This window comes from Bhargavaea massiliensis (assembly GCF_018390575.1).
Lineage (GTDB): Bacteria > Bacillota > Bacilli > Bacillales_A > Planococcaceae > Bhargavaea > Bhargavaea massiliensis.
The window spans coordinates 115,344-173,014 of the sequence record NZ_JAHBCJ010000006.1 but is presented as its reverse complement, the minus strand read 5'-3'; the positions used below and the strand labels follow the sequence as shown (position 1 = coordinate 173,014).

Sequence of the window (57,671 nt, the reverse complement as noted above, 5' to 3'; positions counted from 1 at the left end):
AGCCCGGATCGGTTCTCGTCGACATCGCAATTGACCAGGGCGGCATTTTTGAGACGAGTGACCGGGTGACGACCCATGACGATCCGACTTACGAAAAACACGGTGTCGTCCATTATGCAGTCGCCAATATGCCGGGTGCCGTTCCGCGTACATCTACCATGGCACTCACGAACGTCACAGTACCTTACGCACTGCAGATTGCGAACAAAGGCTGGAAGCAGGCGGCGCTTGACAACGAAGCGCTCCGAAAGGGCTTTAACACCCTGGAAGGGCATATTACCTACAAAGCTGTAGCAGACGATCAGGGCCGTGAATATGTCCCGGTCGAATCGCTTCTTCAATAAGAAGAACAAAACCGCCAAAGGGAAATTCCTTTTGGCGGTTTTGCTATTTCTTAATGAACACCGGTTAACTATAACTGACGTTATTTAATGATCTGGAGTTCTTTCGGGAACTTGGTCAGCACTTCCACACCGTCGGCGGTGACGACAACATCGTCCTCGATCCGGACTCCTGTAATATCCGGATGATAGATGCCCGGTTCAATCGTGAAGACCATGCCTTCCTGAAGCTCCATCTCGTTTGAGCCATGCAGGGAAGGGAATTCATGGACGGAAATACCGAGTCCGTGGCCCAGCCGGTGGGTGAAGTACTCGCCGTAGCCCGCGTCCGTAATGACGTCACGGGCCGTCTTATCGAGATCCATCGCACGGACTCCGGGCTTCACCGCATCGACTGCAGCCTGCTCTGCGCGCTTCACGGTCTCGTAAATGTTCCGCATTTCTTCAGTAGGCTCTCCGAATGCAACGGTACGGGTGATGTCCGAGCAGTAGCCCTCCCAGACAACACCAAGATCGAAAAGGATAAAGTCGCCCTTCTGTATTTTCCGGTCTCCCGGGGTGCCGTGCGGAGAAGCCGTCTTCTTCCCGCTCAGCACCATCGTATCGAACGACATATGCGATACGCCTTTTTTCTTCATTTCAAATTCAATAGCTGTCAGGATTTCCAGCTCCGTCTTGCCTTCCGCGATTTCCCGGCAGCCCACTTCAATGGCATAATCCGCGAGTTCCGCCGCTTTGCGGAGCTTTTCAAGTTCAGCCTCGTCCTTGATGTTCCGCATGGCATTCAGCTTGCCGTCAAGCCCGGTGATTGAGGCTTCCGGATAAAGTTCCTTTACTCGCTCAAAGCGTTCGACATTCAAGTGGGATTTCTCGATTGCTATACGGGAGGGGTTGATTCCACGATTGCGGATTGCCTGTTCGACGATCAGCCAGGCATCGTCGGTATCTTCGTGTCCTACGGCTTCGCCGATCCATCCAGCCGACTTTACATCCGGCACCTCCATTTTGGGTGCAATGATGAACGGCTCAGCATCCCGGAAAACTGCAACGGCAAGCAGCCGTTCATGCGGCTCGCTATTGAACCCGGAAAGATAAAACACATTATCGGGCGTCGTGACCAAAGCCAGGTCAATCCCATTCTCTTCCAAGTACATCCTGATTTCCTTTATTTTCTCCATTCCGAACACCAGCCTCTCTGAATGATTCCATCATAGCAAAAAGAAGGATTCGGCGCATACCTTGTCGAAATATGCCCTGGGAGCAATACAGAGAAAGGGGCATCTATGCATGAAAGTATCTTTTCACGGCCATTCGGTCGTCAAAATCAGGACGGAAAAGCACACGATCCTGATTGATCCGTTTATTACCGGCAATGAGCTGACTGACCTGAACGCGGAACAGGAAAATCCGGATGTGATCCTTCTGACTCACGGTCATGGGGATCATGTAGGCGATACTGTCGAAATTGCAAAGCGTTCCGGCGCGCTTGTCGTCGCACCCAATGAGCTGGCCGTCTGGCTTGGCTGGCAGGGAGTGAACGTACACCCGATGCATATCGGCGGCGCGTACCAATTCGACTTTGGAAAGGTGAAATTTACCCAGGCATTCCACGGGTCTTCTTTCATCAAGGAAGACAGCCAGGAAATCATTTATACCGGAATGCCGGCAGGGATCCTGTTCACTGCCGAAGGAAAGACGGTCCATCACCTCGGGGACACAGGCCTGTTCTCCGACCTGGAGCTGATCGGGAAGCGCCATCCGGCGGACATCGCATTTGTCCCGATCGGGGACAACTTCACGATGGGACCTGAGGATGCAGCTTATGCTGTCAGCCTCCTGAAGCCAAAGGTGGCGGTTCCGATCCACTATGATACATTCCCTCCGATCAAACAGGATCCGGAAAGCTTCAGAAAACAGGTGGAAGGAACTGAAGTGAACATCATGAAACCGGGAGATTCCATCGATCTTTGATTTTAAATCGGTTGCGGGAGGCTCATGCCTTCCGCTTTTTTGTTTGTATGAAAAGAAATTATCAAAAACCTCGCACCGATGTACGAGGGGAACTGGGAGCAAATCCGCTTTATTCCCTTAATCCACCCTCAGCTACAGGGGTTCTTTTTGCTTCTCAGCCATCTCCACTATGGTAAGATGGAATCATCAGATGTTGGGAAAAAGGTGACGACGTGGCGACAAAACATGAGAAAATTTTACGATACATCGAGAGTCTCCCGGTCGGAGACAAGATCTCCGTCCGCCAGGTTGCCAAGGAGATGGCAGTCTCCGAGGGAACTGCCTATCGCGCCATCAAGGAAGCGGAAAACCGGAAACTCGTCAACACGATTGAACGGGTCGGGACGATCCGGATCGAACAAAAGAAAAAGGAAAACATCGAGCGGCTGACATTTGCAGAAGTAGTGAATATCGTTGACGGCCAGGTTCTCGGCGGCAGGAACGGCCTGCACAAGACACTGACCAAGTTCGTCATCGGTGCGATGCAGATGGAAGACATGATGCGTTATACCGATCCGGGCAGTTTGCTGATCGTCGGAAATCGCCTGAAGGTACACGGAAATGCGATCCGCGCGGGGGCGGCTGTGCTGATTACGGGCGGGTTCGATGCCTCAGAAGAAGTGAAGAAGCTGGCCGATGAGGTGGAACTTCCAATCATCTCGACAAGCTACGACACATTCACCGTGGCAACGATGATTAACCGGGCCATCTATGACCAGCTGATCGAAAAGGATATTCTCCTTATCGAAGACATCATCGTGCCGATCAGCCAGACAGCCACGCTTGATTCGGGTGATCTGGTCTCCGATTTCCATGCACGCAACAAAACGACCTCTCACGGAGCGTTCCCGGTGACGAGCGGCAGTGGCCGGCTTGTCGGAATTGTTACGGCGAAGGACGTGATCGGGATGGACGGGGAAGTGCCGATCGAACGGGTCATGACGCCCAAACCGATATCCGCAGGCATGAAGATGAGTGTCGCTTCTGCTGCCCACAGGATGATCTGGGAAGGGATTGACCTGATGCCGGTCGTTTCCACCGGTGACAGGCTGGAGGGGGTCATCAGCCGCCAGGATGTGCTGAAGGCGCTCCAGGTGGCCCAGCGGCAACCCCACCAGGGAGATACTTTTGAAGATCTCGTGAGGTCTCAGATGGAAGAGGACGTGGAATCGGAATCCACGCTTCTGTTCACTGTGACACCACGAATGACGAACCCTCTTGGTTCACTGTCGCATGGTGCACTGACAATCATGCTGTCAGAAGCGGCCGATCAATTCCTGAAAAAGCGGAAGCGCGGGGAGAGCGTTATCGAGAGCATGTCCGTCTACTTCATGAAGCATGTTCAACTCGGTTCACAGATAAGGATCAAGCCGGAGCTTCTGGACATGAGCCGTCACTTTGCCAAAATGGAGTTTACCGTACACAGCGGTGAGTCGATCGTCGGCAAAGCCATGATGATGCTCCAGGTATTCGAACGATAAAAAAAGTGATGCACAGTGTGTGCATCACTTTTCGTTAAGCCGCCGCTCTTCTTCCAGGAAGCCGGCATAGTGGTTTCTGGCCCTGATATTGTGGACAAGGACATAGAGCCCGAGCAAGATAAAGACTGCTGCCACCAGATACGTGATCAAACCGGAAAACAGGAGCAGCTGGTTCGCACCAAACAGCATCATGAACGCACCGAGCGCGGCCGAGGCACTGCTGCGGTGGTACTGCCGCTCCGCCTGAAGGGCAGTCCGGAACTGTTTCGTCTTAAAGTAAAGGTAGGCAACCGCAGAAAATACGATCAGTGCGGTGAAAATCAGATTAAGCATTGAATCCCTCCGGTCAAGCAAAACTGTCCTTATTGTATATCGAATTTTGCCGGATTGCGAAGGGAAATGACCGGTCAATGGAGGGAATCAGGTTGAAACGTCAAATCATCGACACAATTGAGCGATACAATACCATCATCATCCACCGGCATGTGAGGCCGGATCCGGATGCCTACGGATCCCAGCTGGGCCTAAAAACACTGATTCAGGACAATTATCCGGACAAGCGGGTTTTTGCGGCCGGCGACCATGAATTTTCTCTGGACTATCTCGGACGTCCGGACGAAGTGAGCGCGCAGCTCTATGAGGGAGCACTCGTCATCGTGACCGACACGGCGAATACGGAAAGAATTGACGGCAGCCATTACAGTGAAGGAGCCGAGCTCATCAAGATCGACCACCATCCCGATGATGACCGTTACGGCATGATGAGATGGGTGGAGCCGGAGGCCAGCGCAACAAGCGAGCTGATCTACCGTCTGTTCAAGGAAGGGGAGCAGTCAAGCGGCTGGAAGATGAGTGCAGATGCCGCCCGGCTGCTTTACGCAGGCATTATCGGTGATACGGGGCGCTTCCTGCATCCATCAGCCGGCCCTGGTACGTTTCTTGCAGCGGCAGAACTTGTTTCACACGGCTTTGACCGGCCTTCACTCCATAACGCGATGTACGAGATGGATATGCCGCTGCTCAAGCTGAACGGATATATCCTGCAGAATCTAAATGTCGATAACGGAGTCGGTGTAGTGAAAATCACTTCGGAGACGATGGATGAATTCGGGGTCACCGCCTCGGATACAGCAAAATTGGTCGGAGTTCCTGGTGCCGTCAAGGGTCTGATCGCCTGGGTTTTTCTGATTGAAGAAGAGGATCAGATCCGCCTCCGCTTCCGTTCCAAAGGGCCGGTTGTCAATGGCCTGGCGCGGCGCTTCGGCGGGGGCGGCCACGCGCTCGCCGCCGGTGCATCCGCTGCAGACTGGGCGGAGGCTGAGCGGGCGGCACAGGCGCTCCGCGAACTGTGCAGCAAATGACAGGGGGAATCGGGATGAACATCGCATATGCGCAGATCATGACATCGGATGATCCGCTTCAAAGCATCATCCGGCCCGGCATGCTTCCGGAAGCTCTCAAGGCACGGGGAGCCATCGCGGCGGCGATTGTCAATACGAAACTGTACGGCATCCTGCCGTTTGCCCGGGCATTGGAATCCGCTGGCATCCGTCCCGTCATGGGGCTTACCGTACAGATTGAGACGGAGGCCGGCGTTTTGCCGGCCTTTATCTATGCAAAAGACGACGGAGGCTACCAGAACCTGCTGAAAATGAGCAGTGCGCTGTCCGTAAAGGACCGCAGGGAACTTCCTCCATCCTGGCTGAAAGCATACAGCAGGGGGTGCCTGCTCGTCGTTGACCCTGCAGCGATGGAAAATGGGGATCCGGTAAAGGCGTTGGAGGCCGTACTCGAAACCGGCGGTCCTGATCGGGTATTCGTCGGCATTTCCCGACCGGGCGGCATGCCCCATGCCGATGAGGAAAGTTGGGTGAGATTTGCGGAAAAGGAGGGGCTGACCGTATGCGCGACGGCTGTTGCCCGTTATCTGAACAGAGAAGACGCATTTGCATACCGGGTAGCCCGACTGATCGATGAGGGAGGAAAGCTATCGGATAACGCCCTGGCTGATCTCTCTGAAGCAGAGCTGCCCATGCCGGATGATCTGTTGGAAAGGTTTGCGGATCATCCGGAATGGCTGGAAGCGACTGCAGATTTCCTGATGTCCTGCAACAACACGATACCAGGAGCAGATCGCCTCATGCCCCGGTTTCCGCTTGATGAAGGGGAGACAGCGGACGGGCGGCTGCGCAAGGATTGCCTGGAAGGGCTGAGAAATCGGCTCGGTTCGATCCCGGATAAATATGCTGCCCGGATCAACCATGAATTGAATGTCATTTCTTCGATGGGATACTCGGATTATTTCCTGATCACGGCGGATTTCATCGCTTTCGCAGCTTCGAAGGGCATCCTGACGGGACCCGGCCGCGGGTCATCGGCCGGGTCGCTGGTCGCTTATGCACTCGGGATTACAGATGTGGATCCGATTACCTATGGCCTCATTTTTGAGCGTTTCCTTAACCCCGAGCGGGTCAGCATGCCGGACATCGATGTGGACTTTGCCGATCACCGCCGGCATGAAGTCATTGAATATGTTGCTGCGAAATATGGCCGGGATCATGTGGCGCAGATCATCACGTTCGGAACTTTATCCGCACGGGCTGCCGCAAGAAGTACGGCACGCGTTTTCGGTTTTCCGGAAGCCGAACAGAGGGAAATCTCCAAAATGATTCCCGGGCGGCCCGGTATGACGCTGGCGGAAGCAGCGGCACCCGGCACTCCTCTGGCTCGCTGGGCGGAAGCCGAACCGAACAGGCAAAAATGGCTGAACGCAGCGCTTGCGCTTGAAGGAATCCCGAGAAACGCATCCACTCACGCTGCGGGTGTCGTCCTTGCGCCGGTGCCGCTCGTGGATACGGTGCCGCTCACGAGCGGTTCGGAAGGAATCTATCTGACCCAGTGGCCGATGAAGGAAGTGGAGGAACGAGGCCTTCTTAAAATGGACTTTCTCGGCTTGAGAAATCTGACGCTCCTGGACCGCATCCGCTCCATGATCCGGTATGACCGAAACGTTTATCTGGATTTCGGGAAGATCCCGCTAAACGACCCTGCAACGATCCGGCTGTTCCAGGCAGGAGACATGACCGGGGTCTTCCAGTTCGAGTCACCGGGCATGCGGGATACGATCAGGAAGCTGAAACCGGAGCGGTTCCGTGACATCTATGCCATCAATGCGCTGTACAGGCCTGGCCCGATGGACAATATCCCGGTGTTTGAACGCAGGATGCACGGCAGGGAGCGTGTTCCGTCGATCCATCCGGACATCGACCCGATCCTCGAAGAAACTTACGGCATCATCGTCTACCAGGAACAGATCATGCAGATTGCCGTTCAGATGGCCGGATTCACGATGGGTGAGGCGGACATTCTCCGCCGTGCCGTCAGCAAGAAAAAGCGGGACGTGCTGGAACGGGAGCGGGAGCACTTTGTACGTGGAGCGGAATCCCGCGGATATGACCGCGGATCCGCAGTCAGGGTCTACGACTATATCGTGAGGTTCGCAGATTATGGCTTTCCGAAAAGCCATGCAGTCGCCTATTCGCTGATTTCATTCCGCCTGGCTTACCTGAAAGCGCATGAACCGGCATACTTTTATGCCGCTCTGCTTTCACAGGCTGCGGGTGATGCGGACCGGATTTCAAAACTGGTCAGCGAGGTCCGCATGAAGGGCATCCAAATCCTTCCCCCATCTGTCAAAAAAAGCGGCTATGCATGCAGAGTGGAGGATGGCGCGATCCGCTATGGCCTCTCCGGCATCAAGGGGGTCCCTGCACCGTTTATTAAAAAATTGTTGGGTGCAAGAAAACAATCCGCGCCGTGGGAGGATCTGTTTGACATGGCAGTCGCCCTTTCCGGTGCTCATTTCACGAGAGGGGCGGCCGAGCCGCTTGCCCGTGCGGGAGCGCTGGATGAATTCCATCCGGACCGTGCCGTCCTCCTTGCCTCGATACCGGCAGCCGAAACGTATGCGAATCTCGTACGGCCGACCGAAGAGGATGATCTGTTCGGAGGGGATGCCGCATCATTTGGCCGTCAGAAATATTCCGATGCGGGAACGCTTCCTGAAGCGCTGAAACTTCAATATGAACGCGACACGCTCGGCTTTTATATTTCTGAACACCCCGCTGCAAGGCTGAAGGCCGACCAGAATGGCTCGTTCGCAGATATTGCCGCACTCGGCGGCGGAAGCGGCAGAGTCCGTGTTGCAGGCATCATCACCGACATCAAGCGCATCAGGACGAAAAAAGGCGAAGCCATGGCGTTTTTCAGCCTTCAGGACGACACGGGAGAAGTCGACTGTACCCTGTTTCCGAAAGAATACGCGGCCTTCAACCGCCTGCTCACGGAAGAAACCGGTATCCGCCTGGCCGGCCAACCGGAACTGCGCAACGGCCGCCTGCAACTGATTGTGAAGAATATTGAGGGGTAACCCTATGTAGATAGCAGGTATCAAATAACCAGGTCTGGACGCAAACATCCAGACCTGTCTATTTTTTTAGCAAGAGCCTTGCTCCATGTAGGTTTATGTTTGCATGCAACGGAAAGCGAGCATTGCGCCGTATCTGGGTCTTTTAGCTTTGACTTTATGCACAAAGGACAAGTTATGCGATTCCAGGGAGTTTGGCCCCTTACTTCAAAAACATTTGCAGCAACTGGTTGTTGTGATGGAACCAACACATTTTTAATTGTTAATTCTAAATTTTCAGACGGTATTGAAGCGGTGGGCCCGAGACTCCTCGGAAGTGCTGCACATTTCCTTCGTGCGAGGGGGATTCGGGGATGTATCTTTTTCCCGCGGGAAAAGCGTGAGCTGAAGAACCCCATAGAAGATGCCGCGCAGCGAGTTGCTTATGCGTGCAGACGCCAGTCTCTGTACTGCCGTCGGCTGGAGCAGCGGCCGCGGTAAGCCAGGGCCCGCAGTGGAAATCGGGATCATTTTCTATAAAAGAAAAAACCATCATGCTTTCATTGTCTGCAACCTGGACTGTACAGAAATTCTGTACAGTTTTTTCTTTACTCGATTTTCCGATTCCGTTATGCTGTATGGGTACGAGTGGTCAGACCACTTTCAATTAAATGGCATAACAAGGAGCGCTACATGACCGAAACCAAACCATCCCGCAAGATGTTTCTTGAAGTGGTGCAGGAATTGCGCTCGCTCATCGGGAATGAAAACATCCGGGCAGGCGATAAGCTTCCTTCCGAACGGGTGCTTGCCGAGCGGCTCGGCACCGGACGGTCGACGATCCGGGAAGCGCTGCGGAGCCTGGAATTGCTCGGGCTGATCGAGTCGAGGCAAGGAGAGGGCACCTTTCTGTCCGACTTCCGAAAACATCAGCTAGTCGAAGTCCTTGCGGCATTTATCATGCAGGAGCCGAAGTCACTGGAGGACGTAAGCGCAACAATGCAGATTCATGAAAAGGAAGCGGTCCGTGTCGCATCCGGCCATGATGAAATCCGCGCACTGCCGCTTTGGGACAGTCTCATTTCTGCAGTGGAATCAGATGTACCTTATCTGCGGGAAGACATAGTGCGGGAAGTGCTGATCGCATCCGGGAACCGACTGTCCCTGAAAATCTGGCACCTGCTTTATCAGTATGCCGGGAAGCCCTATACAGGAGAAGCAGAAGCTGAGGAACGGACCGCAATCGCCGGCATGCTCCGGACGATTCGGAGCGGCGAGACAGAAAAAGCAGTGGAAGCCTATGAAACATGGACCGAAATTGTACACGCTCAAAGGGGGAATACCGATGGCGATCATCCGAGAGATGTTCAAGAAAAATAAAAAACGATATATGACCGTTCCTTCTGAGGCATCAAAAGATGTACCCGAAGGACTCATGACAAAATGTCCCGAATGTAAATCCATCGTCCTGACAAAGGACCTGATGAAATGCGATAAAGTCTGTCCTGACTGCGGACATCATTATAAAATGACTGCCTATGAACGCGTAGACTGCCTGTTTGACCAGGAAACGTTCGTCCCGATGGATGAAGATTTGAAAACCGTCAACCCGCTAGGATTTCCTTCATATGAAGAAAAAGTGAATGCGGATGCGGAGAAGACGGGCCTGAACGAAGCGGTGCTTACCGGCATTGGCGAGATTGACGGCCAGCGCACGGCAGTGGCGATCATGGACTCCCATTTCCGGATGGGTTCCATGGGATCGGTTGTTGGTGAGAAAATCACCCGTTCGATCGAGAAGGCAACAGATGAAGGAATTCCGTTCGTCATCTTCACGGCGAGCGGCGGAGCCAGGATGCAGGAAGGCGTTTTATCGCTGATGCAAATGGCGAAAACGAGCGTCGCGCTTTCCCGTCATGCCGATCGGGGACTCCTGTTCATCTCGGTCATGACCCACCCGACAACGGGTGGAGTATCAGCAAGTTTTGCCTCAGTAGGTGACATTAATCTGGCTGAACCCAAGGCGCTGATCGGGTTTGCCGGACGCCGGGTCATTGAGCAAACCGTGCGGGAGAAGCTTCCGGATGATTTCCAGACAGCCGAGTTCCTGATGGAGCACGGACAGCTGGATGCCGTCGTCCACCGATCGGAGATGAAACAGACGCTCTCCACACTGATCCGATTCCACATGAAGGAGGCACGCTGATATGGTGAAGCCGCTGCCTTTTGAAGAGCCGGTTATAAAGCTAAAAGAAAAGATTGAAGAACTGAAAAACATCACGGACGATGCCCATGTTGATATGGCGGATGAAATCCGCAGCCTGGAGGAGAGACTTCAGAAACTGGAGGCCGACGTCTATGGAAACATGACTGCCTGGGACCGCGTCCAGGTGGCGCGTCATCCGGAGCGCCCGACGACGCTTGATTACATCGGTTACCTGTTCGAGGACTTTATCGAACTTCATGGAGACCGGTCATACGGCGATGACGCTGCCATTGTCGGCGGCATTGCGTCGTTCGGCGGAACACCGGTGACCGTCATCGGACACCAGCGCGGCAAAGACACGAAAGAGAATATCCGGAGAAACTTCGGGATGCCGCATCCGGAAGGCTACCGGAAGGCGTTGCGGCTGATGAAGCAGGCGGAGAAATTCGGCCGTCCGATCATCTGCTTTATCGACACGAAAGGCGCTTACCCAGGAAAAGCTGCAGAAGAGCGCGGCCAGAGCGAGGCGATTGCCCGAAACCTGGTTGAGATGGCAGGACTGCGTGTTCCGGTTATCAGCATCGTCATCGGAGAAGGCGGAAGCGGCGGAGCGCTCGGGCTTGGGGTGGCGAATCACATCCACATGCTCGAGAATTCGACTTACTCCGTCATCTCGCCGGAAGGCGCCGCCTCAATCCTCTGGAAAGACGCCGCCCTTGCTCAACAGGCCGCGGAAGCGATGAAAATCACCGCTTCGGATCTGAAGGAAATGGGGATCATCGATGAGGTCATTCCTGAAGTAACGGGGGGCGCTCACCGTGATGCCGCCGGACAGGCAGAAGCGATCCGGGAAGCGATCGGTTCTTCAATGGGCGCACTTGGCCCGTTGGATGCGGACCGGATCATAGATGACCGGTATCGTAAATTCCGGAACATCGGGGTATACAAGGAAGGCAAAGACTAAAGATTGACCTGGAGGTTGCCCGAATGAAAAAGATTGCGGTTTTGACAAGCGGCGGAGATGCCCCCGGCATGAACGCCGCCATCCGGGCGGTGGTCCGGAAAGGGATTTTCGAAGGCCTTGATGTTTTTGGCGTCTATAACGGTTACCAGGGTTTGATTGAAGGGAAGATCGAGTTGCTTGATGCAGGCTCCGTCGGGGATATTATCCAGAAGGGCGGCACGATGCTGCACTCGTCGCGCTGCCCGGAATTCAAAACACCGGAAGGCAGGGCGGAAGGCGCCCGGCAACTGCGCGAACGGGGGATCGAGGGACTGATTGTCATCGGCGGCGACGGTTCCTACGGGGGGGCACAGGCCTTGTCGGAAGAAGGGTTCCCCTGTGTCGGCGTGCCGGGAACGATCGACAATGACATCAATGGCACCGACTACACACTCGGCTTCGACACCGCACTCAATACCGTGATTGATGCGATCGACAAAATCAGGGATACCGCTACATCCCATGAACGCACGTTCATCATCGAAGTAATGGGCCGGGATGCAGGCGACCTGGCACTATGGGCAGGAGTTGCCGGAGGTGCCGAGTCGATCCTGATTCCCGAGAGGCACCACGATGTCGGGGAAATCATCATGAGGCTCCGGCAGGGCACCGGCCGGGGCAAAAAACACAGTATCCTGATCATTGCAGAGGGCGTCATGTCCGGCCAGGACCTGGCGGAAAAATTGAAGGATGCCGCGGATATCGAGACCCGGGTATCTGTGCTTGGCCACATCCAAAGGGGCGGCAGTCCGACCGGCCGTGACCGCGTACTCGCCTCAAAGTTTGGCGCAAGGGCTGTTGAGCTCCTGCTTGAAGGCAGGGCGGGTGTCGCCGTTGGCATGCGAAACCACGCAGTGATAGACTATCCTTTAACGGAAGTATTCAGCAGAAGGGAAGGCATGGAAGACGGCCTCTATGAACTTTCGAAAGAACTATCGATTTAAAGGATTGGGGCGAGCGATGTGAGGAAGACAAAAATCGTATGTACAATCGGGCCTGCGAGTGAATCGCCTGAGATGCTGGAGCAGTTGATTAGCGCGGGCATGAACGTGGCAAGGCTCAACTTCTCCCATGGTGACCATGAAGAGCACTTGGCGAGAATCCGCAATATCCGTGAGGCTGCAAGCAAGATGAACCAGGTTGTCGGCATCCTTCTGGACACGAAGGGACCGGAAATCCGCACCCACAAGATGGAAGGTGGAGCGGTGGAGCTTGAGAACGGGCAGGAGCTCGATATCATGATGACCGAAGTGCTCGGCAACTCCGAGCGATTCTCGGTCACTTACGACATGCTTGCCGAAGACGTGCATGCCGGCTCTACGATCCTGCTGGATGACGGCCTGATCGAACTTGAAGTCCGGGCGTCGGATCCCGAAGCCGGCAGGATTAGGACGATCGTCCGGAATGCGGGAACCCTGAAGGACAAAAAAGGCGTCAACGTACCGGGAGTCTCCGTACAATTACCGGGGATCACGGAAAAAGATGCCTCCGACATTCTCTTTGGCATCAAAAACGGAGTGGACTTTATCGCGGCATCGTTTGTCCGCCGTGCGTCGGATGTCATGGAAATCCGGAAATTGCTTGAGGAAAACGGCGCAGGCCACGTGCAGATCATTCCGAAGATCGAGAACCGGGAAGGGGTCGACAACCTCGACGCCATTCTCGAGGTATCTGATGGGCTGATGGTCGCGCGGGGCGATCTCGGCGTTGAAATTCCGGCAGAGGAAGTGCCGATTGTCCAAAAGCAGATGATCGAAAAGTGCAACCAGGCCGGAAAGCCGGTGATCACCGCCACACAGATGCTCGACTCTATGCAGCGCAACCCGCGCCCGACGCGTGCTGAGGCGAGCGACGTGGCAAACGCCATCCTGGACGGATCCGATGCAATCATGCTGTCAGGTGAAACAGCCGCCGGCCAGTATCCGGCAGAGTCGGTCCGGACAATGGACAGGATTGCGAAAACCGCAGAAGCTGCCGTTGATTACCGTTCTGTTATTTCGACACGCCGACGGGAAAAAGAAGGCAATATGACAGACGCAATCGGACAGGCCGCCGCCTACACGGCAGTCAACCTGAACGTCAGAGCCGTCATCGCGCCAACGGAAAGCGGACAGACTGCGAAGATGATTGCGAAGTATCGCCCCGGCTGCCCGATCATCGCAGTGACGGCATCGGACGACTGTTCGCGCAGGCTGACGCTTGTCTGGGGCGTTTATCCAATCGTCGGGGAGCGCGTCAAATCGATCGATGCCATCCTTGAGACATCGGTCGAGGAAAGCATTAAGCATAAGTACGTCACCCACGGAGACGTCGTAATTATCACGGCAGGTGTACCCGTCGGGGAAGCGGGCACGACCAACCTCATGAAAATACACGTTATCGGGGACCTCCTTGCAAAAGGCCAGGGCATCGGAAAGGCGGTCGCGTTTGGCCAGGCCGTTGTCGTCCGAAATGCCGAAGAAGCGCTCGCGCGCGATACGAAGGACAAAATCCTGGTCACCTACGGCACGGACCGTGACATGATGCCGGCAATCGAGCAATGCGCCGGCTTGGTCGTTCAGGAAGGCGGACTGACCAGCCATGCGGCAGTCGTCGGATTGAACGTGGGCATCCCGGTCATCATCGGGGTGAAAAATGCCATGACCGAAATCGAAGATGGCCAAGATCTGACAATCGATGCCGAAGCCGGTGTAGTCTACAACGGCCATGCATCCGTGTTATAATTTAATCAAGAACCCAAGACGCCCTGGCCGGATCGGCAGGGCGTCTTTCGAAAGGATTTTGCAATTTGAAATGGCTGTTCCTTTTGTTTATCGTTGTTCCGACGACCGAATTGGCCGTCCTCCTTTACGCAGGAAGCCATATAGGTATGTTTGAAACGATCCTTCTGATCCTGCTGACCGCCGCTGCCGGATCCTACCTGGCAAAGCGGGAAGGGCTGCGGGCATGGCAGGAAATCAGGAAACAGGCGGCCGAAGGGTATCCGCCGGGTAATGCCGCACTGGATGGACTGTTTATTTTGGCTGGCGGCCTTATGCTCCTGTTCCCGGGCTTCATCACGGATGCAATCGGTTTGTTTTTGCTGATGCCGGCAGTCAGGAAAAAGCTAAAACCGTTTCTTTACCGGCAAATACGGAAAAAGATGAAGAATGGAAGCATGGTCATTATCCGCTGAAGGCTGGCATCTTCCTGACGCGTGCTGCCACGAATAGCAGAATGGGGCTCAGTAAGATCCCTGCCAATCCGAAGAGCAGAATCGACGCTGCAGTAATAAAGAACGTATGTGATGGCCTGAGCTGAAAGGTGGCTGCCCACATCCGTGATTCGGCGATTTGCCGGGTCAGCATGACGAAAACGTAGAGGACGATCAGCGCAGCGCCCAAAAGAGGGTTGCCGCTGAGCAGATAATAGGCGGCCATGGGGATCAGAAATATCCCGATGCCGAGAAACGGCAGACTGTCTGCCAAGGCGATCAGGAATGCCCGGCCGACCGGGGACCCAAATCCGAGTGCCGCCAGTCCGATGCTGAGGATGGCGAATGTCAGCAAAATCAGCCTGAGCTCAACGAATAGGAATGTTCCGAAGAGGCTTCCGCCCTCACGGAACATTCCTTTTGCTTTTTTTCTTGCATCCGCGGGAAGGGCTGCCAGGAACCAGAAGCGGTCCCTCGCGGACTCAAAGAGAGCGAAATAAAAAGCAAGCAGGAAAAGGATAAAGGAGAACACTTGGCCGAAAGCAGCCTGGACCATGCCGGCCGAGGAGTCGATCAGGTTGTCGCCCGCCGCGGATACAGCCGTTTCCGCATAGGTCAGCCATTCGGAAGCGACCGGATGGTCAAAGTGCATGACGGAAAGGGCGGCCCGGATGGCAGGCAGAGCCAGGATGATCTGCTGAAGCGCGAACAACAGCACAAAAGCGGCAGATGCCAGAATCAGAAGCTCTGCCAATAATGCGGCAACGGGGAGCGGGAGGCGGAGCCCGCGTTTCATGAATGAGACGGCAGGGGACGCGAAATACCCCGCAAAGATGGCCAGGGACAACTGGGGCAGGAAAAAGCAGAGGGCTGCCCCGGCAACGATCGGACCGTATATTTTGGCTCCTTTTTGGAATTTGTGGCCGGTCTTCACCTTTTCACGCTCCTGTTTTCAGCCGTTTTTTTTGATGCTTCGCCCGTCATTTTGCTTGTTCTGCCCAAGTGTAAAAGAAAATCATGCATTTCCATTCACAAAAATGTAAGAAATGATTATAATGTTCTTGTAAGCGTTTAACAGATTTGTACAAGCTTCATAGGGCCGAAACCCGGTTTTTTTATGCACGGGCAGAGGCATTACAGGGAAAAAGGAGAGATTGATATGAGTGCAACACGCGGACTTGAAGGGGTAGTGGCTACCGAGTCTTCCATCAGCTCCATTATCGACGATACACTTACATACGTCGGTTATAACATTGATGATCTTGCAAATCACGCAAGTTTTGAAGAAGTCGTCTACCTTCTGTGGCACAAGCGCCTTCCCAAAGCGGATGAGCTGTCGGAACTGAAGCAGCAGTTGGCCGACAACATGGCTGTGCCCCAGGAAGTGCTTGACCACTTCAAGACTTACCCGATCGGAAACGTACACCCGATGGCGGCATTGCGCACAGCGGTTTCACTCTTGGGATTGTATGATGAGAAAGCGGAAGACATGTCCGACGAAGCCAACTACGAAAAAGCCATTAAGCTCCAGGCGAAAGTTGCGACAGTTGTGACGGCATTCTCCCGCATCCGCAAAGGCGAGGAACCGGTTGCGCCGAAGAAGGAACTCAGTTATGCTGCGAACTTCCTCTATATGCTTAACGGCAAGGAGCCTGAAGCGATCGAAGAAGAAGCGTTCAACAAGGCGCTTGTCCTTCACGCGGATCACGAACTGAATGCTTCCACATTCACTGCAAGGGTATGTGTCGCGACTCTTTCCGACATCTACTCCGGTGTAACCGCGGCAATCGGCGCTCTTAAAGGCCCACTCCACGGCGGCGCTAACGAGCAGGTTATGAAAATGCTGACTGAGATCGGATCTCCGGACAAGGTTGAATCCTACATCCAGGAAAAGCTGGACAACAAGGAAAAGATCATGGGCTTCGGTCACCGCGTCTACCGTCAGGGTGATCCGCGCGCGAAGCACCTGCGCGAAATGTCCGACAAGCTGACAGGCCTCACCGGGCAGGAAGATCTCTACAAGATGTCAATTCAGATCGAAGAGCTCGTCACTGGGCAGAAGAACCTGCCTCCGAACGTCGACTTCTACTCAGCGTCTGTCTACCACTCGCTCGGTATCGACCACGACCTGTTCACGCCGATTTTTGCGGTGTCCCGCATGTCCGGCTGGATTGCTCACATCCTTGAACAATATGCGAATAACCGCCTGATCCGCCCGCGTGCAGAGTATGTCGGTCCAGGCATGCAATCCTACGTTCCTGTAAACGAGCGATAATTGTATGTGAAATAGTGTACAATGTTAGGGACGGCAGCCGCCGTCCCCTACTTGTGAACAAAGATAGAATCAGGAGGAATCCAACAAATGGCAAACGGTGAAAAAATTACAGTATCCAACGGCAAACTGAATGTACCTGATGCACCCGTCATTCCTTTCATCATCGGTGACGGTACAGGCCCTGACATCTGGAATGCAGCTTCCCGCGTCCTCGAGGCAGCGGTTGAGAAGGCATATGACGGCAAAAAGCAAATCGTCTGGAAGGAAGTCCTTGCAGGCGAGAAGGCGTTCAACGAAACAGGGAACTGGCTTCCCGAGGAAACCCTCAAGACAATCGATGAGTACCTTATTGCAATCAAAGGACCTCTGACGACTCCGATCGGCGGCGGCTTCCGCTCCCTGAACGTTGCACTTCGCCAGGAACTCGACCTGTTCGCTTGCGTGCGTCCTGTCCGTTACTTCGAAGGTGTTCCTTCGCCGGTCAAGCACCCTGAACACACCGACATGGTCATCTTCCGTGAAAACACAGAAGATATCTATGCGGGCATCGAATACCAGAAGGGCACGGATGAAGTAAACAAATTGATCGACTTCCTCCAGAACGAAATGGGTGTCAAAAACATCCGTTTCCCTGAAACCTCAGGCATCGGCATCAAGCCGGTTTCAGAAGAAGGCACAAAGCGCCTAGTCCGCTCCGCGATCGAGTACGCGCTCAAGGAAGGCCGCAAGTCGGTTACGCTCGTTCACAAGGGCAACATCATGAAGTTCACAGAAGGCGCGTTCAAGAACTGGGGCTATGAAGTGGCTGAGCAGGAGTTCGGCGACAAGGTCTTCACATGGAACGAATACGACAAGATCAAGGAAGAGCAGGGCACGGATGCTGCGAACAAAGCACAATCCGATGCTGAAGCAGCCGGCAAGCTGATTATCAAAGACGCGATTGCCGACATCTTCCTCCAGCAGATCCTGACCCGCCCGAAAGAGTTCGACGTCGTAGCGACGATGAACCTGAACGGCGACTACATCTCCGACGCGCTCGCAGCGCAAGTTGGCGGCATTGGGATCGCGCCTGGCGCGAACATCAACTATGTAACCGGCCACGCGATCTTCGAAGCGACACACGGCACGGCACCAAAGTACGCGGGCCTCGACAAAGTCAACCCGTCCTCGGTACTCCTTTCCGGTGTCATGATGCTCGAGCACCTCGGCTGGAACGAAGCAGCAAACCTTATCACAGAATCCATCGAGAAGACAATCGCATCGAAAGTCGTCACTTACGACTTTGCACGTCTGATGGAAGGCGCGACAGAAGTCAAGGCTTCCGAGTTCGCCGACGAACTGATCAAGAACCTGTAATCGGAGAGGCATTTTTTGCCGAATATGGGGAATACGAAAGGGAGGAGCCCAGGCTCCTCCCTTTTTTACATCCAGGAATCATGATCGACTTTGTGAAGGAAGACTTAAATTTTAAGGAGTGTGAGTGTCAGTGTCCATTAAGCGCAAGAAAGTTTCGGTGATCGGCTCAGGGTTCACAGGAGCCACCACTGCTTTCCTGATTGCCCAGAAGGAACTTGGTGATGTGGTTTTGGTTGATATTCCGGATATGGAGAACCCGACCAAAGGGAAAGCGCTCGATATGGCGGAAGCTGCCCCGGTATTGGGTTTTGATGCGAAAGTCGCCGGCACTTCCGACTACCGGGACACGGAGGGATCGGATCTGGTCATCATCACAGCGGGAATGGCCCGGAAGCCGGGAATGAGCCGTGACGAGCTGGTCCAGACCAACCAGAGAATCATGAAGGCTGTCACGGCCGAAGTTGCCAAGTATTCTCCGGATAGCATTATCCTGGTCCTGACGAATCCCGTGGATGCCATGACCTATACGGTGTTCAATGAAAGCGGCTTCCCGAAGGAGCGGGTCATCGGGCAATCCGGTGTGCTGGATACGGCCCGTTTCCGTGCATTCGTCGCAGAAGAGCTGAATCTTTCGGTCAAAGACATCACCGGGTTCGTCCTCGGCGGCCATGGCGACGATATGGTTCCGCTTGTCCGATATTCCTTTGCGGGCGGAATTCCGCTCGAAACACTTCTGCCTCCGGAACGGCTTGAAGCAATCGTTGACCGGACGCGGAAAGGCGGTGCGGAGATTGTCAATTTGCTCGGCAACGGCTCTGCCTACTATGCGCCTGCCGCATCTTTGGCCGAAATGGCGGAAGCGATTTTGAAAGACCAGAAGCGGGTACTTCCGTCAATCGCCTATCTGGAAGGCGAATACGGGATGGACGGCATTTATATCGGCGTGCCGACGGTGCTCGGAGCTGGCGGAATCGAGAAAATCATTGAGCTGGATCTGACTCCGGATGAGAAAAAGAGCTTTGAAAAATCCGCCGAGTCTGTCAGAAACGTGATAAACGTCCTGGAATGACAGATGGCACCCTGAAAGAAGTGGTGCGAAAGTCTTTGCGGAGGGGCATAGCAAAGGACAGTTCATCCTGTCTTTTCGCTGTGTCCCTTCTTTCTCATCCTGTTGGTCCGTTGTGTTTGCCGTACATGCTATAATAAGAATATTGGAAGTAAGCAGAGCGGCGAACAATTACGTTCCTCTGCAGACCACACCGCCAAAGGGGAGATTGAACTTGCTATTCAACCGGCGCCATGTCAAGATCCGTCCGGCAGAAGAGCTGACCGAAGGGGAGTCCCTGAAGATCGTCGAAAAGATGGATGACCGGGACTTGTTCCTGTACCTGGGGCTTACCAATGACAGCAACCCGCTTTATATCCAGCATGACTTCACGGCGGCAGCCGGCTATGAAAGGCCGGTTGTTCCCGTAGTGATGCTGACAGGAATCGTCAGTGCGGCCGTGTCCAAACATCTTCCCGGTCCAGGCTCCCGGATGCTGGAACAGCGGTTCCGGTTTCCGGAAGCTGCCTGGCACGGGTCGACAGTGACCTTCGATCTCGCAGTTGAAAAGGTGGATTTGCTCTCCCGTACTGTCCAGATCCGGGTGGATGCTACAGACGAGGAAAATCGAACGGTAATGACAGGTGAGCTGGTGGCCGGGATTGCACCCGCTGCCGGAGTCAATACTGAAATTTCTGCGCTTGGTGCGCCTGATGGAGGCATGGATGAACGTGAAACGAATTCTGGTCGTGGATGATGAACGTCCGATTTTGACACTGCTTGAGTACAACCTGAAACAGGCGGGATACAAGGTGATTACTGCAGCGGACGGGGAGGAAGGTCTGCGAAAGGCAGAGACGGAAAGTCCGGACCTGATTGTCCTGGACCTGATGCTGCCCAAGTTGGATGGCATGGATGTTTGCCGCACACTGCGCCAAAAGGGTGTAAACACTCCGATTATCATGCTGACCGCAAAGTCGGATGAACTGGAGAAAATCCTCGGATTGGAGCTTGGAGCCGACGATTACATGACAAAGCCTTTTAGCCCCAGGGAAGTCGTTGCACGGGTAAAAGCGGTGCTTAGAAGGTCGGAACAATTCAATTCTGTACAATCTGCAGAAGATGAACAGAAGGAAGCGGTGTATGAATCGGGACCATTGAAGGTGTATCCGGAGCGATTTGAAGCCTACAAAGATGGCGTTTCGCTGGAATTCACACCGAAGGAATTCGAACTTCTCGTCCACATGATTTCCAACCGGAACCGGGTGATGTCACGGGACCAGCTGCTCAGCGCGGTATGGAATTATGATTTTGCCGGTGACACCAGGATTGTGGATGTACATATCAGCCACCTTCGCGACAAGATTGAAGAAAATACGAGGCGTCCGGTTTTCATCAAGACGATCCGGGGAACCGGCTATAAATTTGAGGGACCATCGGAAGGATGAAGTCGCTCCAAAGGCGCTTGTTCCTGGCGTTCATTCTTATTATGGGCATCACGCTGGCCGGTCTTGCCATCGTCCTTGGCCAGACCTATCCCGTCCTGCAGAATCAAGGGAAAAAGGCCAAGCCGGAGGCAGTTGCCCTGCATCTTGACGACATGGGGATCAAGTTGGACAGCGAAGCTCGTGAAGAACTCAGCCGGAAAATGGCCGATGACGGGTCAGGTGTGGCGCCGGCGCGCTTTCTGCGGCTGATTGTTATTGCCTTTACAGTTGCGTTCATCGTGACCGTCATCGTTTTCCACCGTTTGACGGAGCGCTATATCCGTCCGATCGATCTGGTGACGGACACCACCATGGAGCTTGCGAAGGGCAACTATACTGCCAGGGCGGGATGGACGGCACCGGGCATCCAGATCGGCCTGGTCACCGCAGTTAATGCCTTGGCGCGGAATTTGCAGGAGATGGAATCCATGCGGGAGACGGAAGCGGAGAGGCTGGAGACTCTGATCGCCAACATGGGCAGCGGCCTGCTTATGATTGGTAGGAATTCAGAGATTTCCATGGCCAATTCATTTTTTCTCGATCAGGTCGGACAGGCAGAAGACGGACTGATCGGCAGCCCATACAAAGCTGCCCGGCTTCCTGAAGCGCTTGTCACTCTGATCGATACGGTATCCGTCAGAGAAAAGCCGGTTACCGAACAGATCGATATCCGGACGGACTCAGGCAACCGTACGATGGCTGTTTACTCCGCGCCGGTCATTGATAAACACGGGGGATGGCTTGGCATTGTCGTCGTCATGCACGACATTTCGGAACTGATCCGACTGGAGCGGGTCAGGAAAGACTTTGTCGCCAATGTCTCTCACGAGCTAAGAACTCCAATCACATCGATCCGGGGCTTTTCCGAGACCCTGATGGACGGAGCCGTTCACGATGAAGAGGCGGCCATGCAGTTTTTGGAGATCATCCACGGTGAAAGCGTCAGGCTTGAGACGCTGATCGAAGATCTTCTGGACCTGTCAAAGATCGAGAAAGAAGGGTATACACTCAGGCTGCAATCAGTAAGCGTGCAGAATGTGATTGACCGATCCATCCGTTCGGTTTCCGGGCGGATCAATAACCGGAAGATGACGATTGAGTCCCATTGTCCGCCCGGATTGACAGTCAAGGGGGACCCCGAACGGCTCGTTCAGATATTGGTCAATCTCCTGGCAAATGCCGTTAGTTACTCCAAGCCAGGCACGCCTATCCGGGTCACGGCAACTGTGTCGGACGGAATGGCATCCATCGCTGTCGCCGACAGGGGCATTGGCATACCGGCCGCCGAACTGCCCAGACTGTTCGAACGCTTTTACAGGGTTGACCGGGCCAGGAGCCGTGATTCAGGCGGCACCGGGCTTGGACTGTCCATCGTGAAGCATTTAGTGGATCTTCACGGCGGTACGATCTCTGTGGAGAGCGAGCCGGGCAAAGGCTCGACCTTCATGGTGAACATTCCACTGAGCCACAACTGAGTCATCCCCGAACTGCTTCTCGCATAAAAGAAGCAGGCGGGGTATTTTTGTGTCCGCTTTTTGTCCGAATTTGGAATTTGATGAAACCGCAGAGCGCCGATGACCGTATATGAACTATACATAAACTTAAATAAAGGAGAGTCCGACATGAGCGTTAAGCGCATATTGACGATTGCCGGAATGGCGATTGCCGGTCTTATTCTGATCGTCCTTGCATTTACGACTTGGTACACCGTGGATGAGGGAGAACAGGTTGTAATTATCACATTTGGCAAAGCGGATGAAACGGTGACCGAGTCAGGGCTGAAGTTCAAGTTGCCGTGGCCGGTGCAAAAAGTGGAGAAGCTGTCCAAGGAAACCTTCAGTACGAGATTCGGCTATAACCAGGATGAGGACGGAAATCTGATCTCCTATGACAAGGAGACAAAGATGATCACCGGGGACGAATATATTGTGTTGGCCGATCTCGTCGTCCAATGGAAAATCACCGAGCCGGTCAAATACCTGTTCAATGCCGAGGATCCGAGGGAATTGCTGCATGATGCCACCGCGGCTTCGATCCGGTCGACCATCGGTTCATCACCGATCGACGATGCCCTCACCGACGGCAAGGCAGAGATCGAGGCGGAAACAAGAGACCTCCTCGGCACGCTTGTCGATAAGTATGACATAGGGATATCCATCCAGGGTGTAAAGCTCCAGGATGTCGAGCTGCCGAATGAAGAAGTCCGTTCTGCGTTTACGGCAGTCACTGATGCCCGGGAGACAAAGAGCACGAAGATCAACCAGGCCAAGAAATATGAAAACCAGAAAAAGAATGAAGCCACGGGTGAGCGTGACGCAATCCTCTCAAGGGCTCAGGGGGATAAAACATCCAGGATCGAGCAGGCGCATGGTGACGTGGCCGTGTTCAACAAACTCTATGAGGAGTATCGCAACAATCAGGACATCACGCGTGAGCGGCTGATTCTCGAGACTCTCGAGCAGGTTCTCCCGGGTGCGAAAATCTATATTATGAATGACGGCGAAGGGACCATAAAGTACCTGCCGATCCAGCCGCCGCAGCAGGCCGCCCCTCAGCCGCCTGCCCAGGAAGGCCAAGGGGAAGGGGGAGAAAGCAATGGCCAATAATGACAACAATCCGTTCAAGAGCATCGAAGAGAAGTTTCTGGAGAGGCAGCGCCAGGAGCAGGCACGCAAAAAGCCGGATGGAAAGATAAAAGCATTCGGCAAAAAACGCTCAAAGAGTCCAAAAGGGCCGGCAGAACCGAAACCGCCGGCCGACCTGCGAAAGTTCATCAAACCGGCGATTGTGCTCACGGCTGTTTTCGCTGTATTGCTCATCTTCCTGGCGAATGTATATGTCGTAAAGGAAAACGAATATCGCGTCGTACGCCAATTCGGTGAGATTGTCCGCATCGATTCCGATCCGGGCGTCAAGTTAAAGGTGCCGTTTCTCCAGAGTGTAACGATGCTGCCGAAAAACCAGATGGCCTACAACGTATCCGAAGCAGAAATTACGACAAAGGATAAAAAGCGGATGATTATCGACAACTATGCCGTCTGGCGCATCACCGACCCGAAACTGATGATCAACAACGCACGGAATATCGTCAATGCCGAGGCTCGGATGGAGGAATACATTTATTCCGTCGTCCGATCGGAGCTCGGACAACTTGATTATACGAGCATCGTCAACGACGAAGATTCATCACGCGGCAACCTGAATGACAAAGTGACCGAGCGGGTGAATGAACTGTTGGAGACCGGTAATTTCGGAATCGCGGTGACCGATGTCAGGATGAAGCGGATCGACCTGCCCCCAGAGAACGAACAGTCCATTTATACCCGGATGATTTCCGAGCGGGAATCGACCGCCCAGACCTACCTTTCGGAAGGGGATGCGGAAAAGCGCCGGATCGAGGCAGAAACCGACCGTGAAGTGCAGGAGCTTTTGGCCGAAGCGAAAAAACAGGCGGAAGTAATCCGCGCGGAAGGTGAAGCGGAAGCGGCCCGCATCTACAACCAGTCCTTCTCGAAAGATCCGGATTTCTATGAGCTGTACCGAACATTGGAATCGTATAAGAAGACGATCGGCGATGAAACGATGATTGTCATACCGTCCGATTCCCCTTATGCGAGAATCCTTTCAGGTTTCACGGAATAAGCGCCATCACGTCGTTTCTTCTCCATCCTGCCCCTATGGTAAGATGGAGGGAGATGACGTTTTTTATTTGCGGATGGAGGTTGACCGGAATGACTAAGCAGAAAGTGCTGCTCCTGGACGGGAACAGCCTGGCCTACCGTGCGTTTTTCGCTTTGCCGCTCCTGACCAATGATCAGGGCGTGCATACCAACGCGGTATACGGCTTTGCGATGATGCTGGAGAAAATCCTGAAAGAAGAACAGCCGACACATATGCTCGTTGCATGGGACGCCGGCAAGACGACGTTCCGCCACAGCACCTACAAGGAGTACAAGGGCGGCAGGCAGAAAACGCCGCCCGAGCTGTCCGAACAGTTCCCGTATATCCGGAAAATGCTCGATGCCTATAACATCAGGCAGTACGAGCTGGAGTCTTTCGAGGCAGATGACATCATCGGCACATTGAGCCGTGAAGCTGCGGCCGGCGGCGTGGAGACCGTCGTGATCACCGGAGACAAGGACCTGACCCAGCTTGCAGACGAAGGGGTGACGGTCCAGATTACACGGAAAGGAATGACCGACATCGAGGCCTATACGCCAGATCATGTGATGGAAAAGTATGGCCTGACGCCGGAACAGATTATCGACATGAAAGGCCTTATGGGAGATGCTTCCGACAACATCCCGGGTGTGCCCGGTGTGGGAGAAAAGACAGCGATCAAACTGCTGAAACAGTTCGGTACAGTCGAGGGCGTCTACGAAGGCATTGATGAAGTAAGCGGGAAAAAGCTGAAGGAAAAGCTTGTCGAGAACGAGGAACTGGCCAAAATGAGCAAGTCGCTCGCCACGATCAACACCGAGTCCCCGATCGAGATCGGGCTTGGCGACCTCAGCTACCCGGGGCCGGATATGGAGCAGGTCATCCCGGTTTTCCGTGAGCTGAATTTCCGTACACTTATTGAGAAGGCGGATGGAGCTCAATCGGCATCCGTATCCGAGGAAACGGAAGCCATTCGTTTTAACATCACCGAAAAAGCACCTGAATCTCTTTTGAAGAGCGGTACGGCTTTCCATGTAGAACTGTCTGGTGAGCTTTATCACACAGCGGACATTCTCGGTGTGTCGCTGTCCGATGGTGATGAAACCGTCTTTATTCCGGCAGAACATCTTGTAGGGGACGTTCAGTTCGCGGAATGGCTGGCGGATGAATCAACGAAAAAACTCACTGTCGATGCGAAGGCATCTCTTGCTGCGCTTGCCCGGACCGGATTGGAAGCGGACGGAATCATTTTCGACCTCCTGCTTGCCGCCTATATCGCCAATCCATCCGTGTCCCTGACTGACGCGTCTTCCGCGGCAACGGAATTCGGATATTCCGGGGTTTCGGAAGACCAGGCCATTTATGGGAAAGGCGCCAAACGGGCGGTCCCCGTACAGGAGACGGTTGCGGAACATGCATGCCGCAAGGCGCTTGCTGTCCACCGGCTCCGCGAAACCGTGGAAGCGCGCCTTAAAGAAAATAAGCAATTTGAACTGTATCGGGAGCTCGAGATTCCGCTTGCGACGATCCTTGGCCGCATGGAAGCCACCGGTGTCAGAACCGAACGCGGTATCCTGGAAGAGATCGGGAAAGACCTTGCCGGCAAACTCGAAGCCATTGAGGAGCAGATCTACTCCCTGGCCGGTCAGAAGTTCAATATCAACTCGACCAAACAACTTGGTGTCATCCTGTTCGAGGAAATGGGACTGCCGGTCATCAAGAAAACAAAGACCGGCTACTCCACTGCTGCAGACGTGCTCGAGAAGCTTAGCGGCCGGCATGAAATCATCGACCTGATCCTTGAGTACCGTCAGCTCGGGAAACTTCAGTCCACATACATCGAGGGGCTGCTGAAAGAGATTCATGAGGACGGCAAGATCCATACGTACTACCAGCAGGCCCTCACCCAGACGGGAAGGCTCAGCTCCACCAATCCGAATCTCCAAAATATTCCGGTCCGAATCGAGGAAGGACGCAAAATCCGCAAGGCGTTCGTCCCATCAGAACCGGGCTGGGTCATGTTCGCGGCGGACTATTCACAGATCGAGCTCCGCGTACTTGCCCACATGTCGGGGGATGAACGCCTGATTGCCGCATTCCGTGAAGGCGAGGATATTCATACCCGTACTGCCGGGGATGTGTTCCACGTGGAAGCGCAAGATGTGACATCGGACATGCGGCGGGCGGCGAAAGCTGTCAATTTCGGGATTGTCTACGGGATCAGTGATTATGGCCTTTCCCAGAACTTGAACATCACACGGAAAGAGGCTGCAGAATTCATCGACCGTTACCTGGCAAGCTTCCCCGGCGTCAAGCAATACATGGAAAGCTCGGTTGCCGAGGCAAAGGAACAAGGCTTCGTCACGACACTCATGAATCGCCGGCGATACCTGCCGGACATCAACAGCCGGAATTTCAACCTGAGAAGCTTTGCCGAGCGGACAGCGATGAACACACCGATCCAGGGAACCGCGGCGGACATCATCAAGAAGGCGATGGTGGAGATGGACAAGCGGCTTGAGGCAGAAGGCTTGCAGGCGCGAATGCTGCTGCAGGTGCATGACGAACTGATTTTCGAATGCCCCGAAAAAGAGCTTGGAAAGCTTTCTGAAATCGTGCCGGAAGTAATGGAAGGGGCCCTTGAGCTGGATGTTCCGCTTCTGGTGGAATCGGCTTCCGGCCCTTCCTGGTACGATACGAAATAACCAGTAAAATAAACCATCATCTAAGAAAGAAGCTGAACAACATGCCGGAATTGCCGGAGGTAGAAGGGGTCGTACGGTCGCTCGCCCCGGCAGCGTCCGGACGGACCATCCGGAAGGTCGCTGTTTCCGATACGATCATCAAGTCAAAATCAGAGGCAAAAGAAGCCATCCTGAAAAACTTATCACCGGAAGAGTTTGCCGGCCGGATGCGCGGGATGACGATTACAAATGTCACCCGCCGGAGCAAATATATTTATTTTCACCTGGATAAAGACGGAGACACCCATTTGCTCGTCAGCCATCTCGGAATGTCGGGGGCATGGTTTGCGGTCAGCGACATCGACGAGGTCAGGGAAGAAAAGTTCCGCCGCCATATCCATGTCATCTTCGGAATGGAGGACGGCGGTCTGCTTGCCTATGCGGATATCCGCCGTTTTGGCGAGCTGCGGCTGATTGGAGCGGAAAGTGATTATCCGCCGTTGCTCGCAATGGCGCCGGAACCGTTCGATGAATCTGCCGCGGGGCATTTTTTGGACCTCTGCAGAACGCCGAAATTCGCCGGAAAGCCGATCAAGGAAACAATCATGGACGGAAAAGTCATTTCCGGCTGCGGGAATATCTATGCGACAGAAGCGCTTTTCCGCACCGGCATCCACCCGGGCAGGAAAACCGGCAGAATCAGCATAAAGCGTCTTGAGCGGCTGTTTGCTGAAATCCGCCAGGTTCTTGGGGAGGCGATCGAAGCGGGAGGCAGCTCCATATCGGATTACCGGAATATCAATGGGGAGGTGGGAGGCATGCAGGACAGATTGCGCATGTATGGCCGGCAAAACTGCCCAGATTGCGGAGCACAAACAAAACGGATGACGATTGCCGGGCGGACTTCGGTCTATTGCCCGAAATGCCAGCGTTGAAAGAGGTGTCACGATGATAATCGGATTGACCGGAAGTATTGCGAGCGGTAAAAGCACTGTTTCAAGGATGCTCGAGGAAAGAGGGTTTCCGATTGTGGATGCGGACCGTATCGCCAGACTCGTCGTCGAGCCCGGTCAGCCTGCACTTGAAGAAATCCGGCAGACATTCGGCGACGAGGTGATCCTTCCAGACGGAACGATGGATAGGGCTGCAGTCGGAAATCGGATCTTCAATAATCCGGCTGAACGGAAGAAACTGAATGACATCATGCATCCCGCCATCCGACAGGAAATGCTGCGCCAGCGGGACGGCCATCTCGAGAGAGGGGCAAAGACTGTGGTGATGGATATTCCGCTCCTGTTCGAAAGCAGGCTCCAGCACTTTGCAGATAAGGTTCTCGTTGTGTCAGTGACGGAGGAGACCCAGCTAAAGCGGCTGATGGAGAGAGATGGTTTCAGTGAAAGGGAGGCGAGGGCGAGAATCACTTCGCAACTTCCGATCTCTGAGAAAGAGCGGGGAGCAGACGCCGTCATATACAACAATGGAACCATTGGCGAGTCGGAAGCACAGCTGGACCGGATTCTCGAATCTTGGAATGCAAAACCTTGAGGGACGAACCTTCTGAAAAATCGAACTTCACCGAACGTGATAAACGAAGGTGCATTTTTCGACAAATGTGATATACTAATTACAAGCAAAAGAAAAATGAGTATAACACAGTTACAGGAGGCCCCCTCATGAATCCTTCCATCGCTATTAACGGTTTTGGCCGGATCGGCCGTATGGTTTTCCGCCAGGCAATCCTAGAAGACGGATTGAACATTGTCGCAGTCAATGCAAGCTACCCGCCGGAAACCCTTGCACACCTTTTGAAGTATGACACCATCCACGGCAAGTTTGAAGGAGATGTCCTGACTGAGGAAGACGCGCTCGTCGTCAACGGCAAGCGGGTCCAGCTGATTGCTGAACGCGACCCGGCAAAGCTCCCATGGGCAGAACTCGGCGTCGATATCGTCATCGAAGCGACCGGCAAGTTCAACTCCCGGGACAAAGCCGCCCTTCACCTTGAAGCCGGTGCGAAGAAAGTCATCCTGACTGCACCCGGCAAGAATGAAGACGTTACAATCGTCATGGGTGTGAACGACGACAAGCTCGACCTCGACCGCCATGATGTCATTTCCAACGCAAGCTGCACGACCAACTGTCTTGCGCCGGTTGCAAAAGTCCTGAATGACGAATTCGGCATCGACAGCGGCCTGATGACTACTGTTCATGCGTACACGAATGACCAGAACAACATCGACAATCCGCACAAAGATCTCCGACGTGCTCGTGCGGCGGCAGAATCAATCATCCCGACGACAACAGGTGCGGCCAAAGCGCTTTCTCTCGTGTTGCCTGAGCTTAAAGGCAAGCTTCACGGCATGGCGCTTCGCGTACCGACTCCCAACGTCTCGCTTGTCGACCTCGTGGTTGACCTGAATCGTGATGTTTCGGTTGAAGAAGTCAATGATGCGTTCATCCGTGCGGCAGAAGGCCCGCTCAAGGGAATTCTGGGTTATACGACAGAACCGCTTGTTTCCAGTGACTTCAAGACAGATTCACGCTCTGCTATTATCGACGGACTCACGACGATGATCATGGGAGACCGCAAAGTGAAAGTGCTCGCATGGTATGACAACGAATGGGGCTATTCTGCCCGGGTTGTGGACCTTGCGAAAAAAGTCGCGGCCGGAATCGGTGCGAAAGTCAACGCATAAAAATGTATCTGAACCCGGGCCTTGCCCGGGTTTTGTGTTCACTGCATCAACTGTCTGAGATTAATAGTTGCGCTCAACCGCTTGCCGTCATATAATGATTCCGTGAACCTCAAAGTTCACACTGGGCAGCTTAAAGGGTTAGGACCTCATCGGACTAACTTTCCCCCGTGGTTGCCCGTTTGCCGAAAGCCGGCAAATCACTTACTTTAGGAGGGGGGACGAACCATGGAAACAATGGGTCGTCATGTAATTGCTGAACTTTGGGAATGCGAATTCGACAAGCTGAACGACATGCCGTATATCGAGCAGACGTTTGTCGAAGCTGCATTGCGATCAGGTGCGGAAGTGCGGGAAGTCGCGTTTCACAAATTCGCGCCGCAGGGGGTCAGCGGGGTCGTTATCATTTCGGAATCGCACCTCACGATCCACAGCTTCCCTGAGCACGGCTATGCCAGCATTGACGTATACACTTGCGGAGATCTTGATCCGACAATTGCAGCAGGCTTTATCGCCGATGCACTCGGAGCCAAGAACCGCCAGATGACCGAACTGCCCCGGGGCATGGGCCCTGTCGCTGCCGGCAAAACAGCCGTCACCGTCATGGCCTGAGACCGTTTATGATTTGGACATCAAGAGCAGAGGCGGAAGCTTCTGCTTTTTTATATTTTCAAGCAGTTTCCGTGTGTCAGAATCCCGTTTAGCGATTCACGGAACTCTGCTATAATGGAATGAACAGACTCTCTTCGCCAAGCAGTTGACCGGAGAGAATGAACTTATCAGAAAGCGGGGATGCCGATGAAGTGCCCGGCCTGTCAGCACAACGGGACGCGAGTCGTCGATTCCCGGCCGGTGGACGAAAGCAAGGCGATCCGGCGACGCAGGGAATGCGAGGGTTGCGGATACCGGTTCACTACGTTTGAAAAAGTCGAGGAGATGCCGCTCATCGTAGTGAAAAAAGATGGTTCGCGGGAAGAATTCAGCCGAGAGAAAGTATTGCGGGGACTGATCCGTGCCTGTGAAAAACGGCCGGTCCCGCTTGATGTCCTTGAGGAGGTGGTCTTCTCGATCGAGAAGGAACTCCGGAGCCAGGGCAATGCCGAGGTAAAGTCCGAGGATGTCGGGGAAATGGTGATGGAGCGGCTCGTCGAAATCGATGACGTCGCCTATGTGCGATTCGCATCTGTCTATCGCCAGTTCAAGGACATCAATGTTTTTATCGATGAACTGAAAGACCTCCTGAAAAAAGAAGATGACTGATTGAACCGCGGAAAGAAAGGATGGGAATATGAATCCGCTCTACAAAGAACTACAGCCGTCGGATGCGTATTGTGTCCGTCTTCCTTATCCGTTTTCCGATTTTGACCGACAGATTCTGACCGCACTCTACCAGCCGCTTATCGGGCACGGGGCGATGGCGGTCTTCTTTGCCCTTTGGGGAGAGGCCGAGCGGGAAGGGACCGTAGAGTCCACCCATTATCATCTCCTCAACCTTCTTGACATGCCGATTGGCACGCTGTTCGAGGCCAGGCTTTCACTGGAGGGGATCGGGCTGCTCAAGACCTACCGGAAACAAGAAGAAGAAGCGCGCTGCTTCCTCTATGAACTGAGGCCGCCTCTGGACCCGGACACGTTTTTCCATGATCCGATTTTGTCGATGTTCCTGTTCGGCAAAGTGGGAGCCCGGACGTACAAACGGCTCCGCGGGCGTTTTTTGAATCCGCCGGTTCCGGAAGGCTATGAAGAGGTGTCCAGGTCATTCCCTGAAGTGTACAAGTCTGTCAAAGCCGGTGCCATGGAAGAAGATACTGATACATATGAATCGGATCAGCGGGCACCCAAACTTGCTTTCAGCGGCTATCCGTTTGATTTCCCCCTTATGATGGAAGGACTGTCCGCGCAGCTCGTGCCGAGGAAGGCATTTACACCGGCAGTAAAGGAAATGATTGTTCGGATTGCCTTCCTGTATGGTCTGTCTCCTATTGATTTGCAGCAGGTCGTCCTGCTGGCAATTGATGCCGACGGCAACCTGACCGAAGACCGGCTTAAGCGTGCCGCCGCCGATTATTACAAGCTATCCAGGTCAAATACAGCCCCGAAAATCACAAAAATCTTGGCTGCACCGGAAAAAGCGGCCGCTTCGGAAGAACCGAAGACCAAGGAAGATGAACTGATCCTTTATCTTGAAACCTGTTCGCCGGTTGAGATGCTGAAAGATATCAACGGAGGGCGCGAGCCGATGCAGGTGGACGTAAAGCTTGCACAAAAACTGGTGCTGGAGCATAACCTTCCGGCCGGTGTGGTCAACGTGCTGCTTCAGTATGTCTGGCTCAGGAACGACGGGAAGCTCACGAATAACTACGTCGAGCGGATCGCTTCCCATTGGATGGCGAAGAAAGTCGATAATGTAAAGGACGCGCTCGAGCTGGCACGTTCAGAGCACGACAAGTATATGAAGTGGAAACAGGAGGGCGGCGGAAACCAGCGGTCCCGTAAGCCGGGTGCCAAAACCGAAGCAGTGCCCGACTGGTTCTACAGGAAAGACCAAAAATCCGAGGCTGAGAAAGAGCCTCTGCCTGAGGAGAGGGATCCGGACGTCGAAGCAAGGAGGATTCGTCTCATGGAGAAATTCGGCATGATGAAAGGCGGTGTCAACTAAGATGGAACCGATCCGGGACACACTTAAACGAATTGTCAATGCACCGACTTTTGCCGAGCGATATTCGGAAATGCGATCGGAAATTCTGAATCATCCCGGCGTACAGGCTTTTTTCGAAGCGCACGCCGGAGAAGTGGATAAGGCGATGGTCGACCGCGGTCTGGGGAAGCTTTACGAATACACCTCACAGTCCCATGATTGCGAAAAATGCGATAGCCTTGATTCGTGCATCAATATGATGAAGGGCTATGAGCCGAAGCTGGTGATCGAGCGCGGTACAATCGGCGTTGACTATGTGATGTGCAAGCGGAAGATGGCAGATTCGGAACGCCGGCGCGTATCATCCATGATCCGGAGCATGCATATGCCGAAGGACATGCTCAACCTGGATATCCGTGATTTCGACATTACCAAAGGGGAAAGCCGGCTGGCCGCAGTGGAGCTCGTCCTTGAATTTCTCGACAAATTTGACAGGACGGGAGAACTGCCTGCTCAAGGAGTATATATTCACGGCCCATTCGGCACGGGAAAATCCTACCTGTTAGGTGCCATCGCGGGCGAACTGGCCAAGCGCCATGTGCCGTCTGTCCTTGTGTTTGTACCTGAGTTTCTCCGCGAACTGAAGCAGTCGATCCAAGATCAGTCGCTCAACGAGAAAATCGACTTTGTCAAACGGGCTCCGGTCCTCATGCTCGATGATCTCGGTGCAGAGACGCTGACCGCCTGGACACGCGATGAAGTGCTGGCGACCGTTCTCCATCACCGGATGGCTGAAAAGCTTCCAACCTTTTTTACGTCGAACTTCGACTACAAGGAGATGGAAACCCACCTGTCGTACACCCAGCGAGGGGACAAGGAAGTCGTCAAAGCGGGCCGAATCATGGAGAGGATCCGGGCAATGACTGTTCCCGTCCGGCTTGATGGTGAAAACCGGCGCGAACATAGCTGAATAAATGCAGCCTGAATGAGGCAGGCAAGAAACGCGGTTGCAAATTACGCAGGTTTTTCGTATGATGAGTTCAATACTTCTTCCAAATGCAATGACGGGGACAACGAACGGTTGTCCGGCCAGACAGAGAACGGGGCCTTAGGCTGAGAGCCCCCGATGGCGCGGCATCGGATCGACCACCCCAGAGCAGCGAAGGCGAGCCCCTAAACAAAATCGGGAGTAGCCTGAGCCGGCCTCCGGTCCGTTATCCGATGCAGAGCTTCTCCGGCATGGTCGTTCATTGCCGGCAGGAAGAAGGGTGGAACCGCGAGCAGGCCTCGTCCCTTTTAGGGACGGGGCTTTTTTGCGTAAATTTGGAAAGACGGAAAGGAGATTATTGACATGGCAGAACAGATTAAACTGACATTTCCCGACGGAGCGGTAAAGGAATTCACAAAGGGTACAACAACGGAGGATGTGGCCCAGTCAATCAGCCCCGGGCTGCGCAAAAAGGCGCTGGCGGGCAAACTAAGCGGACAGCTGATCGATTTCCGCACGCCAATCATGGAAGACGGCGCCATTGAGATCATCACTCCCGATTCCCCGGAGGCACTGGAGATTTTGCGCCACAGCACGGCCCATGTTCTCGCTCAGGCAGTCAAGCGCCTGTTCAAAGATGTGAAGCTCGGCATCGGCCCGGTGATTGAAAGCGGATTTTACTATGATTTCGATTCACCCGAACCGATCCGTGCGGAAGACTTCCCGGCCATCGAAAAGGAAATGAAAAAAATCATCAATGAAAACCTTGAAATCGTCCGAAAAGAGGTCACGCGAGACGAAGCCCGGAAGATTTATGAGGAAATCGGTGATGAGTACAAATTGGAGCTGCTTGATGCAATCCCGGAAGATGAAAAAGTCACCATTTATTACCAAGGTGAATTCTTCGACCTGTGCCGCGGCGTGCACGTACCGTCCACCGGGAAACTGAAAGAATTCAAATTGCTCAGCACGGCGGGCGCATACTGGCGCGGCGACTCCGACAACAAAATGCTCCAGCGCATCTACGGTACGGCATTCTTCAAAAAAGAGGACCTGGCAGAACACCTCCGCCTGCTTGAAGAGGCCCGCGAGCGCGATCACCGCAAAATCGGCAAGGAACTGAATCTGTTCATGTCGAACCAGCTTGTCGGGCAGGGGCTGCCGATGTGGCTCCCGAAAGGCGCAACGATCCGCCGTCTTGTCGAACGATATATCGTCGACAAGGAGGAAAAGCTCGGCTATGATCACGTCTACACGCCGGTCATGGCAAACGTGGAACTGTACAAGACATCCGGTCACTGGCAACACTACCAAGACGACATGTTCCCGACGATGCAGGCGGACAACGAGGAACTTGTCCTACGCCCGATGAACTGCCCGCATCACATGATGATCTACAAAAACGGCATCCATTCCTACCGCGACCTGCCGATCCGCATTGCAGAACTTGGGCTCATGCACCGCTATGAAATGTCCGGTGCACTATCCGGTCTCCAGCGTGTGCGCGGCATGACACTGAACGATGCCCATATCTTCGTCCGTCCGGATCAGATCAAGGAAGAATTCAAGCGCGTCGTGGAACTCGTGATGGACGTCTACAAAGACTTTAACCTGAACGATTATTCGTTCCGTCTGTCCTACCGGGACCCGGAAGATACGGAAAAGTATTTTGATGACGATGAAATGTGGGAGAAAGCACAGAGCATGCTGAAGGAAGCGATGGATGACCTCGGCCTCGACTACTATGAAGCTGAAGGGGAAGCAGCATTCTACGGACCGAAGCTCGATGTGCAGGTCAAGACGGCGATCGGCAAGGAAGAGACCCTGTCCACTGTCCAGCTGGACTTCCTCCTGCCTGAACGATTTGACCTGAACTATATCGGCAGCGACGGCAAACAGCACCGCCCGGTCGTCATCCACCGCGGCGTCGTCTCGACAATGGAGCGTTTTGTCGCCTTCCTTATCGAGGAATACAAAGGGGCGTTCCCGACATGGCTCGCACCGGTCCAGGTGGAAATCATCCCGGTCTCTCCGGAAGTCCACCACGACTATGCAGAGAAAGTCCGTGAAGCCCTCCAGGCACAGGGCCTGCGCGTCGATGTCGACAGCCGCGACGAGAAACTCGGCTACAAGATCCGTGAAGCCCAGACACAGAAAATCCCGTACATGCTCGTCCTCGGCGACAAAGAAGCCGAATCCGGCGAAGTCAACGTCCGGAAATACGGCGAACAAAAATCCGAATCCATCCCGCTCAACGACTTCATCGCCAAACTCCGCGAAGAAGTGGACGGGAAGAAGTAAGCTGATCTAAATTGCCTGCTAATGCTGGCGGGTTCTGTAGACTGTAGACTAAGTGAGCGTACAACTCCTTTGTCTACAGTTTTTCTTTTTCTGAAAATCCTCTGGATTTCCGCTCCGGGTCCTTGCTTACCAAAAACTGAGTTTTGGTAGCAGGAAGAGCTTTGTTGGCCAACGCTGTCGCTTTTGGCTACAGACGCCGTTCTTCGTGACGGCGTCCGCTAGTCCGCGGGCGTTGCCTTAGCCGATGCCAACACGTAGATTGGCATCTGCGTGCAAAAGCGTAGCGTTGCGTGGCAGGCAATAAAAGCCTGGCGTCTGTGCGCATCGCGTAGCGGAAGATCTTCTGCGCGCAAAAGCGCAAGCGTTGCGAAGCATTGCGCAACATCCTGCGGGGTCTTCGGCTAACGCTTTTCCCGCAAGAGTCTCAGGTCCTACGCTCCAATCCATCAACTATAGCTTTGGGTCGTATAATCCTCAGCGATACAATCTGAAAACAACTTACAGAATAAAATCAAAAGATTGTTTGATTAGGACAGTTTCGGAACACCAGCTGGTAAGATAACGCTTTAAGACCACCTAATTAATCATTGTTGATTGCAGCGGAGGGCGGCGACTCCTGCGGAAAAGGAAGAGCGGAGAGACTTCGCAGAAGGCTCGATGCCTTCCCCGCGGAAAGCGTCCGCCCGGAGCGGAAATCAACCACGCTCCATAATCTATCTGTCCCAAAAGATGATTCTCCAACATAATCATTGACAAGCTGTGTTGCATAGGCTATTATTGATTAGGTTAAGGAATACAGTTTGTGGTAGAAGAAGGAGCTGCCCGCTTCTCACCTGATCGACGCTTCGGCTGTTGGCAGGTTTGCACCATTGTGACGTCCCGTGCCTGTTGGCGCGGTCACATATGCGGCGGGTGGACCCAGGTCCACCCGTTTTTCTTTCGGATTGGCCACGGGGACCATCCCCGCGAGCCTGCCCAAACCATGTATTCGCGAATTACTACACGGAGGTGGCTTACGATTAGCAGAGATAATCGAGACAAATTTGTCAATGAGGGCATCCGCGCCCGGGAGCTCCGCATCATCGACCAAAACGGTGATCAGCTGGGCGTCAAAACGCGGAACGAAGCGATGGAAATCGCTACGCGTGCAAACTTGGACCTCGTTCTTGTCGCTCCGAACGCAAAACCGCCTGTAGCCCGGATCATGGACTATGGGAAGTTCAAGTTCGAACAGCAGAAGAAAGAACGGGAAGCGCGCAAAAACCAGAAAGTCATCAACATCAAGGAAGTCCGCCTGAGCCCGTCCATCGACGAGCATGACTTCCAGACCAAGCTCCGAAACGCAATCAAGTTCCTTGAAAAAGGGGACAAAGTGAAAGCGTCCATCCGTTTCCGCGGCCGTGCGATCACCCACAAGGAGATCGGACAGCGCGTCCTCGAACGTTTTGCCGAAGCCTGCAAGGAAGTCGGCACGGTCGAGCAGAGACCGAAGATGGAAGGCCGAAGCATGTTCCTGCAGATGGCCCCGATCGAAGAAAAGAAATAATCTACGCACAGGATTAGGAGGATACCGACCATGCCTAAAATGAAAACTCACAAAGGTTCCGCAAAGCGCTTCAAGCGCACCGGTTCCGGCAAACTCAAGCGCGGCCGTGCTTACACAAGCCACTTGTTCGCCAACAAATCGACAAAGCAGAAGCGTCATCTCCGCAAAGCTGCCCTCGTTTCCAAAGGCGACTTCAAGCGCATCAAGCAAATGCTCACTTACATGAAATAATCCGATCATAGAAAACGAATCAACATCAGGAGGGAAATCCTATGCCACGCGTAAAAGGCGGTACAGTGACGCGCAAGCGTCGTAATCGTGTTCTCAAACTTGCCAAAGGCTACTACGGCTCGAAGCATACACTCTACAAAACAGCTAACCAACAGGTCATGAAGTCCCTGCAATATGCATACCGTGACCGTCGTCAGAAAAAACGGGACTTCCGCAAACTGTGGATTGCACGAATCAACGCAGCTGCACGCATCAACGGCCTGTCTTACAGCAAGCTCATGCACGGCCTTAAAGTTGCAGGCATCGACGTGAACCGCAAGATGCTCGCTGACCTCGCGATCACTGACGAGAAAGCATTCGCACAACTCGCAGACGCAGCGAAAAAAGCAGTCAACAACTAATTCATTGAAGAGACCGGCGAACTGTTCGCCGGTCTTTTTGGATGGATCGGAGGTTTCGGCATGGAAAATGTGCTGGTCGGCTGGATTCTCATATTATCCGCATACGGCTTTGTCATGATGGGGTACGACAAGCGGCAGGCGCAAAATGGAGGCTGGCGGGTTCCGGAGCGGACGCTTTGGATGATCGCCATCCTTGGCGGCGGTGCAGGATCTTATGCCGGGATGCAGGCATTCCGGCATAAGACGAAGCACACCGCGTTCCGTGTCGGCTTTCTCATGCTGGCGATCGCAGATCTTGCGGCCGTCCTGTATTTGACGGGCAGTTAGTAATTCGGATAAAGCAAAAAAGGCGGGCCGCATTAAGCGGTTCCGCCTTTTTTCATCAGCTGCTCAATCGGATTTTTCCAATTGATGTCTGCATCCGGATAACTCATCCGGATTTCTTTCTCAAGGAATATAAAATCATCACGGGTGAAGCCCTGAAGGGAGGCTTCGTCCCTGACCCATACAAAGATGGAGACGACTTCAAATGACCGGTCGGTCGTCCCCATGTATTTTTCACCTTCAAAGAGGGCGCCCTTATAGGTGATGAAGAAGTTTTTTCGGACATTTTTCACGTCGTCATAAAAGTAGTACCGCTCCTGCTCGTGGGCCTCATCCAGTTTCCTCTTTGGATCGGTGAGGTAGCGGATGCCCCGGTAGAAAAGATAGACGATGATGGCGATTACGGCCACTCGGATAATCAAGGCCATGGCGGTACCCCCTTGCACATACTGGTTTCCTCCTATACGATTGAAACGCGATAAGGTTTCATAAAAACAAAACATTTTCTGTTCGGAGGGCCACGATTGGAACTGACACGTTTGTTTATGATGCAAAAACGGCTGGATAAGTATATTGAAGAAAACAATGGTGTCGAACGGGACGTCTTCAGAGAGAAGCTGCTTGCCCTCACCGTTGAGCTGGCTGAGCTGGCCAATGAGACACGATGTTTTAAATTCTGGAGCCAGAAAGGGCCGTCGCCTAAACCGATACTGATCGAGGAATATGTCGACTCCATCCATTTCCTGCTGTCTCTCGGAATTCTGAAAGGCATGGAGGATCTGAGTGAATGGCCCGAAGGGGAAGAAACGGGTGACCTGACCGACTTGTTCATTAAGACACAGCGGGCCGTCCTCGAATTTGGCGAACGCCAAGACAGGGCATCATATGAAGCCGTCTGGGTCCTTTACCGGGCCATTGCCGAAGAACTCGGATTTACGGCAGAAGACATGGTTCAGGCTTATCATGTGAAAAATGAGGAAAACTACGCAAGACAGCAGCGCGGATATTGAACCGAGCCAGTCCGGATAACTCTGTACCGGACTGGCTCTCATTTTCAATCGTGCAGTGACACAGGTCTTGCCGAATTGAGCAGAATCTCCATCAATCGGCTCATTCTAAAAGGAAGGCTTCGATCGCTTCATATTTCGGGGTGCTGTGTGGATGAACTTTAAATAAGTTGAAACGGTCAACAGGGACCGGATACGGGTCAAGCAGGTCGGTCGACAAGGATAAGCGTTCATTATTCTTCCGCTTTTTGGCAATCGTAATGTGTGGAACAAAGCGGTCTTTTGACGGAAGGCCGGTGACTGCTGTTATGGCAGCAGCTATGTCTTTTTGGAGGTGTTCAAGAAACAGGTTTTTTGTGACGGACAAATAGGTCACGCGCGGACCGGACGAAGGACCGAAAAAATTGAATCCGTCAATCTGAAGCGAAATAGGGGGATGCTGTCCTGCAAGTGTGCGAAGCCGGGCAGAAAGCTTGGAAAGCATCAATTCATCACAGGCACCCAGGTAAAAGAGAGTAATGTGCAGGTCTTCCGGGTGTGAAATCACTTTGTACCGGTCGCCCAGCTTGTGCCGGGACAGGTACTTTTCCGCAAGTGGCTGTACATCTGAAGGGATTCGGATACCTAGGAAATAATGCTGCTGCAAGCAAAACGCCCCCATTTACATCGTATTGCCTTTATTGTACCACCGGCTGCCGAAAAGATGTTTCGGATGCTTGCTATAGTGAAAAACAATAGGAGCCGGTTTTATATTGCGAATAAATAAATGCGCATCCCTGATTTCTGAAAAATTAAGCTGTGCTATGATGGGAATAGTGAAGGAGGGACCCTCATGGCTTGGAATCAGGCGGCATTCGGCAGGCGGCTGAAGGCACTCCGGGAGAAGACTGGGCTGTCGATGTTGGCTTTTGGCAAAGAGATCGGCACATCCGCCAGCCGAATCAAGCACTGGGAGGAAGGCAAGAGCGCGCCCTCGGCCAGTTGGATCGTCACAATCTGCGAGCGATTCGATGTATCAGCAGAGAGCCTGCTGACCGGTGAATCAAACCGGGAAGTGGCATCCGTTTCTCCTGAACCTGGCCCGTCAGCCGAGGCAAAGGAAGCCAGTCTGGATGAATTGGCGGATTCTTTTATCCGGGCAGGCAATCAAAGGTATGGGGAGCAGGACGGACGGGAAAAGATGATTAAAGATATTACTGCACGGTTGTCCGGAATGGAAGAACGGGATCTTAAGGAACTTCTGATGATTGTGGTGATGAAAAGTAAAAATGTCTAAAAATTTGGCGGTCTATCTTGGCTTGAATATAAAAAATTTTGCATGTTCATGGACACCCGCCCCCTCATCCCTTAAGATGGAAAGAGAGTCACTGCTGGAAGGAGGTACAAGAAGTGAAATTACTTCAAGTACGGAAAGGACAGTTCGTTTATTACAAGAACGAACTGCACAAAGTTTATACGATTAACCCGCTGGCGAAGAAATCTGTACACATGTACCGCATCAAAGACATGGAACAGGTGACAAGCAAGGCAGAAGATATCACGCTTCACAGGCCGAGCCACATGGATGCATTTATGTTCAGGGGGCAATGGTATACGATCCGTGAAGATCTTGAGCCGGAAGTCGGCGGGTATATTCTGGTCACAAGACCTGATCCGGAACCGATGAGCCATTATGGTCTCAACGAATTCGAAAAAGTGGAGCAGATTGAAGGACGGACAGTGGTTACAGCACGCCAGAATCCGATCAAGCGCAAAGAGTTCGTGGTACTCAAGGAAGGGCGTGGCCCTGAAAGCCGAAACATTGCTTATCAGGACGTCACCATCGTACCTGAAGAGAAGATCAACGAAGATGCCAGGCTCGCGGCGAGGCTTTCCAGAACCCAGGAAATCCAGCCGAATATCGGAGACATTTATCTTAATCTCCATGACGGCGGCCGGTCGATGGTTGTCGCGGTGGTTGGAGATGATGTATGGCTCGGCCACGGAGAGAAACTGAAGATCGAGGACCTTCTTGACGCTGACCACTGGACGCTTGTCTACGTGAATACGGAGTTTGTTCTCTGATACAAAGCTGCTTTGACCGGGGAATTAATCATAAAAGCCATCACTTTTTTGCAGAGTGATGGCTTTTTGTATGTCGGGAAAATTGAAATGATGGGAATCGTGGCTGTCTCACCAGCCATTCTCTTCCATCCGCATCTCTTCCGCGGCAAAATTAAGGTCTTCGGCTGAGATGGTCAATAATTCATAGTGGCCTTGTTCCGCAGCGGGAAGGGCGAGCCGCCGGAGCCATTTCGGGGAGCCCTCGTTCTCCTCGTCGTAGACGAGGAGAAGGCCGTCCGAATTGCGGAGCAAAAACTTGTCCCGCTCGGAAAATTGCCAAGGGCCTTCATAGGGGCGGTTCATCAGAACGGTCGTGAAGTCCGCCTGCTCCATGATGGATTCATACGCCATCTTTTTGGCATCGTTCCAGTTCTTCTCCTGCTCCAGAAATGGCGCGATGACCGCGACTTTCAATCCGGGATATTCCGCGCGCAATTCAAATGCGGCTTCGGCAGCCCAAGTCTCGACGCCGGGTTGGCCGCTCACGATCACCCATTCTAGGTCTTCATCTTCCAATAGGCCACGGATCCTGGAGGTGACTGCCCGGCGGATCACGGCGATTCCTGGATGCTTATCATTGAATATCCCCAATTCATGCGGCTTATAGCCGCTTACCAGCAGCCGTTTCAGCATTAGCATCACCCTTTCTGCAGAGGAAAAATGAAAAAGGCCAGTCCGCGGAACGGACTGACCGGTTGGAGTCAAAATAAGAAGCCGCCTTTGCCGTAGGAAAATTAGAAAGTTAAAAACCATCACTCCACAAAGTGGGTGTCCTCAGAGATGTTCCTGCACGTCTCCGGAAAAGGTCCGGAGCCTATCATTCCGATCTCGTTTTTAAACTCCCTATTTCAGCTCAAAGGTTTAACTTTATAATCAATACGGTCAATGCAGCTTGTATTTAGAGTATAGGGCAAAACCATCGATGATGCAATGGAAATGTCTGGCCGTGAAAAAACAATTTTCCGGCTGTCCGATGATGCAGTGAGAAAATGGCAGCCATGTTATAATGGAAACAGTATGAAAAGCGGGGTGGACCGTTTGTTTAAGTCAGTGACATTATACACAGACCAGCTTGCCGCGATGCGGCGGTTTTACGGAAATATTCTTGAACTCGAAATTACGGAAAGGGCGGATGACCGGTTTACCGTCAGATTCGGAGCGACTGACGTCACATTTGTTTCCGGAGAACGCCCGGCGTGCTACCATTTTGCAATCAATATCCCCGGTAATCAGTTTTCCATGCTGAAGTATTGGATTCAGGACCGGGTTCCGCTTAACTGGGAGGACGGCGTGGATGAGGTATATTTCCGTGCGTTTGATGCGGACTCGATGTATTTCGAGGACCCGGCAGGCAATGTTGTCGAACTCATCGGCAGGAGGAAGAAGGACGTTTACGGTGACATCACCCGCTCGTCGTTCCTGAATATCAGCGAAGTCGGACTTGTGACAGGGGACGTCTGGGAGGCGGGACAGAAACTGTTTGATGCGGGACTCCCTCTCCGCGGAACAGATCTGGAACCCGATGAGCTGAACTTTATCGGCAGCGGCGACTCGTACTTTGTTCTTGTTCCTCACGGACGGAGATGGTATTTCTCGAAGAAAGATGCCGAAATCCATCCCCTGACCGCGGTTTTGACGGACGGAACGGAATTCCGGCTGGACACAGTAGGCAACATCAGCTTCAGCAATAGCGGAGAATAAAGCAGAGATCAACGGAAACTGGGAGTGGAAAAAGAGTGTTGGGACTGTTTAAGAAAAAATGTGGGATCTGCAAACGCAAAACTTCTCTTCTGCGTACTTATCGCAGGAATCGCAAACATGTCATCAAGGTGTGCCCGGCCTGCGCAGAGTATGCCGAGCGCCGTGCTTACAAGCAGGCCTGACAGGGTTTCACAGACAAAGGAAGTGGCGTATTGGAAAACGCATTATCAGCTGTAGAGGGCATGACGGGCATTCTGAAAGCATCAGCCGGAAGCATGGCGATTAAAAAGGGAGAATGCCTGTTCAGGGAGGGCGAGCAGGCGGAAACCCTGTACTATGTGGAGACGGGAAAAGTCCGGGTCGGGAAAGTGACGCCGGACGGGCGTGAAATTACGTTCCGAATCTGCGGTGAAGGGGACTTTATCGGTGAGGTCATGCCGTTCTGTCCGCCGGCCGCCTACACCGTGGAAGCGAAGGCGACAGAAGATACGACGGTTGAAGCCATTCCGAAGGACCGCCTGGAGGAGCTTCTTTACCTGGAGCATGAGCTCTCAATCGCCTACATGAAATGGATGGGAATCCTCCAGCAACGGACTCAGTCCAAGTTTCGCGATCTTATCCTGCACGGAAAAAAAGGCGCCCTGTATTCGACGCTGATCCGGATGTCAAACAGTTACGGTGTCCCGGCGGAAGGCGGCGGAATCCTGATTGATCTGGAACTGACCAACCAGGAACTGGCCAATTTCTGCGGCATGACCCGGGAAGTGGCCAATCGCATGCTGTCAGAGCTGAGACGAAACAAAAAACTCCGGATGGACAACGGCAAGATTGTACTGACGGATATCGGGTTTCTCCGGGATGCCATGCATTGCGAAAACTGCCCGGTTGAAATCTGCAGTATCGAGTAATCAAGGCTCTCCCATCCGAAACAAGCCCGCCTCTGGGAATTCCAGGCGGGCTTTTCACATGGCCCTGGCCTTTTGCAATGTCTTTTGCATTGCGGAAGACCGGGGTCTTTTTGTCTATTTTATTACAGCAAACTTAAAAACATCGAAAATCGTGTGATATTTATCACAGTTTCATAAGACGCCAGATTTTAAGATAGGACTATAGAAACTGATCGGGAGGATGGTTGGAAATGAAAAACAACAAGAATCCGCACGAAGCGGATTTGCGGGGCACGCTGATCAGTGTGCTGGTAGTCGGGGTTCTTATAGCCGTCATGTGGGCGGTAATCTACGCCATGTATGTGGCTCTTTAAAGAGAGGAGAGGAACAATATGCATTTGCACAAATTCGAGAAAATCTGGCTGATTTTCGGAATCGCCATGCTGGCCGTATTCCTCGGCATCGTCGGAGTTCAGGCATTCACACAGGGCGAGACACCGGCCGGCGGCTTGAAGAAAATCGACCCTGAAAAAGTGGATGTGACGTCTCCGTTCGACAATCCCGGCGTCCATCAGCTCAACGATGATACGTATGAAGTGGTGATCAAGGCGATGGCCTATGGATATGAGCCTTCGGAAATCAAAGTTCCGGCCGGTAAAGAAATCATCTTCAAAGTGACCAGCAAGGACGTGATCCACAGTTTCACGATTCCCAACACCAAAGTGAACATGATGGTCGTCCCGGGCCAGATCAACGAGAAAAGCTATACCTTCAGAGAGCCGGGGACTTATCTGATTCTCTGTAACGAATATTGCGGTACGGGCCATCACTTCATGCATACTGAAATCGAGGTGGTTGAGAAATGATTCTGCACTCTGAACGCGGACCTCTCGCAGGTCGGCGAACATCAACAGCTGTTGCAGGTACGGTAGCTGCTTCCGAACGGAAACTTGCACTCTGGAATATCGGGTTCGCCTATACGGCGTTTTTGATCGGAACATTTTGCGGACTGATTCAGGTGTTCATGCGCAACGAAATGATCCAACTGCCGGCCTGGTTGGACTATTATCAAGTTCTGACCGTGCACGGCGTGACACTTGCGCTTGTTTATACGACGTTTTTCATCTATGCCTTCCTGATCACAGGGATGAGCAAGGCGCTCGGCAGTTTCGGTCCGAAAGTGGCCCGCTGGTCGTGGATCGGATTTTTCGTGGCCGCTGCCGGTACGGTATGGGCGACAATCGAAATCCTGTCGGGCAGAGCAAGCGTCCTCTATACGTTTTATGCTCCGCTTAAGGCAAGCGGCTGGTTCTACGTCTCTCTTGCCCTCCTGATCATCGGCACCTGGATCATCAGTTTCGCGCTGATTGCCCACTATGTAAAGTGGCGCAAGGCAAATCCGGGCGTCATGAGCCCGCTGTTCGCATTCATGACCATCTCGACACTGGCCATGTGGATCATCGCCTGCCTCGGTGTCGTCGCTGCTGTTGTTTTCATGTTCATTCCATGGGCATTCGGATGGGTGGATACCATCAACGTTGAACTGAGCCGGACGCTGTTTTGGTTTTTCGGCCACCCGCTGGTCTACTTCTGGCTGCTTCCTGCCTATATGGCCTGGTATCTGGTCGTCCCGAAACTTCTCGGCACAAAAGTATTCAGTGATTCCTTGGCGCGCCTGTCATTCCTGCTCTTTATCCTATTTTCCATTCCGGTCGGCCTTCACCATCAGCTGACCGAGCCGGGCGTCGCTGATTTCTGGAAATTTCTGCAGGTTACTCTGACCTTCATGGTCGTCATCCCAACGCTGATGACCGCGTTCTCGCTGTTTGCGACTTTTGAAATCTCGGGTCGCCAAAAAGGGGCAAAAGGATTGTTCGGATGGGTAGCTAAGCTGCCCTGGAATGACGTTCGCTTTACCTCGCTCTTTATCGCGATGGTGTTCTTTATCCCCGGTGGTGCAGGGGGAATCATCAACACCAGTTTCCAGCTGAATGAATTGGTGCATAACACACTCTGGGTGGTCGGCCATTTCCACATCACGGTTGGAACGCCTGTCGCCATGACATTCATGGGAATCTCATTTTGGCTGATCCCTTATCTGACGGGCCGGACACTTACGAAAACAACAAAAAAGCTTGCGTTTATCCAGATCATTTCCTGGTCGATCGGCATGCTCCTCATGTCCACCGCTCAGCACGTTCTCGGCCTGCTCGGTGCCCCGCGGCGCACACAGCATTCCAATTACAGCGATCACCCTACTGTACTGGGCTGGTTTGACGGATTCTTCTCGAATACGGCGACACTCGCAATCGGCGGAATTATTCTGTTCTTCTCTGCGATGTTGCTCATTGTTATCGTATTCCGGCTCTGGCTGATCGAGCCGCATTCCGAAGAGGGGGACCTGTACGCAGAGTTTCCGATTGCGGAAAGCGATGCTTCGGCAACGCCAAGGTGGCTTGAGAACTGGTGGATCTGGCTCGGTATCGCAGTAGCCCTGATCCTGCTCGCCTACACCTTCCCGATCACCCACATGATCCAGGATGCACCTCCGGGATCCAAAGGCTTTATCAACTGGTAAGGAGATGAATTATATGCTGCTCATGATTGTATCGTTTATGATTGTCATGATCATCGTCATGGTGATCGCGACGGAGATTGGTTCTGAGAAAGAAATGTAAGTAACAGCCTGTCCGGTATTCCGGGCAGGCATTTTTCATATTGCGGTCTGGAAAGAAAACTGACAACATGGAACCAGGAAGATCAAAATGGAACCGCAAAAGGGAGTGACGGGATGATTGTCAGACGAGCTGAAGCAGGCGATGAGAGGGGAATGGCTGCAGTTCATGTGGAAAGCTGGAAGACCACCTATCGGGGGATTGTTTCTGATGAATACCTGGAATCGCTGAAGATAGAGGAGCGGGAGGAGAGCTGGAAGAAAGGGATTTTTCACACCAAGGCATTTGTCGCTGAAGAGGAGCGGGGCATTGTCGGTTTTGCCAATGGCGGACGGGAACGGTCCGGCAACTATCCGGGATATGACGGGGAACTGTATGCCATTTACCTTCTAAAAGAATGCCAGGGGCAGGGGGCCGGCCATGAGCTCGTCCGGCAGGTTGCCATTGCTCTGAATCATATGGGATTCGGAGCAATGCTCGTTCGCGTACTCCGGAATAATCCTTCACGTTATTTTTATGAAGCTTTGGGCGGCATACAGATCGGAACAGAGCGTATAGAAATTGGCGGTGACCTGTTTGAGGAATGGGTCTATGGATGGCCTGATCTGAATGTTCTTAATGAAAAGGGGGGAGAAAAATGACTTTTATCGTTACAGATAAAGAACGTGAACAGACATTGAAAAACTTGTTCAGGGAGGGGCCGTGCGGACCGCTGGATGTATTTCCTTCGAAAGAGAAGAGGAAATTCATCGTGGCCGAGCACCTGGCAAACCGCTTTGAAAAAGGGAAAACCTACAGTGAACAGGAAGTGAATCAAATCCTGAAACGTGCGCATCCGGACTTTGCGACAATCCGCAGGTTTTTTGTTGATTATGGAATGATGGAGCGGTCGGACGATGGCAGGATGTACAAGAGAACAGAACAGCGGTGAATCCGGAGCCCGATGTTTCCGTGTAAGCTGTACTTGAAGCTGCCCGAACGGAGTGGTACAATGCTGTCCTGTTTTCTGCAATGACAAAGGGTGTGAGGGGGAGTGCCATGGGGGCAAACAATCATCCGGATTATGCGGAAGAGTTGGAACGGCTGGAATATACCAAGGAATATATGCAGCGGCTGCTCGGAGAAACCGAGCGGGAAGCGGCAGCGTCCAGGGAAAATATCAGGCAGTCCATGGGCGACCTGGAGCACCTGGACTCCAGTCTCAGTTACATCAATATCCTTACGAATGCCCGGTTTTTTGAGATGGCGGCGGGACGAAAGGAAGAGCTGGAAGCGGTCCTTCAGAATCCCTACTTTGCCAGGATCCATTTCAGAAAAGACGGGGAAGGGGCCGAACTGCTTTACATCGGAAAGACTTCGCTGTTCCATAGGGAAACGCAGGAACCGGTCATCGTTGACTGGCGCTCGCCTGTCGCGAACGTCTATTATGACGGTCGGATCGGAGAGGTCACTTATAAGGTGAACGGGGAAGAGAGCCATGGGCATCTTTATGCCAAGCGCCAGTACAAGATCGAAGGCGGCACTCTGATGGATATCCGTGATGTCGACCTGACGACGAATGATGAACTTCTTCAACAGGCGCTGTCCGGGAAGGCGGACGTCCGGCTGACGGAGATCGTCTCGACCATCCAGAAAGAACAGAACGAGATCATCCGGGCCAACCTGAAGCGGCCGATCATCGTCCAGGGAGCGGCGGGCAGCGGCAAAACGACGATCGCCCTTCACCGCATCTCCTATTTCCTTTATACAATGGGAAAGAATTTTCCGCCGGAAAAACTGATGATCCTTGCGCCGAGTGAATTGTTCATCGGTTATATTTCAGATGTCTTGCCTGAACTGGGCGTCAACAAAATCAGGCAGACCACCTTCGAAACATTTGTACTGGGGGCGACTGGCCTGAAGTTGAAGGTGGCAGATCCAAACAGGAAACTGGAAAGGCTTGCCGAAGGAAGCGCAGTAGACAGGGAAACCCTTCTTCTCTCCAGGCTGAAGGGCTCACTTGCATACCGGGACGCACTTGACCGGTACGTGGCTTTGATTGAGAAGGAAACGGCCGGCCTGTTTGAAGATGTATACATCGAGAAGTTCCGCATCATCAAAAAGGAACGGCTCAGGCGGCTTTTCCTCAAGGAGTTCAGTTATTTGCCCCTTCAGAAGCGTCTGGACCGGATTGCAGGCATCCTTAGGACGGAGACTGCCAGAAAGCGGAAGGAGATCCTTTCCGCATTGACCGCCCGTTACGAGCAGGCATTGGACAAGGCGCTGTTCGGAATCCGGGACGATCGGCGGCGACGCGAACAGACCATACGTCTGATTGATGAACGGGATAAGCGCCTTCCGGCCATTGAGCGGGAGGGAAAGAAGACGGCGGCAACCTATATGAAGCGCTTTCCGGCATACAATATCAAAAAGCTGTATCGCAAGTGGTGTACCGATAAAGGGCTCATCCAACAAACCGCCTTTGCTTGGACGGAAGCGGAAAAGCGGGCATTTTTACGGAAGACGGGGGAAGAACGGTGGGAAACCGAAGATCTTGCGGCACTGCTTTATCTGCAAGCCCGCCTGGCAGGGGTTGCAGATCATTGGAATATGCGCGCGGTGTTTATCGATGAGGCGCAGGACTATAGCGCGTTCCAGCTGTTCGTCCTCCGCGATAGCCTGGATACCGACATGTTCACCATTGTCGGGGACCTGGCCCAGGGAATCCATTCATACCGGTCGATCAGCGACTGGGATACCGTTCGGGATCTGTTTCCGCGAGCCGCCTTCCGGACACTCCAGAAAAGCTACCGGACGACCGCGGAGATCATGAAAGCAGCAAACGACGTGCTCGGACGGCTTGCTGAGGATCTTCCGCTCGTTGAACCGGTTGTCCGTCATGGGCCGGTCCCCGAAGTGCACCGGGCGGAAAGGTTCAATCCCCGTGAGGTGCATGAACTTTACGAGGCGATCCGAGCCAAAGGCCACCGATCGGTCGCTTTGATCACGAAGACATCTCGAGAGGCGGAAGAGATGGTTGCCGGTTTTACAGTCTCGGATCATGACGCAATACTGCTTAATCATGGATCCGTACCGGAGTCCGGCCGTTTGCTTGTAATACCCGGCCATCTCGCAAAGGGACTTGAGTTTGATGCGGTGATGATTGCCGCATTCAGTGACCCGTTCAGGGATTTTGAATTAGATCGCAAGCTCTTGTACGTTGCGATGACCAGACCGATGCATGAACTGCATCTGATCGGTGATTTTAGCTTATTTCTGGGCAGCCGCTCAGATCAGGAGAATCCAGACCGCATGCAATAAGAATACGGTGACATATACGATGAGAGCCGCATTCATCAGGATCCGGACCGGCCGCGAATCGCCGATCAGATGAGACAGAACGACCAAGATTGCGGGAAGGGAAAGCTTCACCGCGAAGAAATAAGCAGGTTCCCATTCCAGGATGGCGTTCATGAGGGGGTTGGCCTCCCGGACATATCCTCCTGAAATTCCGGTGAGAGTCAGATAGGTGTCGGCCACGGAGAGAAGCAGCAGGAGGATGGATGGATGCTTGAGAGAATCGGTTTTCATCAGCTGTCAACCTTCTTTTTAAGTCCAGACTGCCCGAGGCTCGCATGTTTCACACCCGGATTTTTTGCTTCGATGATCAAGCCGGCAAGTTTTACAATGTTTAACACAGCTCTTACACTCTCATAACGTTGTGTGGCTAAAGTAGGTAGGGAAACAGTCAGTAATTTCCCGGTCAGAGAAACCACGCAAAAGGAGAGATTTCATGACAGGAAAACCGGCAATGTCCATGGCAGAGCGAAAGGCAATTGAGGAAGCGTGTGCTGTGAGGACGGTGAGAATCATGTCCTACAATATTGCCCATGGCCAAGGCATGGACGGCAAGGTGGACCTTGAACGAATTGCCGATGTGATCCGCTCAAGTGGGGCGGACATCGTTGCCCTTCAGGAAGTGGATAGCCATTATTCCGGCAGGAGCGGATACGAAGACCAGGCCGCCCGCCTTGCCGCCATGCTGGACATGTCGTACAGTTACGGACCAAATCTGGTCGAGCCGCCGCTTGCTCCCGGGCAGCCGGCCAGGAAATTCGGCAATGCGGTACTAAGCCGGTTTCCGATCAAATATGCAGTGAACCACCCTTACCGGCATGTTGAGAAACCCCCGGACAATGCGGAGCCAAGAGGGATGTTGGAAACCGTCGTAGACCTTGGGGGAACTAATTTCAGTTTGTTCAACACGCATCTTTCCCTGCATGAGGAAGGCATCCGCTCAAATATCGGGGAGCTTTTGGAAATTGCAGAAAACACGTTTTTCCCGGCGGTGATTGCCGGAGATTTCAATGCCGTCCCGAACCATCCGCAGATTGCGAAAGTTCGGTCGCGATTTGTGGATGCGTTCGCTGGAGCCGCCCCTGGAGAATCATTCACATTCCCGAGCAGTTATAGAGATCCATCCGGCATCGGAATCACGGAGCCTGCGGTCAGGATCGATTATCTCTTTTCCAAGGGAGCGGAGGATATCCGCAATGCGCGTGTAATCGACACAAATGCATCTGATCACATGCCGATTGTGGCGGACTTCGTCATTCCCGCAGCAGTTGCACAGGTCATGCAGGGTTCCAAAGTATTGAGCTGAGCACACATCGTCAAAGGCCGCATCATGCGGTCTTTTTATTTGTTTGGGAAGGATTCTGCATCTTCCGGTCGAAAGATAACAGAGAACGGCCCGTGAGCGGGCGGGGGAGGGATTGTATGAAGCGAATCGGATTTGTCCGCCACGGTGTGACTGCGTGGAACAAAGAACGAAAATGGCAAGGGCATTCTGATATCCCGCTTGATCCGGAAGGTATTGTCGAAGCAGAAAAAGCGGCGGTCCGTCTCGCGGATGAAGATTGGGAGATCATCTATGCCAGTCCGCTGAAGCGCGCGCTAAGGACTGCGGAAATTATCAGGGAAGCCAATCCTGGCATCCGGCTTGTCACCGATGACCGCCTGATGGAAGTGTACGGCGGCCAGCTGGAAGGGACAACGGAACAGGATCGCGTCGAGAAATGGGGCGCCGAATGGCGGTCTCTGCTGCCTTCGCTCGGAATGGAGCCCGATGAAGACATGGTGGGACGCGGAGTGGCGCTACTTGAGGAAATCAGGAAGCGGCCCGAAAACAATGTGCTCCTTGTTTCGCATGGAGGGTTTATCAGGCGGCTGCTTCAGGCGCTCGTTCCCGATCAGGAACTGTCGCACCGAATCCTGAATACATCAGTGACGGTCGTGGAAATGCATGAAGACCGGAATGTGTGCACGCTTTATAATTGCACGAAGCATCTGAATGCCTAATACACGATAAGCCCGGAAGACGTTGAGTCTTCCGGGCTTTACATTTTGCTGCTGTAAAAAACATGACGAAGGGAAAAATCGCTTTCCGTTGTCTCAAGGACGCCGAATGAGTATTCCGGTTGCCTCCGCTTGTCTGTCGGAGAGCCGGGATTGAACAGGACGATTTCACCGTGCTTTTCGTGATAGGGGATATGGGAATGGCCGAACAAAATAATATCCGGCTGTTCGTCCCTGAATGTCTCCAATGCACGCAGGGGTGTCGTCTTGCCCTTTCCGTCACCGTGGACGAGGGAAACAGCAGTACCGTCAAAATTAAACCGGTTCTCATTTCCGAACTGTTCCCTGATGTCTTTGGAATCCGCATTTCCGTAGACACCGTCCACCGGAGCAAAGCTTTTTAGCTCGTTGTAAACCTCCATTGTCTGCCAATCTCCGGTATGGATGATCCTGTCCGCGGTCTCAAGCTCTGCGATGAGCTTGGGCGGCAAGGCTTTGGCCATGCGAGGCATATGGGTGTCGCCCAAGATGACAATCTTCATGGAGCTGCGTTCAAACCCATTGCAACCTTGATTTCTCCAATGCCATGGACGGGAGCATGGCACATGTTGTTTTCGCAGACAAAGGCGGTCAGCGGGTGGCTGTTGTCAGTTTTGCCTGAGGTCAGGCCGGCAAGGGGGCTGCTGTCATCCGAGGGTTCTGTCCAGACATCAAACGGCAGGAAAGTTTCCCGGAGCAGATCGAGCAGTTCCGAGCGGTCATCCGGCCGGCTTCCGGTCACGACGACTTCACGGCCGCCGGCTTCGAACGCCATTCTACCCATCAGGAGGCTGAGCGTGCCGTTCGGATATTGTTCTGCTTCTCCCGAGAATTCCGCCATAATTTCTTCAGCCCGCCGGATCCAACGCTCATCCGCCGTCAGCTTGCCGAGCCTCCACAACTGCATGGCGGCAATGCCGTTGCCCGACGGCAGGGCACCGTCCAGAACATCTTTGCTCCTTGTAAGAAGCGTTTCTCCTTCCCGGTCGGTGAAGAAGAAGGCGCCCGGCCCGTCTGCAAAACGCTCTTCAAGGATGCCGGCAAGACGCACGGCTTCTGAGGCGTATCGTTCTTGTCCGGTTGCCTGGTGAAGCTCGAGCTGGCCCCACATCAGGTAGGCATAATCATCCAAGTAAGCATGGAACCGGGCTTCCCCTTCTCGCCACTTGGCGAACAGGTGGTCACCGGCGTCCAAGTTCCGGGTAATGAAATCGGCTGCCCTCTTTGCGGTCTCGATCATGCCGGAATCAGAAAATGCAGCACCTGCTTTGGCAAGGGCCGCGATCATCAGGCCGTTCCAGGAAGTGAGGACTTTGTCATCCAGATGCGGATAGACCCTTTTCTCCCGATATGCCAGCATTTTCGGCAGGGATTCGTCCAGGATGTCTTCCACTTCCTCTTCGGGGATGCCGAATTCCTCGGTGATGGCATCCATATCTAGGCCGACCATGTTCGGTATGCTTTTGCCCTCAAAATTACCGCCCGGCGTGATGTCATATACCGCGCAGACGATTTCGGCTTCTTTTTCATCCAATACGGCATAAACTTCCTCTTCCGTCCACAGATAATAGGTGCCTTCCGCACCCTCGCTGTCAGCATCCAGCGCAGAGTAGAAACCGCCCTCCGGATGGGTCATCTCGCGCCTGATGAATTGGAACAAGTCCTTTACAATACCGGCATAGCGGTCGTCGCCGGAAACCTGGTAAGCTTCCGTATACGCCATCATGAGCATGGCCTGATCGTACAGCATTTTTTCAAAGTGGGGAACGAGCCAGTATTCATCGACGGAATAGCGGGCGAACCCCGACCCGATCTGATCATAGATTCCGCCGGACGCCATCGCATCCAGCGTCCGGTCCGCCATCTCGAGTGCGAGCGGCTCACCATGCCATTCGTGATAGCGGAACAGATAGAGAAGCTGATGGGGTGAAGGGAATTTCGGTGCGCCGCCGAATCCTCCGTATACGCCGTCATAGAGTCGTGCCAACTGGCCGAACGCCTGATGGAGGGTGGAGGCGGGGATTTCCCCGTTGCCGGGTTCGGCCCTGACTTCAAGGGCTTCCTTCATCCGGTCTCCGATCTCTTTTACTCGGTCCGGATCATTTGTGTACACGTCGTGCAGCTGCGGCAGTACGTCCATCATTCCCGGACGGCCGTACTTGCCCGTTTTCGGGAAGTAGGTGCCGATATAGAAAGGCTTCTGGTCAGGGGTCAGAAAGGCGTTCAGCGGCCATCCGCCCTGGCCGGTCAGCTTCATGCAGGCATCCATATAGATGGCGTCGATATCCGGACGCTCCTCACGATCCACCTTGACGGGAATGAAATATTGGTTGATCAGTTCCGCCACTTCTTCGTCCTCGAACGATTCATGGGCCATCACATGGCACCAATGGCAGGTGGAATAACCGATCGAGACGAAGACCGGCTTGTTTTCTTCCTCCGCTCTCCGGAAAGCTTCTTCTCCCCATGGATACCAGTCCACGGGATTATGGGCGTGCTGAAGAAGATAGGGAGATTTTTCATGGATTAATCGGTTCGTTTGATTGGAATCGCTCATTTTCCCACTCCTTCCTGGTTCAAGTATAGCCTGTTATGCGCCAGGCAAAAACAAAAGTCCGGAAAGTGGACCTGAATCGCATGGAACCGGTTCGTCCCGCATACCTTCATCATGTAGAAGATCTTGTCCGCTGCATCAAATACAGCCAAATACGATGGAGGGATCACCGCATGAGTGTCGTGCTAGAACCGGTCAGGCCAAAAATGGACGAGCCTGAAGCGATCGGACCCGGACTATCAGATGAAGAAGTCAGGCTAAAGCAGGAAGAAGACGGATTTAATGAATTACAGGAAGAGAAGCGCAAAAGTGCCGGTGCAGTATTTGTCGATCAATTCAAGGATTTCCTGGTCATAATCCTGAATATTGCCGCAGTCATCTCCGCATTTCTGGGGGAAGTGGAAAGCTCCATTGTCATTTTGTCCGTGGTCCTGCTGAATGCAGCGCTCGGCACGATCCAGCACGTCAAAGCGGAAAAATCATTGAACAGCCTGAAGGCTCTGGCGGCCCCCTCTGCGAATGTGATGAGAAATGGAAAAGTCGTTCAGATTCCATCCCGTGAAGTGGTGACGGGAGATATTCTGATCATCAACGCCGGAGACTATATTTGTGCGGACGCCCGTATCTTGGAGAGCCACAGTCTCCTGATCAATGAAAGTTCGCTGACCGGAGAGTCCGTTCCCGTAGAAAAAAGTGCAGATTTCGTTCCGGCAGATCATGTTGCACTGGGCGACAGAAAAGACATGGCGTTTTCAGGGAGCTTTGTCACGAACGGCAGGGGAAAAGCTGTGGTGACGGCAATCGGCATGGATACCGAGATCGGCAAGATCGCGGATCTGCTCGAGCATGCCAAGGAAAAAAGCACCCCGCTCCAGGAAAGACTGGACCAATTCGGGAAGGCTCTGGCCATCGGAATCACAGTGATCTGCCTGATCGTTTTCGGACTGGATGTGATCCGCGGACGGGAACTGACAGAGAGTTTCATGTTTGCCGTTTCCCTGGCCGTTGCGGCCATCCCCGAAGCACTGAGTTCGATTGTGACAATCGTCCTTGCCTTCGGGACACAGAAGATGGCCAAGGAAAATGCCATTATCCGCAAATTGCATGCGGTTGAAAGCCTGGGCAACATTTCGGTCATCTGTTCAGATAAAACGGGGACGCTCACCCAGAATAAAATGACGGTTCAGCAGTTTTACACGGATGGGAAGATGTTTTGCCATGATCAGCTGCAGCCTGGCAATAAACAGCACGAAAAGCTGCTGCGTATGGCCATACTCTGCAATGATGCTGTGACCGCAGGCGGACAGGAGATCGGGGATCCGACAGAAATCGCTCTAGTCAACATCGGAAAGCAATATGGATTTGATGAGTTGGCGGAGCGGGAGCAGAATCAGCGTATCGGAGAGATGCCCTTTGATTCCCGCAGGAAGTTCATGTCGACGGTCCATCGCATCGGCCATAAGCAGGTGATGATCACCAAAGGCGCAACAGATGTGCTGATTCCGAGGCTCAGCCGCATCGAGACGGCCGGGGGTGTCCAGGAAATCTCATTGCATCAGATCGAAGCAATCAGACAGGCCAGCCACTCGTTTGCAGATGGGGGACTGCGTGTCCTGGCTCTCGCCTATAAGGAAGTACTACCGCAGAAAACAGATGCCGTAAGAGAAGACGGGTTAACTTTTTTGGGCCTCATCGCCATGATGGACCCGCCGAGGGAAGAAACAGAACAGGCGGTGGCCGAGTGCATCCGTGCCGGCATCAAGCCGGTCATGATCACGGGCGACCACAAAATCACCGCCATCGCGATTGCCGGACAAATCGGGATCCTGAATGATCACTCCGAAGCGATAGAAGGAAAAGACATCGAAATCCTATCAGATGATGAATTAAAGGAACGGATTGAACAGTTTTCCGTTTTTGCACGCGTATCTCCCGAACACAAAATCAGGATTGTCAGAGCCTGGCAGGAAAAAGGGACTGTGGTCGCCATGACCGGGGACGGCGTGAACGATGCACCCGCCCTGAAGCAGGCGGACATCGGTGTGGCGATGGGAATGACCGGAACAGAAGTGGCGAAGGATGCATCCTCCATGGTTCTGACCGATGATGATTTTTCAACCATCGTGAAAGCCGTATCCAATGGCCGGAGCATGTACAACAATATCAAAAACGCCATCCAGTTTTTATTGTCCGGTAATGCGGGGGCCATTTTCGTCGTCATCTATGCTTCCCTTCTCGCACTCCCGGTTCCTTTCCTTCCTGCACATCTGCTGTTTATCAACCTGCTTACGGACAGCCTGCCGGCCATTGCCATCGGACTGGAGCCGCACAGCAAAAAAGTGATGAAAGAAAAACCGAGGGACAAGGACGAGGGCCTGTTCGGCAAGCGGGACGTCATGCAAATCACCCTGGAGGGCCTTCTGATTGCCGCTGTCACCATTATCGCTTTCAGGTATGGATTGTCTGCCGGGGGCCCCGCAGATGCCACCACAATGGCATTCGCCACGCTATGCCTTGCCCGGTTGCTGCATGGGTTCAACTGCCGCTCAGAAGACTCCATTTTCAGGATTGGTATTTTTTCCAACATCGCCTGCTGGGCTGCATTTCTGATCGGCGTGATCCTCCTGAATCTCGTTTTGACGTTTGGCCTGTTTGAAGCGGCTGCGCTTGGCAAGGAACAGCTATATATGGTCTACGGCCTGGCATTGATTCCTTTCGTCATTATCCAGACGGGTAAACTGGTTTTCAGGAAATCATAAAGAGGCTGTATGGGCATTGTTCCGAATTCGACCTGCTAGGGGAGAATTCGGATTTTTAATTTTGGTTGAAGCGTTGACTCTGACGTAACGTCAGACTTTATACTGGATTCAGGAGATAAAGGAGGAGGTTGAGATGCTCCGAAAAGTAAGTGAAGTGGCAGAACTGACCGGTATCAGCATCCGGACACTTCACCACTACGACCGGATCGGACTTTTGTCACCGGAACATGTGACCGGGGCGGGGTACCGGCAGTATTCTGAGCGGGATCTGGAAACGCTCCAGCAGATCCTGTTCTTCAGGGAACTGGGCTTTCCGCTGAAGCGTATCGGTGAAATTTTGA

At 53.3% G+C, this 57,671-nt stretch carries 56 protein-coding genes and 1 other RNA gene (2 of these 57 cut by a window edge); 47 read left to right on the top strand and 10 right to left on the bottom strand.

Annotated features, from left to right (window positions below):
- Window positions 1-344, top strand: the 3' portion of a protein-coding gene (ald, locus tag KHA84_RS10825) for an alanine dehydrogenase (RefSeq protein WP_213423528.1). It extends 772 nt beyond the left edge of the window; only the last 344 of its 1,116 coding nucleotides appear in the window; the start codon falls outside the window, past its left edge; the stop codon is at window positions 342-344.
- 80 nt (window positions 345-424) lie between these two features.
- On the opposite strand, the gene KHA84_RS10820 is transcribed toward ald, so the two are convergent.
- Entirely contained in the window at window positions 425-1,519 is a 1,095-nt protein-coding gene (locus KHA84_RS10820; RefSeq protein ID WP_213423527.1) for a M24 family metallopeptidase, read from the bottom strand.
- 109 nt (window positions 1,520-1,628) lie between these two features.
- Between KHA84_RS10820 and KHA84_RS10815 the strand changes: the two genes are divergently transcribed.
- Both KHA84_RS10815 and KHA84_RS10810 read left to right on the top strand, forming a co-directional pair.
- Window positions 1,629-2,312: a metal-dependent hydrolase gene (locus KHA84_RS10815; RefSeq protein ID WP_213423526.1), complete on the top strand. Its 684-nt coding sequence runs from the start codon at window positions 1,629-1,631 to the stop codon at window positions 2,310-2,312.
- A gap of 212 nt (window positions 2,313-2,524) precedes the next feature.
- Window positions 2,525-3,832, top strand: a complete 1,308-nt coding sequence (locus tag KHA84_RS10810; RefSeq protein ID WP_213423525.1) for a DRTGG domain-containing protein — start codon at window positions 2,525-2,527, stop codon at window positions 3,830-3,832.
- A gap of 24 nt (window positions 3,833-3,856) precedes the next feature.
- Here the strand turns inward: KHA84_RS10810 and KHA84_RS10805 are convergent, their stop codons facing one another.
- Window positions 3,857-4,165 (bottom strand): YtpI family protein, encoded by a 309-nt coding sequence (locus KHA84_RS10805; RefSeq protein WP_213423524.1) that lies wholly within the window; start codon window positions 4,163-4,165, stop codon window positions 3,857-3,859.
- Window positions 4,166-4,257: 92 nt separating this feature from the next.
- Between KHA84_RS10805 and KHA84_RS10800 the strand changes: the two genes are divergently transcribed.
- The 8 genes from KHA84_RS10800 (at window position 4,258) to KHA84_RS10765 (ending at window position 14,621) form a co-directional block, all read left to right on the top strand.
- Window positions 4,258-5,193 (top strand): DHH family phosphoesterase, encoded by a 936-nt coding sequence (locus KHA84_RS10800; RefSeq protein WP_213423523.1) that lies wholly within the window; start codon window positions 4,258-4,260, stop codon window positions 5,191-5,193.
- 14 nt (window positions 5,194-5,207) lie between these two features.
- The gene (locus KHA84_RS10795; RefSeq protein ID WP_213423522.1) at window positions 5,208-8,261 is read left to right on the top strand and encodes a DNA polymerase III subunit alpha; all 3,054 of its coding nucleotides are present in this window, start codon (window positions 5,208-5,210) and stop codon (window positions 8,259-8,261) included.
- A 669-nt stretch (window positions 8,262-8,930) separates the two neighbouring features.
- Window positions 8,931-9,617, top strand: a complete 687-nt coding sequence (locus tag KHA84_RS10790) for a FadR/GntR family transcriptional regulator (protein ID WP_213423521.1) — start codon at window positions 8,931-8,933, stop codon at window positions 9,615-9,617.
- On the top strand, window positions 9,583-10,443 hold the full coding sequence (accD, locus tag KHA84_RS10785; RefSeq protein WP_213423520.1) for an acetyl-CoA carboxylase, carboxyltransferase subunit beta: 861 nt from the start codon (window positions 9,583-9,585) through the stop codon (window positions 10,441-10,443). Before KHA84_RS10790 ends, accD begins: the two co-directional genes overlap by 35 nt.
- A gap of 1 nt (window position 10,444) precedes the next feature.
- Window positions 10,445-11,407 (top strand): acetyl-CoA carboxylase carboxyltransferase subunit alpha, encoded by a 963-nt coding sequence (locus KHA84_RS10780; protein ID WP_213423519.1) that lies wholly within the window; start codon window positions 10,445-10,447, stop codon window positions 11,405-11,407.
- A gap of 23 nt (window positions 11,408-11,430) precedes the next feature.
- A complete protein-coding gene (gene pfkA, locus KHA84_RS10775) occupies window positions 11,431-12,390 on the top strand; it encodes a 6-phosphofructokinase (protein WP_213423518.1) in 960 nt (319 codons plus the stop codon).
- Window positions 12,391-12,408: 18 nt separating this feature from the next.
- Window positions 12,409-14,169, top strand: coding sequence for a pyruvate kinase (pyk, locus tag KHA84_RS10770; protein ID WP_213423517.1), 1,761 nt, complete (start codon window positions 12,409-12,411; stop codon window positions 14,167-14,169).
- A 65-nt stretch (window positions 14,170-14,234) separates the two neighbouring features.
- On the top strand, window positions 14,235-14,621 hold the full coding sequence (locus KHA84_RS10765) for an FxsA family protein (RefSeq protein ID WP_213423516.1): 387 nt from the start codon (window positions 14,235-14,237) through the stop codon (window positions 14,619-14,621).
- On the opposite strand, the gene KHA84_RS10760 is transcribed toward KHA84_RS10765, so the two are convergent.
- Window positions 14,611-15,573 carry an AI-2E family transporter gene (locus KHA84_RS10760; RefSeq protein WP_213423515.1) on the bottom strand — a complete coding sequence of 321 codons (963 nt, stop codon included), beginning with the start codon at window positions 15,571-15,573 and terminating at the stop codon, window positions 14,611-14,613. The two genes, KHA84_RS10765 and KHA84_RS10760, sit on opposite strands and share 11 nt — an antisense overlap.
- 225 nt (window positions 15,574-15,798) lie before the next feature.
- On the opposite strand from KHA84_RS10760, the gene citZ reads away from it, so the two are divergent.
- The 21 genes from citZ to KHA84_RS10655 all read left to right on the top strand — a co-directional run bounded on the left by citZ (window position 15,799) and on the right by KHA84_RS10655 (window position 38,271).
- A complete protein-coding gene (gene citZ, locus KHA84_RS10755; protein ID WP_213423514.1) occupies window positions 15,799-16,914 on the top strand; it encodes a citrate synthase in 1,116 nt (371 codons plus the stop codon).
- 87 nt (window positions 16,915-17,001) lie between these two features.
- Window positions 17,002-18,270, top strand: a complete 1,269-nt coding sequence (gene icd / locus KHA84_RS10750) for an NADP-dependent isocitrate dehydrogenase (RefSeq protein ID WP_213423513.1) — start codon at window positions 17,002-17,004, stop codon at window positions 18,268-18,270.
- 130 nt (window positions 18,271-18,400) lie between these two features.
- Complete coding sequence (mdh, locus tag KHA84_RS10745; protein ID WP_213423512.1) at window positions 18,401-19,339, top strand: malate dehydrogenase; 939 nt, start codon at window positions 18,401-18,403, stop codon at window positions 19,337-19,339.
- A 211-nt stretch (window positions 19,340-19,550) separates the two neighbouring features.
- Window positions 19,551-20,072: a MaoC/PaaZ C-terminal domain-containing protein gene (locus tag KHA84_RS10740; RefSeq protein ID WP_213423511.1), complete on the top strand. Its 522-nt coding sequence runs from the start codon at window positions 19,551-19,553 to the stop codon at window positions 20,070-20,072.
- Complete coding sequence (locus KHA84_RS10735) at window positions 20,041-20,763, top strand: response regulator transcription factor (RefSeq protein ID WP_213423510.1); 723 nt, start codon at window positions 20,041-20,043, stop codon at window positions 20,761-20,763. Before KHA84_RS10740 ends, KHA84_RS10735 begins: the two co-directional genes overlap by 32 nt.
- The gene (gene pnpS, locus KHA84_RS10730; RefSeq protein ID WP_213423509.1) at window positions 20,760-22,277 is read left to right on the top strand and encodes a two-component system histidine kinase PnpS; all 1,518 of its coding nucleotides are present in this window, start codon (window positions 20,760-20,762) and stop codon (window positions 22,275-22,277) included. The genes KHA84_RS10735 and pnpS overlap by 4 nt, the downstream gene beginning before the upstream one ends.
- Window positions 22,278-22,424: 147 nt before the next feature.
- Window positions 22,425-23,408: an FtsH protease activity modulator HflK gene (gene hflK / locus KHA84_RS10725; RefSeq protein ID WP_213423508.1), complete on the top strand. Its 984-nt coding sequence runs from the start codon at window positions 22,425-22,427 to the stop codon at window positions 23,406-23,408.
- Complete coding sequence (hflC, locus tag KHA84_RS10720; RefSeq protein ID WP_213423507.1) at window positions 23,398-24,444, top strand: protease modulator HflC; 1,047 nt, start codon at window positions 23,398-23,400, stop codon at window positions 24,442-24,444. The genes hflK and hflC overlap by 11 nt, the downstream gene beginning before the upstream one ends.
- 89 nt (window positions 24,445-24,533) lie before the next feature.
- On the top strand, window positions 24,534-27,167 hold the full coding sequence (polA, locus tag KHA84_RS10715; protein ID WP_213423506.1) for a DNA polymerase I: 2,634 nt from the start codon (window positions 24,534-24,536) through the stop codon (window positions 27,165-27,167).
- Window positions 27,168-27,208: 41 nt separating this feature from the next.
- Complete coding sequence (gene mutM / locus KHA84_RS10710; protein ID WP_213423505.1) at window positions 27,209-28,081, top strand: bifunctional DNA-formamidopyrimidine glycosylase/DNA-(apurinic or apyrimidinic site) lyase; 873 nt, start codon at window positions 27,209-27,211, stop codon at window positions 28,079-28,081.
- A gap of 13 nt (window positions 28,082-28,094) precedes the next feature.
- Window positions 28,095-28,691 carry a dephospho-CoA kinase gene (gene coaE / locus KHA84_RS10705; protein WP_213423504.1) on the top strand — a complete coding sequence of 199 codons (597 nt, stop codon included), beginning with the start codon at window positions 28,095-28,097 and terminating at the stop codon, window positions 28,689-28,691.
- 128 nt (window positions 28,692-28,819) lie between these two features.
- Complete coding sequence (locus tag KHA84_RS10700) at window positions 28,820-29,842, top strand: glyceraldehyde-3-phosphate dehydrogenase (protein ID WP_213423503.1); 1,023 nt, start codon at window positions 28,820-28,822, stop codon at window positions 29,840-29,842.
- Between the two features lie 225 nt (window positions 29,843-30,067).
- Entirely contained in the window at window positions 30,068-30,451 is a 384-nt protein-coding gene (gene speD, locus KHA84_RS10695; RefSeq protein ID WP_157297427.1) for an adenosylmethionine decarboxylase, read from the top strand.
- Between the two features lie 186 nt (window positions 30,452-30,637).
- A complete protein-coding gene (gene nrdR, locus KHA84_RS10690) occupies window positions 30,638-31,099 on the top strand; it encodes a transcriptional regulator NrdR (RefSeq protein ID WP_213423502.1) in 462 nt (153 codons plus the stop codon).
- Between the two features lie 28 nt (window positions 31,100-31,127).
- The gene (locus KHA84_RS10685) at window positions 31,128-32,498 is read left to right on the top strand and encodes a replication initiation and membrane attachment family protein (RefSeq protein ID WP_213423501.1); all 1,371 of its coding nucleotides are present in this window, start codon (window positions 31,128-31,130) and stop codon (window positions 32,496-32,498) included.
- 1 nt (window position 32,499) lies between these two features.
- Window positions 32,500-33,447: a primosomal protein DnaI gene (dnaI, locus tag KHA84_RS10680; protein WP_213423500.1), complete on the top strand. Its 948-nt coding sequence runs from the start codon at window positions 32,500-32,502 to the stop codon at window positions 33,445-33,447.
- A gap of 381 nt (window positions 33,448-33,828) precedes the next feature.
- Complete coding sequence (gene thrS / locus KHA84_RS10675) at window positions 33,829-35,766, top strand: threonine--tRNA ligase (RefSeq protein ID WP_213423499.1); 1,938 nt, start codon at window positions 33,829-33,831, stop codon at window positions 35,764-35,766.
- Between the two features lie 982 nt (window positions 35,767-36,748).
- Complete coding sequence (gene infC / locus KHA84_RS10670) at window positions 36,749-37,312, top strand: translation initiation factor IF-3 (RefSeq protein WP_213423498.1); 564 nt, start codon at window positions 36,749-36,751, stop codon at window positions 37,310-37,312.
- A gap of 30 nt (window positions 37,313-37,342) precedes the next feature.
- A complete protein-coding gene (rpmI, locus tag KHA84_RS10665) occupies window positions 37,343-37,543 on the top strand; it encodes a 50S ribosomal protein L35 (RefSeq protein WP_092097613.1) in 201 nt (66 codons plus the stop codon).
- Window positions 37,544-37,584: 41 nt separating this feature from the next.
- Entirely contained in the window at window positions 37,585-37,944 is a 360-nt protein-coding gene (gene rplT / locus KHA84_RS10660; RefSeq protein ID WP_213423497.1) for a 50S ribosomal protein L20, read from the top strand.
- Between the two features lie 60 nt (window positions 37,945-38,004).
- Window positions 38,005-38,271 (top strand): DUF1294 domain-containing protein, encoded by a 267-nt coding sequence (locus KHA84_RS10655; protein ID WP_213423496.1) that lies wholly within the window; start codon window positions 38,005-38,007, stop codon window positions 38,269-38,271.
- Window positions 38,272-38,303: 32 nt separating this feature from the next.
- On the opposite strand, the gene KHA84_RS10650 is transcribed toward KHA84_RS10655, so the two are convergent.
- A complete protein-coding gene (locus KHA84_RS10650) occupies window positions 38,304-38,696 on the bottom strand; it encodes a sigma-w pathway protein ysdB (RefSeq protein WP_213423495.1) in 393 nt (130 codons plus the stop codon).
- 96 nt (window positions 38,697-38,792) lie between these two features.
- On the opposite strand from KHA84_RS10650, the gene KHA84_RS10645 reads away from it, so the two are divergent.
- Window positions 38,793-39,278: a dUTP diphosphatase gene (locus tag KHA84_RS10645; RefSeq protein WP_213423494.1), complete on the top strand. Its 486-nt coding sequence runs from the start codon at window positions 38,793-38,795 to the stop codon at window positions 39,276-39,278.
- A gap of 100 nt (window positions 39,279-39,378) precedes the next feature.
- Here KHA84_RS10645 and thpR read toward each other — a convergent pair whose 3' ends face one another.
- Entirely contained in the window at window positions 39,379-39,921 is a 543-nt protein-coding gene (gene thpR / locus KHA84_RS10640; RefSeq protein ID WP_213423493.1) for an RNA 2',3'-cyclic phosphodiesterase, read from the bottom strand.
- A 186-nt stretch (window positions 39,922-40,107) separates the two neighbouring features.
- Here thpR and KHA84_RS10635 point away from each other — a divergent pair, with 186 nt between their 5' ends.
- Together KHA84_RS10635 and KHA84_RS10630 are read left to right on the top strand one after the other, a co-directional pair.
- On the top strand, window positions 40,108-40,551 hold the full coding sequence (locus KHA84_RS10635; RefSeq protein WP_213423492.1) for a helix-turn-helix domain-containing protein: 444 nt from the start codon (window positions 40,108-40,110) through the stop codon (window positions 40,549-40,551).
- Between the two features lie 113 nt (window positions 40,552-40,664).
- A complete protein-coding gene (locus tag KHA84_RS10630; protein ID WP_213423491.1) occupies window positions 40,665-41,339 on the top strand; it encodes a hypothetical protein in 675 nt (224 codons plus the stop codon).
- A 108-nt stretch (window positions 41,340-41,447) separates the two neighbouring features.
- Here the strand turns inward: KHA84_RS10630 and KHA84_RS10625 are convergent, their stop codons facing one another.
- Together KHA84_RS10625 and ssrS are read right to left on the bottom strand one after the other, a co-directional pair.
- Window positions 41,448-42,011 carry an SLOG family protein gene (locus KHA84_RS10625; protein ID WP_213423490.1) on the bottom strand — a complete coding sequence of 188 codons (564 nt, stop codon included), beginning with the start codon at window positions 42,009-42,011 and terminating at the stop codon, window positions 41,448-41,450.
- 74 nt (window positions 42,012-42,085) lie between these two features.
- Window positions 42,086-42,275, bottom strand: a non-coding RNA gene (ssrS, locus tag KHA84_RS10620) — 6S RNA.
- A 141-nt stretch (window positions 42,276-42,416) separates the two neighbouring features.
- Between ssrS and KHA84_RS10615 the strand changes: the two genes are divergently transcribed.
- The 8 genes from KHA84_RS10615 to helD all read left to right on the top strand — a co-directional run bounded on the left by KHA84_RS10615 (window position 42,417) and on the right by helD (window position 49,941).
- Window positions 42,417-43,079: a ring-cleaving dioxygenase gene (locus KHA84_RS10615; RefSeq protein ID WP_213423489.1), complete on the top strand. Its 663-nt coding sequence runs from the start codon at window positions 42,417-42,419 to the stop codon at window positions 43,077-43,079.
- A gap of 212 nt (window positions 43,080-43,291) precedes the next feature.
- The gene (locus KHA84_RS10610; protein ID WP_236823246.1) at window positions 43,292-43,987 is read left to right on the top strand and encodes a Crp/Fnr family transcriptional regulator; all 696 of its coding nucleotides are present in this window, start codon (window positions 43,292-43,294) and stop codon (window positions 43,985-43,987) included.
- A 230-nt stretch (window positions 43,988-44,217) separates the two neighbouring features.
- The gene (locus tag KHA84_RS10605; protein WP_213423488.1) at window positions 44,218-44,340 is read left to right on the top strand and encodes a cytochrome C oxidase subunit II; all 123 of its coding nucleotides are present in this window, start codon (window positions 44,218-44,220) and stop codon (window positions 44,338-44,340) included.
- 18 nt (window positions 44,341-44,358) lie between these two features.
- Entirely contained in the window at window positions 44,359-44,832 is a 474-nt protein-coding gene (locus tag KHA84_RS10600) for a cytochrome c oxidase subunit II (protein WP_213423487.1), read from the top strand.
- A complete protein-coding gene (locus KHA84_RS10595) occupies window positions 44,829-46,544 on the top strand; it encodes a b(o/a)3-type cytochrome-c oxidase subunit 1 (protein WP_236823245.1) in 1,716 nt (571 codons plus the stop codon). Before KHA84_RS10600 ends, KHA84_RS10595 begins: the two co-directional genes overlap by 4 nt.
- Before the next feature lie 213 nt (window positions 46,545-46,757).
- Window positions 46,758-47,282 carry a GNAT family N-acetyltransferase gene (locus tag KHA84_RS10590; RefSeq protein WP_213423486.1) on the top strand — a complete coding sequence of 175 codons (525 nt, stop codon included), beginning with the start codon at window positions 46,758-46,760 and terminating at the stop codon, window positions 47,280-47,282.
- The gene (locus tag KHA84_RS10585; protein ID WP_213423485.1) at window positions 47,279-47,572 is read left to right on the top strand and encodes a DUF2087 domain-containing protein; all 294 of its coding nucleotides are present in this window, start codon (window positions 47,279-47,281) and stop codon (window positions 47,570-47,572) included. The genes KHA84_RS10590 and KHA84_RS10585 overlap by 4 nt, the downstream gene beginning before the upstream one ends.
- A 107-nt stretch (window positions 47,573-47,679) precedes the next feature.
- Window positions 47,680-49,941 (top strand): RNA polymerase recycling motor HelD, encoded by a 2,262-nt coding sequence (gene helD, locus KHA84_RS10580; protein WP_213423484.1) that lies wholly within the window; start codon window positions 47,680-47,682, stop codon window positions 49,939-49,941.
- Here the strand turns inward: helD and KHA84_RS10575 are convergent.
- Window positions 49,909-50,211: a DUF5658 family protein gene (locus KHA84_RS10575; protein ID WP_213423483.1), complete on the bottom strand. Its 303-nt coding sequence runs from the start codon at window positions 50,209-50,211 to the stop codon at window positions 49,909-49,911. The genes helD and KHA84_RS10575 overlap by 33 nt on opposite strands.
- A 202-nt stretch (window positions 50,212-50,413) precedes the next feature.
- Here KHA84_RS10575 and KHA84_RS10570 point away from each other — a divergent pair, with 202 nt between their 5' ends.
- Entirely contained in the window at window positions 50,414-51,283 is an 870-nt protein-coding gene (locus KHA84_RS10570) for an endonuclease/exonuclease/phosphatase family protein (protein ID WP_213423482.1), read from the top strand.
- A gap of 116 nt (window positions 51,284-51,399) precedes the next feature.
- Complete coding sequence (locus KHA84_RS10565) at window positions 51,400-51,981, top strand: histidine phosphatase family protein (RefSeq protein ID WP_213423481.1); 582 nt, start codon at window positions 51,400-51,402, stop codon at window positions 51,979-51,981.
- A gap of 38 nt (window positions 51,982-52,019) precedes the next feature.
- On the opposite strand, the gene KHA84_RS10560 is transcribed toward KHA84_RS10565, so the two are convergent.
- A complete protein-coding gene (locus KHA84_RS10560) occupies window positions 52,020-52,520 on the bottom strand; it encodes a metallophosphoesterase family protein (protein ID WP_213423480.1) in 501 nt (166 codons plus the stop codon).
- On the bottom strand, window positions 52,517-54,574 hold the full coding sequence (locus KHA84_RS10555; RefSeq protein ID WP_213423479.1) for a thioredoxin domain-containing protein: 2,058 nt from the start codon (window positions 54,572-54,574) through the stop codon (window positions 52,517-52,519). Before KHA84_RS10555 ends, KHA84_RS10560 begins: the two co-directional genes overlap by 4 nt.
- A 170-nt stretch (window positions 54,575-54,744) precedes the next feature.
- Between KHA84_RS10555 and KHA84_RS10550 the strand changes: the two genes are divergently transcribed.
- Both KHA84_RS10550 and KHA84_RS10545 read left to right on the top strand, forming a co-directional pair.
- Window positions 54,745-57,330: a cation-translocating P-type ATPase gene (locus KHA84_RS10550; RefSeq protein ID WP_213423478.1), complete on the top strand. Its 2,586-nt coding sequence runs from the start codon at window positions 54,745-54,747 to the stop codon at window positions 57,328-57,330.
- A 133-nt stretch (window positions 57,331-57,463) separates the two neighbouring features.
- Window positions 57,464-57,671: the start of a MerR family transcriptional regulator gene (locus KHA84_RS10545; RefSeq protein WP_213423477.1), read on the top strand. It continues 542 nt past the right edge of the window; 208 of the gene's 750 nt are visible here — the first part of the coding sequence; it begins with the start codon at window positions 57,464-57,466; its stop codon lies beyond the right edge, outside the window.

Coding starts and splice junctions, on each gene's coding strand:
- KHA84_RS10795 (WP_213423522.1), top strand. CDS start 5,208: ATGAACATCGCATATGCGCAGATCATGACATCGGATGATCCGCTTCAA.
- KHA84_RS10735 (WP_213423510.1), top strand. CDS start 20,041: ATGAACGTGAAACGAATTCTGGTCGTGGATGATGAACGTCCGATTTTG.
- hflC (WP_213423507.1), top strand. CDS start 23,398: ATGGCCAATAATGACAACAATCCGTTCAAGAGCATCGAAGAGAAGTTT.
- nrdR (WP_213423502.1), top strand. CDS start 30,638: ATGAAGTGCCCGGCCTGTCAGCACAACGGGACGCGAGTCGTCGATTCC.
- KHA84_RS10590 (WP_213423486.1), top strand. CDS start 46,758: ATGATTGTCAGACGAGCTGAAGCAGGCGATGAGAGGGGAATGGCTGCA.
- rpmI (WP_092097613.1), top strand. CDS start 37,343: ATGCCTAAAATGAAAACTCACAAAGGTTCCGCAAAGCGCTTCAAGCGC.
- thrS (WP_213423499.1), top strand. CDS start 33,829: ATGGCAGAACAGATTAAACTGACATTTCCCGACGGAGCGGTAAAGGAA.
- pnpS (WP_213423509.1), top strand. CDS start 20,760: ATGAAGTCGCTCCAAAGGCGCTTGTTCCTGGCGTTCATTCTTATTATG.
- KHA84_RS10655 (WP_213423496.1), top strand. CDS start 38,005: ATGGAAAATGTGCTGGTCGGCTGGATTCTCATATTATCCGCATACGGC.
- KHA84_RS10605 (WP_213423488.1), top strand. CDS start 44,218: ATGAAAAACAACAAGAATCCGCACGAAGCGGATTTGCGGGGCACGCTG.
- KHA84_RS10600 (WP_213423487.1), top strand. CDS start 44,359: ATGCATTTGCACAAATTCGAGAAAATCTGGCTGATTTTCGGAATCGCC.
- icd (WP_213423513.1), top strand. CDS start 17,002: ATGGCAAACGGTGAAAAAATTACAGTATCCAACGGCAAACTGAATGTA.
- KHA84_RS10595 (WP_236823245.1), top strand. CDS start 44,829: ATGATTCTGCACTCTGAACGCGGACCTCTCGCAGGTCGGCGAACATCA.
- coaE (WP_213423504.1), top strand. CDS start 28,095: ATGATAATCGGATTGACCGGAAGTATTGCGAGCGGTAAAAGCACTGTT.
- KHA84_RS10700 (WP_213423503.1), top strand. CDS start 28,820: ATGAATCCTTCCATCGCTATTAACGGTTTTGGCCGGATCGGCCGTATG.
- rplT (WP_213423497.1), top strand. CDS start 37,585: ATGCCACGCGTAAAAGGCGGTACAGTGACGCGCAAGCGTCGTAATCGT.
- KHA84_RS10575 (WP_213423483.1), bottom strand. CDS start 50,211: ATGAAAACCGATTCTCTCAAGCATCCATCCATCCTCCTGCTGCTTCTC.
- dnaI (WP_213423500.1), top strand. CDS start 32,500: ATGGAACCGATCCGGGACACACTTAAACGAATTGTCAATGCACCGACT.
- infC (WP_213423498.1), top strand. CDS start 36,749: ATGTATTCGCGAATTACTACACGGAGGTGGCTTACGATTAGCAGAGAT.
- KHA84_RS10585 (WP_213423485.1), top strand. CDS start 47,279: ATGACTTTTATCGTTACAGATAAAGAACGTGAACAGACATTGAAAAAC.
- hflK (WP_213423508.1), top strand. CDS start 22,425: ATGAGCGTTAAGCGCATATTGACGATTGCCGGAATGGCGATTGCCGGT.
- KHA84_RS10820 (WP_213423527.1), bottom strand. CDS start 1,519: ATGGAGAAAATAAAGGAAATCAGGATGTACTTGGAAGAGAATGGGATT.
- mutM (WP_213423505.1), top strand. CDS start 27,209: ATGCCGGAATTGCCGGAGGTAGAAGGGGTCGTACGGTCGCTCGCCCCG.
- KHA84_RS10650 (WP_213423495.1), bottom strand. CDS start 38,696: ATGGCCTTGATTATCCGAGTGGCCGTAATCGCCATCATCGTCTATCTT.
- speD (WP_157297427.1), top strand. CDS start 30,068: ATGGAAACAATGGGTCGTCATGTAATTGCTGAACTTTGGGAATGCGAA.
- accD (WP_213423520.1), top strand. CDS start 9,583: ATGGCGATCATCCGAGAGATGTTCAAGAAAAATAAAAAACGATATATG.
- KHA84_RS10790 (WP_213423521.1), top strand. CDS start 8,931: ATGACCGAAACCAAACCATCCCGCAAGATGTTTCTTGAAGTGGTGCAG.
- KHA84_RS10625 (WP_213423490.1), bottom strand. CDS start 42,011: ATGCTGAAACGGCTGCTGGTAAGCGGCTATAAGCCGCATGAATTGGGG.
- KHA84_RS10780 (WP_213423519.1), top strand. CDS start 10,445: ATGGTGAAGCCGCTGCCTTTTGAAGAGCCGGTTATAAAGCTAAAAGAA.
- KHA84_RS10685 (WP_213423501.1), top strand. CDS start 31,128: ATGAATCCGCTCTACAAAGAACTACAGCCGTCGGATGCGTATTGTGTC.
- citZ (WP_213423514.1), top strand. CDS start 15,799: ATGAGTGCAACACGCGGACTTGAAGGGGTAGTGGCTACCGAGTCTTCC.
- KHA84_RS10560 (WP_213423480.1), bottom strand. CDS start 52,520: ATGAAGATTGTCATCTTGGGCGACACCCATATGCCTCGCATGGCCAAA.
- KHA84_RS10550 (WP_213423478.1), top strand. CDS start 54,745: ATGAGTGTCGTGCTAGAACCGGTCAGGCCAAAAATGGACGAGCCTGAA.
- KHA84_RS10555 (WP_213423479.1), bottom strand. CDS start 54,574: ATGAGCGATTCCAATCAAACGAACCGATTAATCCATGAAAAATCTCCC.
- helD (WP_213423484.1), top strand. CDS start 47,680: ATGGGGGCAAACAATCATCCGGATTATGCGGAAGAGTTGGAACGGCTG.
- polA (WP_213423506.1), top strand. CDS start 24,534: ATGACTAAGCAGAAAGTGCTGCTCCTGGACGGGAACAGCCTGGCCTAC.
- KHA84_RS10635 (WP_213423492.1), top strand. CDS start 40,108: ATGGCTTGGAATCAGGCGGCATTCGGCAGGCGGCTGAAGGCACTCCGG.
- KHA84_RS10815 (WP_213423526.1), top strand. CDS start 1,629: ATGAAAGTATCTTTTCACGGCCATTCGGTCGTCAAAATCAGGACGGAA.
- KHA84_RS10570 (WP_213423482.1), top strand. CDS start 50,414: ATGACAGGAAAACCGGCAATGTCCATGGCAGAGCGAAAGGCAATTGAG.
- pfkA (WP_213423518.1), top strand. CDS start 11,431: ATGAAAAAGATTGCGGTTTTGACAAGCGGCGGAGATGCCCCCGGCATG.
- KHA84_RS10805 (WP_213423524.1), bottom strand. CDS start 4,165: ATGCTTAATCTGATTTTCACCGCACTGATCGTATTTTCTGCGGTTGCC.
- KHA84_RS10565 (WP_213423481.1), top strand. CDS start 51,400: ATGAAGCGAATCGGATTTGTCCGCCACGGTGTGACTGCGTGGAACAAA.